This window comes from Streptomyces canus 299MFChir4.1 (assembly GCF_000383615.1).
Classification (GTDB): domain Bacteria; phylum Actinomycetota; class Actinomycetes; order Streptomycetales; family Streptomycetaceae; genus Streptomyces; species Streptomyces canus_C.
Genome location: NZ_KB911615.1, coordinates 1 through 57,671, shown reverse-complemented (window position 1 = coordinate 57,671; position 57,671 = coordinate 1). Strand labels below are relative to the sequence as shown.

Here is a 57,671-nt window from a genome sequence, read left to right as displayed (position 1 = left end):
TAGGCGGTCACCGCGACGAGAGCGCCGACGGTGAGCACCCCCATCGTCCGGGTCGAGCCATCCGTGGAACCGCTACCGGGCATCGCGACACCCTCCTCAGGATTCGTCCCCCTCCATGGTGCCCCCGTTCTGCCTGCGCACGGTGCACACGACGAAATGTGTGCCGTTCTTCCAGGGCCCCTCACTGGTCCAGGAACCCGCCGTGTACACGGACGGATCGAAGCCGTAGTCGCCCGGCGGCACATCCCGCGCGCACGCCGTGTCCGACTCGGTCCGCGCCTCGGACAGCGTGACGTCGGGGGCCAGTCGGGTGAACCCGAGCACCTGCTCGTCGTAGGAGCCCGCGCAGGAGACCAGCCGGGCGTCCCGGTTGGTGCGCACGTCCAGGCAGTCCCGCCGCTGCATGGTCGCCGTGTCCGCGAATGCCGAGCCCATCCTGCGACGGCTGCCGATCGGCCCGTACAGCGGCCCGTCCCCGCCCAGCACCAGACACGCGGTACGCCGTCCCGCGGCCTCGAACCCCCCGTCGGTCGGCACGACGGCCTGGCTGCGGACGTCCGCCAGCCGGCCCCGGATCTCCCGCGTCCGCTCCTCGCACTCCGCCGCCCCCGTCCGCCGCGCCTCGTCCGCGGAGGCGGCCGGGGCGAACGCCGTCACCTGGCCGTCCGGAACCGTGGCGCAGGTGGGATCCGGCCGCAGCCGGGGCGTCCCCCGGAACCGCTCCGACCCCGGCCAGTCGGCGATCACGCAGTCGCCGTCCCGCAGCGGGCGGGTGAGCCCGACCGTCTCGCCGTACGGCTGCCGCGCCCCCCGGGGCCCGCCCCCGCCGTCCGACGACCGGTCGGCCATGGCGTACCACACACCGCCCAGGGCCAGCAGCAGCCCGAGACCGCAGGCGAGAGCGGCCCGCAGGGCGTGCGAGCGCTCCCTCCGGTGGCCGCTCTGCGGGGGCAGTACCTCGGTGTGCGGCCGGTGCCCGTCCAGAGGCGGCGGCCCGGGCGGCGGCGCCTGCACGGCCGCCCAGGGCGGCTGGGAACCGAGGTCGGTCTGCGTCCGGACGTACGGCTCGGGCTGCGGGGTCACGATCCGCGACAGCGCGGCCTCCGCCTCCGCCGCCGACAACCGCTGCCCGGGGTCCTTGGCGAGCAGCGCCCCGAGTACGGGACCCAGCGCACCGGCGCGCACGGCGGGCCGCGGCTCCTCCATGACCACCGCGGTCACCTCGGCGAGATGGGACTCCCGCTCGAAGGGGCCTACGCCCTCCACCGCGTGGTACAGCGTGCAGCCCAGCGAGAACAGGTCGGCGGCCGGGGTGGGCGTGCCGCCCGTGGCCCGCTCCGGCGCCAGATAGCCCGCCGTGCCCACGAGCACCGACGCCAGTGTGTACCGGGTCTCGCCGGCGTCCGGCCGCACGGAGATGCCGTAGTCGGTGAGCAGGACACGGCCGTACGGCGATCCCGCGCGGTCCGGCGCCAGCAGGATGTTCGCCGGCTTCACGTCCCGGTGCAGCACACCCCGCTGGTGCCCGGCGGTCAGCGCGTCGAGAACGGCCAGGCCGACGCGGGCGCACTCCGCCGGGGCGAGCGGTCCGCGCGAGGCGACCAGGTCGCGCAGGTCCACGGCGTCCGCGACGTACTCCATGACGATCCACGGCAGCCCCTCGTGCTCCAGCACGTCGTGCACCGTCACCACGTGCGGGTGGCCGCGCAGCCCCGCCGCGTGCCGGGCCTCCGCGCGGGCCCGGGCCACCCGCGCCTCCCGCTCGTGGTCCGCCTCCACCGGGTCACGGAACACGATCTCCTTGAGCGCTACCTCACAGACGAGTCTCTGGTCGTGGGCGAGCCACACATGGCCCATGCCGCCGCTGCCGAGCGGGTTCAGCAGCAGATACCGGCCGGCGATGAGTCGGCCCACTCCCGACGTCGGTGATCCTGAAGGCATCCGGTGACTCCCCGGTTCTGCGGGACGCTAGGTGGCGACGGTGGTGCTCGGCCCGTCCGTGGCGGGCTCGCTGGTCGCGGGCTCGCCGGTCGCCGGCCGGCTCGTGAGGGGCGCACTGGTCGTCGACGGAGGCGGCGTGGGCGGAGGCGGAGGAGGCTGAGCGGGCGCGCTGCTGGTGACCGGGGCGCTGGTCGGCGACGAAGCGGACGAGGGCGGTGGGCTCGGCCGCATGCTCGACCTCTCGGGCGACGGCGAGCCCGGAGCCGTACTCGACGACGGCGGTGACGGAGATCCCCCGGGCTTGGCGCTCGACGACGACGGCGGCTTCGAGGAAGACGTCCCGGACCGCCCGCTGGACGAACCCGACGAACCCGGTGCTCCCGAAGGCGGCGTTACCCCCGAGGACGGCGGCGGGGGAGTGGTAGTCGGCCCGGTCCCCCCTCCGGAGGTACTCGTGCCGCCCCCGGCCACCGTCAGCATCACGTACCGCCCGAACGGCAGCTCGGTTCCCGCGGGCGGATCGGTCGCCGTGACCTTCGCGTCCCCGGACGGCGCCTTCTGTCCGGCGTATCCGGCCGCCAGACCGGCCGCGACCAGTTCCCGGCCGGCCTGCGCGAAGCTCCGCCCGGCAAGGTCCGGCACCGTGCGCCGCCTCTGCGCGTCGAAGGGGGTGTCCTTCTCGCCGGTGGTGCCGACCGGGCGGTCGATACCTCGGGCAGGTTCCTGAACGTCGACGAGAACGACCCGTTCCAGTTTCCGCGGCGCCGGTTTCACGGCCACCACGGACTCACGTTCGTATCCCGCCCACTTCTTGTTGCCGTCCTCGAACTGGACGGAAATCCGGCCGGTGTCACCATCGAAGGGCCGCAGTGGATTTCCGCACGAGCACTTCACAGCCGGAAGCCCTTGTTCATCGACCAGAATCGCGATTCCCGCCTGGAGCAAGGAGTTGTACGGGACGGCCTTTTCCTTTTTGTAGTCGTGGTTCTTGACGAGAGTGTCGTGACGCAGCAGGACCGGTGTGAGCCGATCGAGATATTCCGGTATCTCGTCCGTGCCGATGTGCAGCACCCCGGCCCACGCCTGTGCCTTCGCGTGATTTCTGGGGTCGGTGAGAAATCGTTCGAGTCGGGTGACGTCACAGACGGTCGGCTTCTTGCTGCCGCCGTACAGGCCGGGTGTGTCCCCCTGCTGGAGACTTCCTCGCACGGGCTGCGCCCGCACGGCGGCGGCGTCCTCGCCCAGTCCGCTGTTCTCCTCGAAGAACGGCGCGAGCGAGGGCACGCCGACGGCGGCCGCCTTGACCACCGTCAGTGGATTTCCCTTCTCACAGCCGCTCAGCAGCAGTGAGAAAACCGCCAGAACGGCGATCCTGTGCATAAATGCGCGAAGTGTCATGACCGCTCCCCCCGGCGGCGGTTCCCCCAACGCGCTTCATGCTACTGAATGCTCCGGAAAGGCGAAGCCTTTAACGTTCGTGGGTGCTCAATGAGGCCAAATATGCGTTGTACGCCTCGAGTTCCTTGTCGCCGTCCCGGTCCGCTGCCCGGTCGGTGCGTTTGGCCTGCCGCTGCTCGGAGCCGTACCACTGGAACAGCAGTGCGATCAGTACCAGGACGGACGGGACCTCGCTGAACGCCCAGGCGATACCGCCGGCGTAGTTCTGGTCGGAGAGCGCCTCGATGCCGAGCGAGGCGGGCGGGTTCTTGAACGTCTCCACCATGGGCTCGGACGCCATCATCAGCGCGATGCCGAAGAACGCGTGGAACGGCATCCCGGCGAACAGCTCCAGCATCCGCATCAGATACCCGGGCCGCTGCGGACCCGGGTCGACGCCGATGATCGGCCAGAAGAAGACGACACCGACCGCGAGGAAGTGGACCATCATCGCGACGTGCCCGGTCTTCGACCCCATCAGGGAGTCGAAGATCGGCGTGAAATATAGGCCGTACAGGCTCGCGATGAACAGCGGAATGGTGAACGCGGGATGTGTGACGATCCGCATGTACCGGCTGTGCAGCAGCGCCAGCAGCAGCTCACGGGGCCCCTTGCGCCCCTTGCCCGCGACGGGCAGCGCCCGAAGGGCCAGGGTGACCGGGGCGCCGAGCAGGATGAGGATCGGCGACAGCATGCTGATCACCATGTGCTGCACCATGTGCACGCTGAACATGACCATGCCGTAGTCGTTCAGCTTCGTGCACATCATCAGCCCGATGGACAGCACACCGAGCACATAGGACACGGTCCGCCCCACGGACCACGAGTCCCCCCGCCGCCGCAGCCGCACCACTCCCCAGGCGTACAGGCCGAGCGCGAGGAGGCAGGCGACGAGGAAGAAGGGGTCGGCCGACCACTGAAGCCCTCGTCCCAGCGTGAACGGCGGCAGATCGTGCGTCATGCCGTGCCCGCTGTGGTCCATCGCGGCGGCTCCTGATTCGTGGGGGTTGTACGAGTCTGTCCGCCACACAGACTAGAACCGCCCCCGGCTGACCTTGCAGCCGGGGGCGACTGTCGCGCGGTTCAGGGGCGCGGGGCACTGCGCGACCGGCCACGGGCGGCCTGCACGCGCCGTACGGCCTAAAGCACGCACTCCGCCTCGGCGTACCGGTCCTCCGGCACCGTCTTCAGCGTCTCCACGGCCTCCGCCAGCGGCACCATCACGATGTCGGTCCCCCGCAGCGCGGTCATGTGACCGAACTCCCCCCGGTGCACGGCCTCCACCGCGTGCCAGCCGAACCGGGTGGCGAGCACCCGGTCGTACGCGGTCGGCGTACCGCCGCGCTGCACATGCCCGAGGATGACCGGCCGGGCTTCCTTCCCCAGCCGCTCCTCCAGTTCGATCGACAGCTGGCGGGCGATCCCGGCGAAGCGCTCGTGCCCGTAGATGTCCTTGCCGCCCTCGTCGAAGGCCATGGAACCGGGCGCCGGCTTGGCGCCTTCCGCCGCCACGACGATCGCGAACCGCTTCCCGGCCTCGAACCGCTCGCCGACCCGCCGGGCCAGCTCCTCGATGTCGAAGGGACGCTCCGGTACGACGATGGCGTGCGCGCCGGCCGCCATCCCGGAGTGCAGCGCTATCCACCCGGTGTGCCGTCCCATGACCTCGACGACGAGCACCCGCTGATGGGACTCGGCGGTGGTCTTGAGCCGGTCGAGCGCCTCGGTGGCGACCCCGACGGCCGTGTCGAACCCGAAGGTGACGTCCGTGACCGCGATGTCGTTGTCGATCGTCTTCGGCACGCCCACGATCGGCAGACCGGCGTCCGACATCAGCCGGGCCGCCTTCAGGGTGCCCTCACCGCCGATGGGGATGATCGCGTCGAGCCCGAGCTCCTCGACATGTCCCCTGGCCCGCTCCACGCCGTCCCGCAGATGCGAGGGCTGGACCCGGGAGGAGCCGAGGATCGTGCCGCCGCGGGCCAGGATGCCGCCCACCGCGTCGAGGTCGAGCTTGAGGTAGTCGCACTCCAGGAGGCCCTTCCAGCCGTCCCGGAAACCGATGACCTCGTCGCCGTGGTCGACGACGGCACGGTGCACGACGGACCGGATGACGGCGTTCAGGCCGGGACAGTCGCCGCCGGACGTGAGGACACCAATGCGCATAGCCGCAAGAACCTTCTCAGCGAGTGAACGGGGCACGGGTCCGGACCACGCTGTCCGGCTCGAACCCCGCCACCCTAGCGGCAGGAGGGGGCGGGGCCGAAGCATGCGTCCGCCAGCTGGACGACCCCGCTCACCTGTGCGGAGACCTCGTCAGACGGGCTGGTGACACCCGCCTGGAACCGAGGTGAACTCCCTGCTCAGGCGGGCTGCTGAGCGGCCGTGATGCGCTCGTTGCGCAGGGCCTCGTACCAGCGGTCGTCGGTCGGCGGCAGCGCGTTCACGTCGAGCGCCAGCTTCAGCAGCAGGTCGGCGATCAGCGGGTTGCGCGCGAGCACGGGCCCGTGCATGTACGTGCCGAAGACCGTGTCGTTGTACGCCCCCTCCGTACCGTCACCGGTGCCGTTGCCCTTGCCCAGCTTGACGTTGGCGAACGGGCGGGCGGTGGGCCCGAGGTGGGTGACGCCCTGGTGGTTCTCGAAGCCGGTCAGCGGGGGCAGGCCGAGGCGCGGGTCGATGTCGGCGAGCACGTCACCGACGCACCGCTCGCCCTCGCCGCGCACGGAGACCACGTCGAGCAGACCGAGGCCGGGCTCGCGCTGGCCGAGGTCGTTGATGAACTCGTGGCCGAGGATCTGGTAGCCGGCGCACACCGAGAAGACGATCGCGCCGTTGCCGACGGCCCGGTGCAGACCGCCGTCCCGGCGCAGCCGCTCGGCGGCCAGCCGCTGCGGCCGGTCCTCGCCGCCGCCGATCAGGTAGATGTCGCCGGAGGTCGGGATCGGCTGGTCGCTGCGCACGTCCAGGCGGGCCACGTCGAGGCCGCGCTGGCGGGCCCGGCGCTCGATGACGAGGGCGTTGCCCTGGTCGCCGTAGGTGCTGAGCAGGTCGGGGTAGATCCAGACGACCCGCAGTTGGTTGTCGCTCACAAAAGTCCCCTGAGTCAGTTGCCGACGCGGCGGCGCAGGTCCTGGAAGGCGGTGTAGTTGGCGATGACCTCGATACGGCCCGGCGGGCTCATCTGCACCGCCTGGTCGAGGTTGTCGCAGACCTGGAAGTTCTGGTTCGCGACCTCCAGACGGACCGCGAGGTCCAGCTTGCGGTCGCCGATCACGCAGATCGGGTGGCCGGTGAGGCGCGTGTAGTCGACGTCCCAGAGCCAGGAGGTGTCGGTGCCGTCGGCGCCGCGGGCGTTGACGGAGAGGATCACCGGGGTCGGCGGCGGGTCGATCAGGCTGAACGTCTCCAGCCAGCCGGCCGGGTTCTTCGCGAGCAGCAGTCGCAGGTCGCGCTGCTGGAACTGGACCACGTCGTAGCGGCCGGCCACCGCCTGCACCTGGTACATGCGCTCCAGGGCGACCTGCGGCGGCACCCCGAACACGGCGGCCACGGCGGCGGAGGAGGCGGCGTTGGCCTTGTTGGCGCGGCCGGGCAGCTGGAGGTGGATCGGCCAGGCGGAGCCGTGCGGGTCGAGCACATGGTCGCCGGAGAGCGCCCAACTCGGCGTGGGCCGCCGGAACCCGCACTCGCCGCAGAACCAGTCGTCGCCCGGCCGCTGCATCACGCCACCGCAGGACGGGCAGGACCACGCGTCGTCCTTCCACATCTGTCCGGCGGCGACCCAGATGACGTTGGGGGAGGAGGAGGCGGCCCACACGACGAGCGGGTCGTCGGCGTTGGCGACGACCACCGCCTTCGAACCGGCCAGCCCCTCGCGCCAGTTCTCCGCGAGCATGCGGGTCTCGGCGGCGCGGTCCAGCTGGTCGCGGGAGAGGTTCAGCAGGGCGATGCACTTGGGGTCGGTGTCCCGGGCCACGCCCGCGAGGTACTTCTCGTCGACCTCGATGACGCCGTACCGGGCCTCCGAGCCGCCGGCGAGCGCCGAGGTGATGCCGGCGGGCATGTTGGCGCCGAGGGCGTTGGAGACGACGGGTCCGGCGGCGCCCAGCGCCTCCGCGATCAGCCGGGTCGTGGTGGTCTTGCCGTTGGTCGCCGAGACGAGGACGACGTCCAGGTTCTGGGCGAGCCTGGCAAGGAGGTCGGGGTCGAGTTTGAGGGCCACTCGGCCGCCGATGACCGAACCGCTGCCGCGACCCGCGGCTCGGGATGCCGCCGCGACGGCCTTGCCCGCCGTCACGGCCAGCTTGGCCCGCGGCGAGAGCGGGTCCGAGTTGCCTGTCATCAGATCTCGATCCTCCTTGCGTACGCGCCGCGCCTCAGCCTCCGGCCACGTGGTGTGGACCTCAGCCTATCGAGATCCGTAGGCACTCCCGAATCGCCGTACCCTTGCGGCCATGCGAAACGGCTCCATTCCGGGCACGCGAGGGCGCGTCCGCGCGCTCGCCCTGCTCGGCGCCCCGGTGTTGCACACGCCCTGCGAGGACGTCACGGACTTCGGTCCCGAACTGGCGACCCTGGTGGAGGACTTGTTCGCGACGATGTACGCGCACGAGGGCGTGGGCCTCGCGGCCAACCAGATCGGCGTGCCGCTGCGCGTATTCGTCTACGACTGCCCGGACGACGAGGAGGTCCGCCACCTGGGACATGTGGTGAACCCACGCCTGGTGGAGACGGACGGTGTGGTGCTTCGGGGCCCCGAGGGCTGCCTGTCCCTGCCGGGCCTGGAGGCGGGGGTGGAACGCCACGATCACGCGGTGGTGGAAGGTTTCACGGCGACGGGCGAGCCGATCACCGTGCACGGGACGGGGTTCTTCGCACGGTGCCTTCAACACGAGTGCGATCACTTGGCAGGCAAGGTCTACGCGGACCACGTGAAGGGATGGCGGCACCGCAAGCTGATGCGAAAGGTGCGGCGGGCCTCTTGGCGCCGGGCAGGTCAACCCACCTAGGGGCGCGGGGAACTGCGCGACCAGCCCCCACGGCCCGGCACCCGGGATTCAACGGTCAGAACCCCGGACCCCCCACTTTGTCCCCCGCCGCAGCGAGCCGCCCCCACAGCAGGTCGGCCATGTTCCGCACCAACTCGGCCCGGGAACACGGCCGTTCCCCGAGCCACCAGTCACCCGCCGCGTACATCATCCCGACGATCCCGTGCCCCCACACCCGGGAGAGCAGCTGACTGCCGGGCCCGAGATCCAGCCGGTCCTCGATGACCTGCCCCAACTCTTCACCCATCCTGCGCAGAAGGGGCGCGGAATGCTGGCCGACATCGAACCCCTGGTCCCCGGCCTGGCCCCCGTCGGCGGGGTGCATCAGGAACCGGTAGACCTGAGGCCGCGCCTCGATCGCGGCCAGGTAGGTGTCCAGGGTCGCCTCGACCCGCTCGCGCCGGTCCGCGGGAGCGTCCAGCGCCGCCCGCAGCGAGTCCAGCAGGGCGTCGGTGTGCCGCTTGGCGAGCGCGGCGTAAAGTCCCCCCTTGTCGCCGAAGTGCCGATACAGAATCGGCTTGGTGATGCCGGCCTCCGCGGCGATGGCGTTCATGGAGGCCTGCGGGCCGTCGCGCAGCACCACTCTGTCCGCGGCTTCCAGCAGTTCGCGCCGACGGCGGTCGGCGGACCGCTGCTGATCGGTCCGCTGTGTGGTGTCCATGAGCTCTCCCCACCCGTGCTGAATCGGTAACGCCTGCGCAAACTAACACCCGACCGATGGTGGACATCGAACAGGCTGCTGACTGGTCCGTGGGAGTTGACTTTTCCTACCCGTGGGTAACACACTCGGGTTACCGTAAGTAACATGTACGTGCGTCGCCGCTGGAGGGGACATGGCCGAGTTCACCATGGAGCTCAACGACGAACAGAAGGAGGTCCGGGACTGGCTGCACGGCTTCGCCGCCGACGTCATCCGCCCCGCGGCCGCCGAATGGGACGAGCGTGAGGAGACTCCCTGGCCGGTCATCCAGGAGGCCGCGAAGGTAGGCATCTACTCCCTCGACTTCTACGCCCAGCAGTACTTCGACCCCACCGGGCTCGGTATCCCGATGGCGATGGAGGAGCTGTTCTGGGGCGACGCGGGCATCGCCCTGTCGATCGTAGGCACCGGTCTCGCCGCTGTCGGCGTTCTCGCCAACGGAACCGAGGAGCAGATCGGCACCTGGATCCCCCAGATGTACGGCGACGCCAACGACGTCAAGGTCGCCGCGTTCTGCTCCTCCGAGCCGGACGCCGGTTCCGACGTGGCCTCCATGCGCACGCGTGCCGTGTACGACGAGGCCAAGGACGAGTGGGTGCTGAACGGCACGAAGACCTGGGCGACCAACGGCGGCATCGCCAACGTCCATGTCGTCGTCGCGGTCGTCGACGCGGAGCTCGGCTCCAAGGGCCACGCCTCCTTCATCGTGCCGCCGAACACGCCGGGGCTGTCCCAGGGCCAGAAGTTCAAGAAGCACGGCATCCGCGCCTCGCACACGGCCGAGGTCGTGCTGGACAACGTACGGGTGCCCGGTTCCTGCCTCCTCGGCGGCAAGGAGAAGCTGGACCAGCGCCTCGCCCGGGCCCGTGAGCGGGCGAAGGCGGGCGGGGAGCGGGTGAAGAACGCGGCGATGGCCACGTTCGAGGCCTCGCGGCCCGCCGTGGGCGCCATGGCCGTGGGCACCGCCCGCGCCGCGTACGAGGTCGCCCTCGACTACGCCAAGACGCGCGAGCAGTTCGGGCGCCCGATCATCGACAACCAGGGCGTGGCCTTCCAGCTCGCCGACATGCGCACCTCCATCGACGCGGCCCGTCTCCTGGTCTGGCGTGCCTCCTGGATGGCGATCAACGGCAAGCAGTTCACCGCCGCCGAGGGCTCGATGTCGAAGCTCTTCGCCAGCGAGACGGCGAAGAAGGTCACCGCGCAGGCCGTACAGATCCTGGGCGGCAACGGCTACACGCGGGAGTACCCGGTGGAGCGCATGCACCGCGACGCCGCGATTTACACCATCTTCGAGGGCACGAGCGAGATCCAGCGCCTGGTCATCGCCCGGACCCTGTCCGGCATGTCCATCCGCTGACGGCCGTCACCACGTCACCGGGAGCGCCTCGGGGCCGCGGATCGAGGTGCCCTTTTTGAAGGGCACCTGCTCCGGCGGCACCGATGGCCTCAGGCCCGGCACCCGGTCGAGCAGCGCATCCACCAGCAGCCCGGTCACCAGCCGGGCCAGTGTTCCGCCCGGGCAGTGGTGCGGGCCGGAGCCGAACGCCATGTGCGGGTTGGGGCTGCGGGAGAAGTCGATCGTCTCCGGGTAGGGGAAGACGTCCGGATCCCGGTTCGCGGACAGGTACGACACGTAGATCGCGTCGCCGGCCCGGATCCGCACTCCTCTGATCCCCACGTCCTCCAGGGCGATCCGCGCCAGTCCGACCGTGTTGCGGTGCGGGATGAAGCGCAGTAGCTCCTCGACGGCCCGCGGGCGGATCTCCGGCTCGGCGCGCAGGCGTTCGGCCAGGTCGGGGCGGGTCAGCAGCAGGTGGAACAGCTGGCCGGTGTTGTCCGTCACCGCCGCGCCGCCGATCTGGAGCAGCACCGCGAGCTCCGCGGCCTCCTCAAGCGTCGCCTCACCGCGGCCCACGGCGGCCCCGAGCAGGGAGGCCACGTCCTCGCCGGTGCCGCCCTCCCGGAGACCGATGAGGTCGGCGAAGTAGGCGCCCATCTCCTCCCTGGCCCGCTCGCCGCTCCGGGCGCCGCGCGAGGGGGACAGGATCAGCCGGGTCCAGGCGTGCATGCCGTGCCGGTCGGCGGCCGGGACGCCCATCAGCTCGCAGAGCACCGCGGCGGGGAAGGGGCTGAGCACCGCCGCGGTGAGGTCGGCGGGCGGGCCGTCCTGGAGCAGCTCGTCGACCAGGTCGTCGAGCATCCGGCGGGACCTCTCCCTGATCCGCTCCACACCCTCGGCACTGAAGGCCGCGGCCACCGAGCGGCGCAGCCGGGTGTGGTGGGGCGGGTCGAGGAAGGTGACCGCTCCGCGTCTTGGGGTGCCGTGCGGGTCGAGCCGGGTGACCGGCTGGTCCATGACGGCCTCGCGGCTGAAGCGCGGGTCCTCGGTCACCGTCCGTACGTCGTCGTACCGGGTGACCAGCCAGGCCCAGCCCTCGCCGTGCGGCAGCCGGATGCGGGTGAGCGGCCCCTCGCGCATCAGCTCGGTCAGCACCGGGTCGAAGTCGACGCCGTTCAGGTCGAGCGCCGGCCAGTGCCGGATCGGGGGCAGGATCTCGGTGATCGTCTCTTCGCTCATCTCACGCCGTCCCGTCCCGGAACCGAAGACTGGTCCCGTCCACGATCCCCTGAGGGGCGGACGACTTCGCGCCGGGTTGCGCCGAACGCGGGACGCGGGACGCCGAGCAGAACGTCCTACGGCGCCCCGCCGCTACTGTGCGCGATGCACGCGACGTCGATTCGGTCGGCGAGCTTCGCGAGCTCGATCGTCAGGGCGGCGACCGTATCCTCGTCCAGCCCGTCGGCGCCGGCCTCGACCAGGTGCAGCCACCGCCCGCCGAGACTGCGGAGCAGCTTGCTCACATCGGCCGCAGCCACCTGCAGGGTCCCGCGGTCGTCGACGATCAGAGGCAGAGTCACTTCGCGGTTCACACCCGGGATGTTAGCCGCGCAAGTGTCACGCTCCGTGCCAAACCGTCGTGATGTTGCAGAACTCCCTGATTCCGTGCCCGGACAGCTCACGCCCGTATCCGGACCGCTTCACCCCGCCGAAGGGGAACGCCGGATGCGAGGCGGTCATCCCGTTCACGTACACCCCGCCGGCCTCCAGATCCCGTACGAACCGGTCGACCTCGGCCTCGTCCCGGGTCCACACGTTGGAACTCAGCCCGAACGCCGAGTCGTTGGCGATCAGCACCGCCTCGTCGAGGTCGGCCGCCCGGTACAGCGTGGCCACCGGCCCGAAGGTCTCCTCGCGGTGGATGCGCATCTCGCGGTCCACGTCGGCGATGACGGTGGGCGGGTAGTACCAGCCGGGCCCGTCGGGTCGCTGCCCGCCGCACAGCACACTCGCCCCGCTGCGCTTGGCGTCGTCGACCAGTTCCTCCAGGTCGCTGCGTCCCTGCTCGCTCGACAGCGGTCCGACCTCGGTGTCCTCCTCCAGCGGGTCGCCGACCTTGAGGGCCTTCATGCCCTCGACGAACCGCTCGGCGAAACGGTCGTAGACGTCCGTGTGCACGATGAACCGCTTGGCGGCGATGCAGGACTGCCCGTTGTTCTGCACCCGCGCGGTCACCGCGATCTCGGCGGCCCGGTCGACGTCCGCGGATGGCATGACGATGTACGGGTCGCTGCCGCCGAGCTCCAGCACGGTCTTCTTCACCATGTCCCCGGCGGTGGAGGCGACCGCCCGCCCGGCGGGCTCACTGCCCGTGAGCGTAGCCGCCTTGACGCGGTCGTCGCGCAGGATCTCGTCGATCGCGCCGGACCCGACGAGCAGGGTCTGGAAGCAGCCCTGAGGGAACCCCGCCTGATGGAAGAGGTCCTCCAGGAACAGGGCGGTCTGCGGCACGTTCGAGGCGTGCTTGAGCAGACCGACGTTGCCCGCCATCAGCGCGGGCGCGGCGAAGCGGATCACCTGCCACAGCGGGAAGTTCCACGGCATCACCGCGAGGACGGGCCCCAGCGGCCGGTAGCGGACCAGGGCGCGGGAGGCGCCGGAGTCCTTGACGTCGGCCGCGGCGGGCTCCTCGTCGGCCAGCAGCGACTCCGCGTGCTCGGCGTACCAGCGCATCGCCTTGGCGCACTTGGCGGCCTCCGCGCGGGCCTGCTTGACCGGCTTGCCCATCTCGGTGGTCATCACCCGGGCGATGTCCTGCTGGGCGTCGTCGAGGAGCTCGGCGGCCCGGTTCAGGAGACGGGCGCGATCCGCGAAGGACGTCGTGCGGTAGGTGCGGAACGTCGCCTCCGCGAGCTGGAGCCTGCGTTCGATCTCCTCCTCGCCCATGGCCTCGTACGTCTTGAGCGTCTCGCCGTTCGCCGGGTTCACCGTCGCGATGGGCATGAACGACCTCCTGAAGAGCTGACTGTGCTTCGACCTTCCCGCGCGGCGGGAGCGACCGCAACGCGTGGACGTCAGGCCGAGTGCTCAGCCAGCCGGTCGAGAAACGCTGACTGCGCCTTGACGATCACGGCCCGGGCCCGGTCGAGCCCGAACCACTCGACGCGGTCCAGCTCGGGGAACTCCTGGATGCGCCCGGACTTCGGCGGCCACTCCATGCTGAACACCCCCGGCACCACGGTCGCCGGATCGAGGTCGGCCTCGATCGCCCACGCCGTGACGACCTTGCCGTTCGTCTGCCGGACCTCCCCGAGGGGTACGGCCTCCCCGTCCGGCGGCGGCAGCCCCAGCTCCTCCTGGAACTCCCGGCGGGCCGCATCCCAGGCCGACTCCGACTCGGGCTCGTACTCGCCCTTCGGCACGCTCCACGCCCCGGCGTCCCGGCGCGCGAAGAACGGGCCGCCCATATGGCCCAGCAACACCTCAAGACCGTCGGACGTGTGCCGGAACAACAGCAGCCCGGCACTGGTCTTCACGGCTTCACCTCCGGGTGTGCGGCCAGCAACGTCTCCACCGTGTCCGCCTCCTCCGGCCTCTTGTCCTCCCGGTAGCGGACCACACGGGCGAACCGGAGGGTGACCCCGGCCGGGTAGCGGGTCGACCTCTGGAGGCCGTCGTAGGCGATCTCGACGACGAGTTCGGGCCGTACGCTCACCACGTGACCGCTGCTGTCCACGGCCAGCTCCTGGAGACGCCCGGTCTGCCAGGTGAGCATCGCGTCGGTCATGCCCTTGAAGGTCTTGCCGAGCATGGCGAAACCGCCGTCGGCCGTGCGGGCGCCGAGGTGCAGGTTGGAGAGCTTGCCGGTGCGGCGGCCGTGGCCCCACTCGGCGGCCAGCACGACCAGGTCGAGGGTGTGCACGGGCTTGACCTTGAGCCAGGACGCACCGCGCCGGCCCGCGCTGTACGGAGCGTCGAGGGACTTCACGACGACGCCCTCATGGCCGCGCTCCAGGGTCTCGGCGAGGAACTCCTCGGCCGCCCCCAGATCCTGCGGCCCGGACACCAGGGTGCGCCGGACCCGCATCGGCTCGGGCACCAACCGGGCCAGCTCCGCGTGCCGTTCGGCGAAGGGCAGGTCGAGCAGGTCGCGGTCGTCGACGGACAGCGCGTCGAAGAAGACGGGGGAGACGGGCACCGCCTCGGCGGCCGTCGTCACGTCCACGCGGGAGCCGACCCGGCCCGCGGTCTCCTGGAAGGACCGCGGGCGCCCGTCCTCGCCGAAGGCGATCACCTCGCCGTCCAGGATGAACCGCTCACCCCTCAACTCCAGTGCCGCGGAGGTCAGTTCGGGCAGCCGGTCGGTGATGTCGTCGAGGGTGCGCGTGTACAGCCGTACGACATCGCCGGCCCGGTGGATCTGTACACGGATGCCGTCCAGCTTCTCCTCGACCGCGCAGGTGCCGAGCTTGTCGACCGCCTCGGCCACCGAGGAGGCGCTGTGCGCCAGCATCGGCAGGACCGGGCGGCCGACGGTGAGGCGGAACCGGTCCAGGGCGGGCGGGCCGTCGGTGAGCAGGGCCCCGGCCACCGTCTGGAGGGAGCCCGCGAGCATCACGGCCCGGCGTACGTCGGCCGGGGGCGCCCCGGTCGCCTGGGCGAGCCCCTCGACCGCCACCGCGTCCAGCGCCCCCTGCCGCACCTCGCCGGTGATCAGCCCGAACAGGAACCGTTGCTCGTCCTCGGTGGCCGCGCCCATCAACTCACCCACCAGCCGGGCGCGTTCGGCCTGCGAGCCCGCGCCCGCGACCTTGGCAAGATCGCCCAGCAGGGCGTCCACCGCGTGCACGGTCAGGGTCGGCTCGGCGGCCGGGGCGACCGGGCGGCTCAGCACCTTCCAGCCGACACCGAGCCGGCCCTGCGGGAGCCGGCCCGCCAGATAGGGGATGACGATCGGGACGTCGTCCGCCTCGGCCTCCCGGAACAGCTCGGCGAGGAGCGCGATCTTCCGGGACCGGGCCGAGGTGGCGGCGACCTCCTGGGACACGTGTGCCAGCCGGGCAAGCAGCATGCATCAAGGGTGCACCGGAGGGGCCGGGTCTACACCCCGGCGGCCGCGTCGAGGTCGCTCATCAGCAGCTCCCCGTTGATCGTGGCGGCCGCCCGGTACCCGGCGCTCGCCGCGTTGATCACCTGTTCCCCGAAGCCGGCCGCGTTGCCCACGGCGTACACGCCGGGCACGGTTGTCTGCCCGGTCCCGTCGACCACGGGGTAGCTGCCGAAGGGCGTCTCCTGGAAGGCTGCTCCGAGCCGCTCCAGCAAGCCGGTCCGCGGGACGGCCCGAGGGGCGGTGAAGACGACCTCTCGCGCGTGCTTCGTGCCGTCCTCCAGGCGTACGGCGGTGAGCCGGTCGTCCGTCACGACCAGCTCGGCGACCTCGCCCGGCACCACCCGGACACCGGCCGCGGCCAGCCTGCGCAGGTCGTCGTCCGAGAGCGCGGACTCGGCGACCGTGTGCAGGAACAGGGTCACGTCCTTCGACCACTGGGAGACCATCAGCGCCTGGTGCACGCTGAGCGGGCTAGTGGCGAGCACGCCGAAGGCCTGGTCGCGGACCTCCCAGCCGTGGCAGTACGGGCAGTGCAGGACGTCCTTGCCGAAGCGCTCGGCGACCCCCGGCACGTCGGGGAGCTCGTCCTTGAGGCCGGTCGCGACGACGAGGCGACGGGCCCTGAGCACCCGCCCGCTCGCCAGGGTCACGGCGAAGCCCGGCGCGACCTCCACCACCCGGTCCCGGACCAGCTCGACGCCGTATCCCTTGATCTCCTCGCGGCCGATCGCCAGGAACTCGGCGGGCGGCACGCCGTCCCGGGTGAGGAAGCCCTGCATATGGGCGGCGGGCGCGTTGCGTGGTTCGCCCGCGTCGACGACCAGGGTGCGGCGCCGGGCCCGGCCCAGGACCAGGGCGGCGGACAGACCTGCCGCGCCGCCACCGACAACGATCACTTCGTATGTCTCGCCGTATGTCTCGCCGTGTGTCTCGGTCATGCCGACACGGTCGCTCCGCGGACGCGGGATTGACAAACAACTTTGCCGATTCTGCAATACGGGTATGAGCACCGACGACGTTCTCGCCGAAGTGGGACCCAGGCTCAGGCGGCTGCGCAAGGACCGGGAGGTGACCCTCGCGGCCCTCTCCGAGACCACCGGAATCTCCGTGAGCACGCTCTCCCGGCTGGAGTCCGGTCTGCGCAAGCCCAGCCTGGAGCTGCTGCTGCCGATCGCCCAGGCCCACCAGGTGCCGCTGGACGAACTGGTCGGCGCCCCGCCGGTCGGCGACCCCCGGGTGCGGTCCGCCCCGCTCGAACGGCACGGGCGCACCTTCTGGCCGCTCACCAGGCAGCCCGGCGGCCTCCAGGCCTTCAAGGTGCTGGTGCCGCGCCGCGACGAGGAGCCGGAGCTGCGCACCCACGAGGGCTACGAGTGGCTGTACGTGCTGGCGGGGCGGCTGCGGGTGGTGCTGGGGGACCATGACGTGGTGATGTCGGCGGGCGAGGCGGCGGAGTTCGACACCCGGGTGCCGCACTGGTTCGGGTCGACGGGGGAGGGGCCCGCGGAGTTCCTCAGTCTCTTCGGGCCGCAGGGCGAGCGGATGCACGTACGGGCCCGCCCCCGCAAGGCATGAAGAACTGAGACAACTCGACGACGGCCCAGGTAAGTTCACCGGGTGGACGAAATATCGCCCCGGGCGCTCCCCGCTGCACGGCAGGCTGTTCGGTGACCAGCAGTGACGTGACCTGTTCCCCCGTCGTAGACACCCCCGCGGAGACAGCGCCCCGGGACTGGCAGGCGCGGCTTCGCCGGTTCGGGTACGCGGCCCACCCGGCGACCGACCCGCGCGAGCGTCTCGTTCCGCGATTTCCGAAGGCGTCGGTGTGGGACTGGCTGGGCCCGTTGCTCGTCGCCGCCCTGGCCGGGGTGATCCGCTTCTGGCACCTCGGCCGGCCGCGGGCCGTGATCTTCGACGAGACCTACTACGCCAAGGACGCCTGGTCCCTGCTGCGGCTCGGCTACGAGGGCACCTGGCCGGACCGCAAGATCGCCGACCCGCAGATCCTCGCCGACCCGCAGGTCGTGTCGCTCTCCGACACGGGGACGTTCGTCGCGCACCCGCCGACGGGCAAGTGGGTGATCGCCCTCGGGGAGTGGATGTTCGGCCTCACCCCCTTCGGCTGGCGCTTCATGACGGCGGCCCTCGGCACCCTGTCGGTGCTCATGCTGTGCCGCATCGGACGCCGGCTGTTCCGTTCGACCGTGCTGGGTTGCCTGGCCGGCGCGCTCCTCGCGATCGACGGCCTGCACGTGGTGATGAGCCGTACCGCCCTGCTGGACCTCGTCGTCATGTTCTTCGTCCTGGCGGCCTTCGGCTCCCTGCTGGTCGACCGGGACCGCGCACGGGCCCGGCTCGCGGCCGCCCTGCCGGTCGGTGAGGACGGCCGCGCGCGCCCGGACGAGCATGCCGGCGACCACACCGGAACCGGGTGGCGTCCCTGGCGGCTCGCCGCCGGCGTCTTCCTGGGCCTGGCGGCCGCCACCAAGTGGAACGGCCTGTACGTACTGGTCTTCTTCGTGGTCCTGACGGTGCTGTGGGACGTCGGCTCCCGTCGCGTGGCCGGGTCCCCCCGCCCCTACCTGGCGGTGCTGAACAAGGATCTCGGCGGGTCCCTCCTGTCCCTGGTCCCGGTCGCGGTGGGGACCTACCTGGCGAGCTGGACCGGCTGGTTCCTGTCCGACGACGGCTACGACCGCCACTGGGCCGACGGCCGCGGCGGCACCTGGTCATGGATCCCCGCCCCGCTGCGCAGCCTGTGGCACTACGAGTCCAACGTGTACGACTTCAACGTGGGCCTGCACAACCCGCACAAGTACGAGTCCAATCCCTGGAGCTGGCTGGTCCAGGGGCGCCCCGTGCTGTTCGACTACCAGTCACCCGAGCCCGGCCAGGACGGCTGCCGTACGGCGGTCCACTGCTCCCAGACGGTCCTCGCCCTCGGCACCCCGCTCCTGTGGTGGTCGGCGTGCGGAGCCCTGCTCTATCTGCTCTTCCGCTGGGCGCTGCGCCGTGACTGGCGGGCCGGGGCCGTCTTGTGCGCGGTGGGCGCCGGTTACCTGCCCTGGTTCCTGTACCAGGACCGTACGGTCTTCTCCTTCTACGCGGTCGTCTTCGTGCCGTACCTGTGCCTGGCCGTGGCGATGACGGTGGGCGCGGTCCTGGGGCCACCGGGGGCGGACCGCAGAAGGCGCACCCAGGGGGCGGTGGCCGCGGGCACCCTCGTCCTGCTCATCGCCTGGAACTTCATCTACTTCTTCCCGCTCTACACCGGCGAGACGATCCCGTACGCCGAGTGGCACTCCAGGATGTGGCTGGACACCTGGATCTGAGGGCGGGGGTTCCCTGATACGTTACGGAGCTTCTGCCGCCCGACGACAAGAGACCGAGCCCAGTGACCACCGTCGCTTACCAAGGTGAACCCGGATCCAACTCGGCGACCGCCGCGCACACCCTCTACCCCGGGTGCGCCGAGCAGCCCTGCACGGGTTTCGAGCAGGCGCTGGACGCGGTGACGCTCGGCACGGCCGACCTGGCCGTGATCCCGGTGGACAACTCCGCGGCCGGACGGGTGGCGGACGTGCACCACCTGCTGCCCGAGTCGGGGCTGTTCATCATCGCCGAGCACTTCCTCGCCATCCGCTTCGACCTGATGGGCGTGCCCGGGGCGACACCGGACCAGGTGGAGTGCGTACGCAGCCATGTGCACGCCCTCGGGCAGTGCCGCAAGGTGCTGCGGGAGGGCGGCTGGCGCACCCTGGTCACCGACGACACGGCCGGAGCGGCGCGCGAGGTGGCGGAGCTGGCGGATCCCCGGCACGCGGCGCTCGCCCCGCCCGCCGCGGCCGGGCTGTACGGCCTCGACGTGCTGCGATCCGGGGTCGAGGACGACCCCGACAACACCACGCGGTTCGTCGTCCTGTCCCGGGAGGCCGTCGTCGCCCCGGACACCGGGGAGCCGACGATGACGAGCCTGTTCTTCTCCGTGCGCAACATCCCCAGCGCCCTGTTCAAGGCGCTCGGCGGGTTCGCCACCAGCGGGGTCAACCTCACGAAGATCGAGAGCTACCAGATCGGCGCGGGGCTGAACGCCAGCCGCTTCTACGTCGAGATCGAGGGCCACCCCGACGAGTCGCATGTCGCCCTCGCCCTGCACGAACTGCGGTTCTTCTCCACCGAGGTACGCGTCCTGGGCGTGTACCCGGCCCATCCGCACCGGCTGGAACACTGAGCGCCGGCGCGGGGCCGGGGCGGGGCCGCGGTCGTTCGGCGGGCTCAGCCCCCGTGCTCGGCCTGGAACATCCAGCTCTGCTTCTCCAGATCGGCGGTGAGGCCGATCAGCAGGTCCTGGGTCACGGCGTCCGCCGGGCCGGTCTGCTCGATGCGTCCCCGCACCCGTTCGACGACCGCGGAGAAGGCCTTCACCAGGGCGCCGACGGCGTCCGTGTCCTTCGTCCAACCGGGTGAGAACTCCGGCACCCCGCTGGTGGCGGCGACGGTGGCGGCCCGGCCGTCCGGGCTCACCCCCAGCGCCGCGGCGCGTTCGGCCACCGTGTCGGCGTAGTCGCGGGCGGTGGTGACCACCTCGTCGAGCTGGAGGTGGATGGAACGGAAGCGCGGCCCGTACAGGTTCCAGTGCGCCTGCTTCGCGACCAGGGACAGGTCGAGCAGATCGACCAGGGTCGCCTGGAGGGCGGTCCCCGCGATGTCGCGTTCCTTGTCCGGCAGCGGGCTGTTGATGACCGTCATGTGCGCGGGTCCTTTCCGGGGATCGTCGGGGACCACCTGGTGAGGGACGGGTGCCCGACTCGTCCCTGTCACCCTGTTCAGGCCTCACCGGGTCGTGCAACCGCTGCGCGGCCCCTCGGTGTGCATGCCCACACTTTCCCCGCGGACTGTTCCCTGATTAGCAAGCGACCGCTTAGTATGCATGGGACCCCGGTCAGACCCCGGCATGACGACGCAGTCCCGTGGAGGCCCCCCATGCAGGCTTGGCAAGTGCACGAGAACGGCGAGCCGAGCGAGGTGATGCGCCTCGCGGACGTGGCGCAGCCCGTGCCCGGCGACGGCCAGGTCCTGCTGAAGGTGCGCGCCGCGAACATCAACTTCCCGGACGTGCTGATGTGCCGCGGCCACTACCAGGTGCGTCCGCCGCTGCCCTTCACCCCGGGCGTGGAGATCTGCGGCGAGACCGAGGACGGGCGGCGCGTGATCGCCAACCCCGCGCTGCCGTATGGCGGTTTCGCCGAGTACGCCGTCGCGGACGCCGCCGCTGTGCTGTCCGCGCCGGACTCGCTGGACGACGCCGAGGCCGCCGCACTGCACATCGGCTACCAGACGGGCTGGTTCGGTCTGCACCGGCGGGCCCACCTGGAAGCCGGTGAGACGCTGCTCGTCCACGCCGCCGCCGGAGGGGTCGGCAGCGCGGCCGTGCAGCTCGGCAAGGCCGCCGGGGCCACCGTCATCGGTGTCGTCGGCGGTGCCGAAAAGGCCGTCGTGGCCCGGGAGCTGGGCTGTGACGTGGTGGTCGACCGGCGGAGCGAGGACGTCGTCGCCGCCGTGAAGGAGGCCACCGGGGGCCGGGGCGCGGACGTGATCTACGACCCCGTGGGCGGCGAGGCCTACACGCAGTCGACCAAGGTCGTCGCCTTCGAGGGGCGGATCGTGGTCGTCGGCTTCGCCGGCGGGACGATCCCGAGCCCGGCCCTCAACCACGCCCTGGTGAAGAACTACGCGATCCTGGGCCTGCACTGGGGTCTGTACAACACCAAGAACCCGAAGCTGGTCCAGCACTGCCACGAGCAGCTCACCGAACTGGCCGCGCGGGGCGCGATCAAGCCGCTGATCAGCGAGCGGGTGCCGCTGGCGGGGGCCGCGGACGCCGTGCAGCGCCTCGGCGACGGGGTGACCACGGGCCGGATCGCCGTCGTACCCACGGGAGCACAGGCATGACCGACGCAGCCGAACTCCAGCGCCGCACCGCCGAGTTGCTGGCCGCACACCAGCCCGCGAGCACGGACCGGCTCGACTTCCTCAAGGCCCGCTTCGACGCGGGGCTCGCCTGGGTGCACTACCCGGAAGGCCTCGGCGGACTGAACGCGCCCCGTTCCCTCCAGGCCGTCGTGGACGCCGAGCTGGAGGCCGCGGGCGCTCCCGACAACGACCCGCGGCGCAACGGCATCGGCCTCGGCATGGCCGCGCCGACGATCCTCAAGTACGGCACCGAGGAGCAGAAGCAGCGCTATCTGCGGCCCCTGTGGGTGGGGGAGGAGGTCTGGTGCCAGCTCTTCAGTGAACCCGGCGCCGGATCCGACCTCGCGGCCCTCGGCACCCGGGCCGTCCGCGAGGGCGACGAGTGGGTGGTCAACGGGCAGAAGGTGTGGACGTCCGGCGCCCACAACTCGCGCTGGGCCATCCTCATCGCCCGCACCGACCCGGACGTGCCCAAGCACGCGGGCATCACCTACTTCATCTGCGACATGACCGACCCCGGCGTCGACGTCCGCCCGCTGCGGCAGATCACCGGCGAGGCCGAGTTCAACGAGGTCTTCCTCACCGACGTCCGCATCCCCGACTCCCGCCGCCTCGGCGAGGTCGGCGACGGCTGGCGGGTCGCGCAGACCACGCTGAACAACGAGCGCGTCGCCATCGGCGGCATGCGGCTGCCCCGCGAGGGCGGCATGATCGGCCCGGTCTCCAAGACCTGGCGCGAGCGCCCCGAACTGCGCACCCAGGAGCTGCACCAGCGCCTGCTGAAGCTCTGGGTGGACTCCGAGGTCGCCCGCCTCACCGCCGAACGCCTGCGCCAGCAGCTCGTCGCCGGACAGCCCGGGCCGGAGGGCGCCGGCATGAAGCTGGCCTTCGCCCGCCTCAACCAGGAGATCAGCGGCCTGGAGGTCGAACTGCGCGGTGAGGAAGGCCTGTTGTACGACGACTGGACCATGCGCCGCCCCGAGCTGGTGGACTTCACCGGCCGCGACGCCGGCTACCGCTACCTCCGCTCCAAGGGCAACAGCATCGAGGGCGGGACCACCGAGGTCCTGCTGAACATCGTCGCCGAGCGCGTCCTGGGCCTGCCGGCCGAGCCGCGCACCGACAAGGACGTCGCCTGGAAGGACCTGTCCCGATGAGCGCACAGCCCGACCTGCTGTACTCGGAGGAGGAAGAGGCGCTGCGGGCCGCCGTACGGGACCTGCTCGCCGACCACTGCGACGCGCCGGGCGTGATCGCCCGCACCGAGTCGGACACCCCGCACGACTTCGCGGCTTGGAAGGCCCTCGCGGACGGCATGGGCCTCGCGGGACTCCTGGTCCCTGAGGACAAGGGCGGCCAGGGCGCCACGCACCGCGAAGTCGCCGTCGTCCTGGAGGAGTTGGGGCGCGCGGTCGCTCCCGTTCCCTATCTCGCCAGTGCGGTCGTCGCCACCGAGGCGCTGCTCGCCTGCGAGGCCGACGACCTGCTCGCCGAGCTCGCGTCAGGGCGGAGGATCGGTGCCCTCGCCGTCGCGCTGAACGTCGCCCCGGGCGGTGCCTACAAGGTCGTACGCCATGAAGGCGGAGCCCTGCACGGGGAGTTGACCGCCATCGCGGACGCCCAGGCGGCCGATGTGCTGCTGGTGCCCGCGGACGACGGCGGGCTGTACGCGGTGGAGTCCTCCGCCGCTGCCGTCACCCCGCAGATCTCCTTCGACCTGACCCGGCCGCTCGCGACCGTCAGCCTCGACGGGGCTCAGGGCCGTCTGCTGGGCGACGCCGAAGTCGCCGTGCACCGCGCCCTGCGGGCCGGGGCCGGACTGCTCGCCTCCGAGCAACTCGGGCTCGCCGAGTGGACGTTGACCGAGACGGTGCGCTACCTCAAGGAGCGCAAGCAGTTCAACCGGCCCGTCGGCGGCTTCCAGGCGCTCAAGCACCGGCTCGCCCAGCTGTGGCTGGAGGTCGTCAACCTCCGCGCCGCCGCCCGCAATGCCGCCGACGCGCTCGCGACGGGTGAGGACACCGACGTGGCGGTCGCCGTCGCGCAGGCCTACGCGGCCTCCGTCGCCGTGCACGCCGCCGAGGAGGCGCTCCAACTGCACGCCGGGATCGGCATGACGTGGGAGCACCCGATCCACCTGTATCTCAAGCGGGCCAAGGCCGACTCGATCGCCTACGGCACGGCGGGCGCCCACCGCGTCCGGTTGGCCGAACTCGTCGACCTCCAGGCGCCCTGAGCGTCACCCGGCGAACGACGGTGAAGCCCGCCCCACCTGGGGCGGGCTTTTCCGTGCGCCTGCGCGGAAGGAGTGAACGGGCGGCGGCGGTCCGGCCAACTCCTGTCACGTACAGGTCCATTGAGGGCCGAAGGGCCCCATACTCCCTGTGGTTCCGACCCGCCCCACAGGGAGGCAGAACATGGCCCTCATCACCCGTCGCAGAGCCCTCACCGCCCTCGGCGCCGCGGCCGCGGCGACCCTGGCCCCGCCCGCCGCCAGCGCGTGGGCCGACAGCACCGAGCACCGCCCCCGTCCGCTGTGGCGCGCCCACGCCCACAACGACTACGAACACCCGCGCCCCCTCCTGGACGCCCTCGACCACCGTTTCGGCAGCGTCGAGGCGGACATCTTCCTCGTCGGCGACCAGCTCCTCGTCGGCCACACCGTGGACGACCTCGACCCGACGCGCACCCTGGAGTCCCTCTACCTCGACCCGCTGGCCAGGATCGTCAAGGCCAACCGAGGTTCCGTGTACCGGGGTCGCCATCACCCCCTCCAACTGCTCGTCGACATCAAGACCGAGGGCTCCTCGACCTACCTCGAACTCGACCGCCATCTGCGGCGCTACCGGCATCTGTTCACCACGTACGTGCACGGCAAGACCGTCCCCGGCCCCGTCATCGCCGTGATCTCCGGCGACCGCGCCGCCCGCATCCCGCTGGAGGCCCAGAGAGTGCGCCGGGCCTTCTACGACGGCCGGCTCGCCGACCTCGGCACCGCCGCGCCCGCCTCCCTCATCCCGCTGATCAGCGACAACTGGACCCTCAACTTCACCTGGCTCGGCGAGGGCGCCTTCCCCGACGCCGAGCGGCAGAAGCTGCGGAGCATCGTCCAGCAGGCCCACGCGCGCGGGCAGAAGGTGCGGTTCTGGGCCACTCCGGACCTGGCCGGGCCTGCCCGGGACGCGCTGTGGACCGAGCTCCTCGCCGCCGACGTCGACCACTTCAACACCGACGACCTGGCGGGCCTGGAGGCCTTCCTGGACGCCCACCGGTAGGCGCTTGCGAGCGGGCGCGAACACTACTCGTTCGGAGGACACTTCAGCCGCCCGGACGAACCCTCCGCTACGCCACACTTACGGCCGAACGCCGCGAAACGGACCCGGCGGCGTGGCGGAGGAGGCTGTCCATGGCGATTTCCATCTCGGTACTGGTGCTGCTGCTGATCCTGGCGGTGATCTTCCTGCGCAGCGGCGGACTCAAGTTCTCCCACGCGCTGGTGTGCGCGCTGCTCGGCTTCTATCTGGCCGGTACGAGCCTCGCGCCCACCATTCACAGCGGCGTCACGGCGACCGCCGACATCGTCAGCGGTCTGCGCCCCTGACCGGGGCCGCCTCAGGTCGTCGAGAACACCCCGATGCCGTTCGGCACGGGCCGTTCGGCGCCGCCCGAGGGGTGGTTGAGCGCGGTGACGGTGCCGGCGCCCGGCTTGCGTGCGGCTATGGTCGTGGAGCCGCCGCCGTCCAGGCTGAAGGCGTCGACCGAGCCCAACGTGCGCATGGTGTCCGCGACTTCGGCGATCGTCAGCCCACTGCGATAGCCGGCCGCCCCGTCCAGCGCGAGGAGATACAGCCGCCGGCCGCTGTCCGCGATCCCCACGGCCGTGCGCACGGCCGACGTCGTGTCGTCGAGCCCGGACAGCGGGCGGCCGCCCTCCAGCACCGGATAACCGCCGAGCGCGAAGCGGTACGCGATTCCGGCCGAGGCCGCGACCAGGCGGTGCTGCACGGTCACCGCCGAGCCGACCGAGAGCTTCCGCAGCTGCTGCGCGCCCGCCTCCCGGCCCACGAGCACGGTGGTGCCGGCGGCGATCGGCCCGCTGCCCGGGGAGTCGGCCGCGGCGACCACCTGCCCGCCCCGGACCGTCACCTCGTAGGTGTCGGCGCTGCACGGGGCGGCCCGGTCCCGGTCCGTCCCGCAGGTCGCCCGCACCCGGGCCGCGCTGCCCCAGTCCGAGGTGAACGCCCCGACCGAACCGACGGGCAGCGCGTACTGGTTCAGCCCGCCGAGTGGCAGTTGCCCCTCGGGGGTGCGCACCGACCCGTCGAGCGCCAGGTCGTCGAGGCGGGCCCGACGGTCGGTGCCCACGCCGAACACGTCCCTGGTGCTCGTGCCGGGCGGCAGCGCGGGCCCGAAGCGCTGCCCCTTGGGCACCGCGGCCTTGAGGGCACGGCCCTGCGCGATCGCCGGGCCCACGCTCGCGCCGGTGGGCTCGACGCCGGGATGCTGGGTCTCCGAGATGTTGAAGAAGTCGCCGTTCACCCCCGCGAGGGCGCCCTGTGCGGTGGCCAGCCGGGACACCGTGGCCCGCGCGGCCACCGCCCCCGGATACAGCAGCTCCACCCGCACGCCGGGCTCGCTCAGGTCCACACGGATCACATGGGCATGTGCCGGTCCCGCGGCCGCGGAGATGTCGAACTGCTCGTACTGCACGCCCGTCGCGAGCCGTGTCCACCCCGGCGCGGCGCCGGCCGGGGCCGCCCCCACCAGGGCGGCACCGGCCAGTGTGCCGAGTGCCGCGAGAAACGTGAGTACCGATCTGCCTGCGCCGGAACGTCTTTGACGGTGCGTCACAGCTCTCCCCTGAGGTCGTGTCAACTGTCCCAGAACTCAGGGGAAGTGCACCAGACGACGGCGACCCGAGGGGCTACTCAGCGCCGACCACACGCGAACGGATGAGGAAACGCACCCCCTCGGGTGCCTCCAGAGAGAATCCGCTGCCCCGGCCCGCGACGACATCGACGATCAGCCGGGTGTGGGCCCACACCTCGTACTGGCTCCTCGACATCCAGAAGGTCACCGGTTCCCCGACCCCCGGCACGTCCAGCTCGGCGAGCAGCACGTCCGAGCCGCCGGTGCGGAACTCGCCCTCCGGGAAGCACATCGGCGCGCTGCCGTCGCAGCAACCGCCGGACTGGTGGAACATCAGCGGCCCGTGTGCCTCGCGCAACCGGCGCAGCAGCTCGGCGGCCGCGGGCGTGAGCTCGACGCGCGGCACCTCGTGGTACCCGGCAGGTGCGGAATCCTCGTCCATGGTCGCCGAGTGCAGCACGGGGAAGGTTGCGAGGGGGTTGCACGGCTCCTAGCCGGCGAACGGCGTGAAGTGGGCCGGAGTGTGATCGATCGGCAGGTCCGGGCGCCAGGCGGTCAGACCCTGGGCGCTGCACACGAACAGGTTCTCCGGGAGCCGGTCCAGGGCGAACCAGCGCCAGTCGCCGACCCGTTCGTCCGGCTGGTCGCAGGGCTCGCCCCGCCACGCGGTGACCTGTGCGGCCACGGTCATCCGCACCACGCCGTCGACATCGTCGAGGAGCGTGCCCAGCAGCCGGACGTCGGCCGGGCGGGCCTCGATCCCGGTCTCCTCGCGGAGTTCGCGCACGACCGTCTCCCGCAGGGACTCCCCGGGTTCCACCGTGCCGCCGGGCAGCTCCCAGGTGCCGCGCCGGTGCCGGCCGAGAAGCAGCCCCTGGGGGCCGTACAGGATGGCGCCGACCCCGATCGCCGCGTGCGGCACCGGACCCCGGTTCGTGCGCGGGCGGGAGGAGACCCGGACGGGCCGGGTCACCCGGAAGATTCGGTACGAGGCGTGGTTGCCGTCCTCCGGCGCGTCGAGGACGTCGACGCCCTCGACGCGCAGGCCGTGCTCGCCGAGCAGGTCCGTCCAGAGCTCCGGAGTCAGCACCCACATCCGCACGGTCGTCTCCCCGCCGCCGGCGAGCCGCAGCAGCTCGGGCCGGGACTCGACGACGCAGGAGGGGCCGTCGCCGCGCGAGTTGGTGTGCAGCACGGTGAAGCACAGCGTCCCGCCGGGCCGGAGCGCGGTGGCGAGGGCGGGCAGCAGGCGGCGGGGATCGATGTACGGCACCGCGTTGACGGAGTAGACGACGTCGTACGGTTCCGCCGTGCCGAGGTGTGCGACGGCGTCGGCCCTGATCAGGCGCAGGCCGGACAGGGAGCCGTAACGGGCGCGGGCGCGTTCGTACTGGGTGGGGGAGGAGTCGACCGCCTCAACCGAGGCGCCGTGCACGCGGACCAGATGTGCCGCGTGCCGGGCCGTGCCGCAGCCGAGGTCCAGCACCCGCCGCCCGGCGAGCTCACCGAGGATCCCCGCGCCCGGGCCGGTGCCTCCCGGGCCCCACTCGAACCGCACCAGCTCCGGCAGGACGGTGCCGCGCCGGAGATGGTGGTCGCCGTAGACGTGCCAGGCCTCGGCGTTGACGGCGTCGGGGTCGACGGGTCGTGTGGTCAACGTGCCTCCCGGGTGCGGTGGTCGAGGCTCGGAACACTATGCGCGGTCAGCGCCCTTTGCCGTCGCGCGTCTTGACGTGTACTCGACGAAGTGGCTGGATGGGAGCGCTCCCATGCCTCTTCCGACCGCCTCACCCACCCCTGGAGCCGCAGTGAGAAGAACAAGAAAGAGCCCCTTAGGCACCCTCCTGGCACGGCTGGCGGCCCTCGTCGGGCTGGTGGTGCTCGGCGCGCTCGCTCCCGGCACGGCCCAGGCCGCCCAGCAGCCCGGCGTCCAGGCCGCCGGTCTGCACATCAGCAACGGCCGCCTGGTCGAGGGCAACGGCAACGACTTCGTGATGCGCGGCGTCAACCACGCCCACACCTGGTACCCGAACGAGCTGGGGTCGCTGGCCGACATCAAGGCGCGGGGCGCCAACACTGTCCGCGTGGTCCTCGCCGACGGCCATCGCTGGACCGCCAACACCGCCGCGGACGTGGCCAACGTCGTGGCCCAGTGCAAGGCCAACCGGCTCATCTGCGTCCTGGAGGTGCACGACACCACCGGTTACGGCGAGGACAGCGCCGCCGGCACCCTCGACCAGGCCGCCGACTACTGGATCGGCCTGAAGAGCGTGCTGGCCGGCCAGGAGGACTACATCGTCATCAACATCGGCAACGAGCCCTGGGGCAACACCGACCCGGCCGGCTGGACCGCCCCGACGATCGCCGCGATCCAGAAGCTGCGGAGCGCCGGCTTCGCGCACACGATCATGGTGGACGCGCCCAACTGGGGCCAGGACTGGCAGCAGGTCATGCGCACCAACGCCCAGTCCGTGTACGCGGCCGACACCACCGGCAACCTGATCTTCTCGATCCACATGTACAGCGTCTTCGACACCGCTGCGGAGATCACCGACTACCTGAACGCCTTCGTGAGCGCCAAACTGCCGATCGTGATCGGGGAGTTCGGCGGCCCCGCCGACCAGTGGGGCGACCCGGACGAGGACACCATGATGGCCACCGCCGAGCAGCTCCACCTCGGCTATCTGGCCTGGTCGTGGAGCGGCAACACCGATACGATCCTCGACCTCGTGCTCGACTTCGACCCGGCGCGGATGACGTCATGGGGTCAGCGCATCTTCAACGGAGCCAACGGCATCGCGCAGACCGCCAAGGAAGCCACCGTCTTCGGCGGTGGCTCCACCGACACCCAGGCCCCGACCGCCCCCGGCACCCCCACCGCTTCCGCGGTCACGGCGACCTCGGCCCGGCTGACCTGGACGGCGTCCACCGACAACGTTGGCGTGGCCGGGTACGACGTCGTCCGTGTCAGCGGGGGCACCGAGACCAGGCTCGCGGCCTCGGCCGCGAACTCGGTGACCGTGACCGGCCTGACCGCCGGCACGGCCTACTCCTTCGCCGTCTACGCCCGGGACGCCGCCGGCAACCGGTCGGCCCGCTCGGCGACGGTCGGCGTCACCACCGCGAACACGCCCGCCGGGAGCTGTTCGGTGGGCTACCGCGTGGTCGGTGAGTGGCAAGGCGGCTTCCAGGGCGAGATCGTCATCCGCAACACCGGCAGCTCCGCGGTCACCGGCTGGAAGTTCGGCTTCACCTTCGCCGACGGCCAGACCGTCTCCACCATGTGGGGCGGGACCGCCGCGCAGAGCGGTGGCTCGGTGACCGTCACCCCGGCCTCCTACACCAACACCATCGCCGCCGGAGCTTCGGTCACCGTCGGGTTCATCGGCGGCAAGGGTGCCACGAACACCGCGCCCGCCGCTTTCACTCTCAACGGGGCGGCCTGCGTGAACGGTTGATGACCCCCAGGTATCAGGTCAACTGTCCCGGACCCTTGACTCGGAACGCGCTCGGTCGCGATCCTCGACGCATCTATTGCGCCGGTCATGACAACTCCAGGGGCAGTCAAAACGCCCTCGGTCGACGGCGCCCCCGCCGACCGAGGGACGTGGGCCATGGCTGGACGCTTCTGCCGCAGCCGCAAGAACATCACCGCCGTCTCCGTGCTCTTCCTGGTGCTGGCCGCCCTCCTCGGCCCCACGCCGAGTGCGGCGGCCACCGACTGGTGGACACCGACGTCCAGGCCCACCCCCGACGCCGGGATCAACGTCACCGGAGCGCCCTTCACCGGTACCGACTCCGCCGGTGAGGTGAAAGGGTTCATCGACGCCCACAACCACCTCTTCTCCAACGAGGCCTTCGGTGGGCGGCTGATCTGCGGCAAGGTGTACTCCGAGGCCGGAGTCGCCGACGCGCTCAAGGACTGCCCCGAGCACTATCCCGACGGCAGCCTCGCCCTCTTCGACTACATCACCCACGGCGGCGACGGCAAGCACGACCCGGTCGGCTGGCCGACCTTCAAGGACTGGCCGGCGTACGACTCGATGACCCATCAGGCCAACTACTACGCCTGGGTGGAGCGGGCCTGGCGCGGTGGCCAGCGGGTGCTCGTCAACGACCTCGTGACCAACGGCATGATCTGCTCGGTCTACCCGTTCAAGGACCGCAGCTGTGACGAGATGACCTCGATCCGCCTCCAGGCCAGGATGACGTACGACCTCCAGGCCTTCGTCGACCGGATGTACGGCGGCACCGGCAAGGGCTGGTTCCGGATCGTCACCGACAGCGCGCAGGCCCGACAGGTCATCGAACAGGGCAAGTTGGCGGTCGTCCTCGGCGTCGAGACCTCCGAGCCGTTCGGCTGCAAGCAGATCCTCGACATCGGGCAGTGCAGCAAGGCGGACATCGACAAGGGACTCGACGAGCTGTACGGCCTTGGCGTGCGCTCGATGTTCCTGTGCCACAAGTTCGACAACGCCCTGTGCGGGGTCCGCTTCGACGAGGGCGGCCTCGGCACCGCCATCAACGTCGGCCAGTTCCTGTCCACCGGCACCTTCTGGAAGACCGAGACCTGCAAGGGCCCGCAGCACGACAACCCCATCGGTACGGCCGCCTCGGCGGCGGAGGCCGACCTGCCGGCCGGCACCGAGGTCCCGGAGTACGACAAGGCCGCGCAGTGCAACGTCCGCGGGCTCACCGATCTCGGCGAATACGCCGTGCGCGGCATGATGAAACGCAAGATGATGCTCGAGATCGACCACATGAGCGTCAAGGCCACCGGGCAGGTCCTCGACATCTTCGAGGCCGCGAACTACCCGGGCGTGCTCTCCTCGCACAGCTGGATGGACCTCAACTGGACCGAGCGGGTCTACTCCCTCGGCGGTTTCGTCGCCCAGTACATGCACGGCTCCGAGGGGTTCGCCGCGGAGGCGAAGCGCACCGACGCGCTGCGCGACAAGTACGGCGTGGGCTACGGCTACGGCACCGACTTCAACGGTATCGGCGACCACCCCGCACCGCGCGGAGCCGACGCCGCGAACAAGGTGACGTACCCCTTCAAGAGCGTCGACGGCGGCTCGGTCATCGACAAGGAGACGTCCGGGCAGCGCACCTTCGACTTCAACACGGACGGCGCCGCCCATGTCGGCATGATCCCGGACTGGATCGAGGACATCCGGCTCGTCGGCGGCCAGGGTGTGGTCGACGACCTGTTCCGTGGCGCCGAGTCCTACCTGGACACGTGGGGCGCCTCCGAGCGGCACCAGGCGTCCGTGAACCTCGCCGACAGAAGGCCGGCGACGGCCAGTTCGTCGGAGTCCAACCCGTTCACCAGCTATCAGCCGGGGCGGGCGGTCGACGGCGACGACTCCTCCCGCTGGGCCGGCGACTGGAGCGACGACCAGTGGTGGCAGGTCGACCTGGGCTCCACCCACCTGGTCTCCAGGGTCACGCTCGACTGGGAGCGGGCGTACGGGAAGTCGTACCGGATCGAGCTGTCGACGGACGGGACGAACTGGCAGAGCGTCTGGTCCACGACCTCCGGTGACGGTGGCCTGGACACCGCCAAGTTCGTCGGGACGCCGGCCCGCTACGTCCGGGTCCACGGTCTCGGCCGGGGTACCGACTGGGGATACTCGCTCTACGAGGTGGGCGTCCACAGCGGCTGAACCACAGGACAGCGGGAGACACGCATGGCACGCATGCCGTCGGCCGAGCGCCGTAGACAGCTGACGGAAGCGGCGATCAGGGCGATGGCCCGGGACGGCGTCGCCAAGACGACGACCCGGTCCATCGTCGCCGAGGCCGGCCTGTCCCTCAGCGTCTTCCACTACTGCTTCGACTCCAAGCAGGCCCTGGTCGAGGCCGTGATCACCACGCTCACCGATCAGTCGGTGAGCGTGGTCCAGGAGGCGCTGCGCCCCAGGGACACCCTGGAGGAGACCGTCGCCGCCGGTTTCCGGGCGTACTGGGACCACGTCCGCGCCCACCCCGAGACGCACATGCTCACCTACGAGCTCACCCAGTACGCCCTGCGCGAGCCCGGCTTCGAGCACCTGGCCAGGCGGCAGTACGAGCTGTACGGCGAGGCGTACGCCGAGCTGATCGAGCAGCTGCGGGGCGCCATGGACCTGGAGCTGCGGGTGCCCGTCTCCGTGCTGGCCCGCTATCTCGCGGCCATGACCGACGGGCTCACCCTGAACTACCTCGTCCTCGGCGACGCGGCCGCCTGGGAGGACATCCTCGACACCGTCACGACACACATCGCGGGCCTGGTGCGCTGAGCCCGGGGGACCGGTCAGGATTCGAGAAGCGCCGGCCGGAGGCGGTGGCTAGCGTGACGGACATGGACATCACGATCGGGGCGAGCTTCCTCCCGCACGACGACGCGGAGGCCTCTCTGGCCTTCTACCGGGACGTGCTGGGCTTCGAGGTGCGCGGTGACGTGGGCCAGGGCCCGGCGCGCCGGATCACCGTCGGCCCCGCGGGCCCGGCCGCCACCTCGGTCGTGCTGCGCCCGGCGGGCGAGGACCCCGAGCTCCTGCTCGCCACCCCGGACCTCGACGCCGTCTTCGAGCGGCTCCAGGTCTGCGCCGAGGTGATCCAGGAGCCGATCGAGCAGCCGTACGGCATGCGGGACTGCGCCTTCCTCGACCCCGCGGGCAACGTGATCCGTGTCCAGGAGCTGCGCTGAGGCGCGCGTGCCGACGTAGTGTTCGAAGCTGTCGAAAACGGGAGGACACATCACCATGGGCAAGGCCACTCCGGGCGACCGGCACGCCGCTGACAGCCACGACCTGATCCGCGTGCACGGGGCGCGCGAGAACAACCTCAAGGACGTCAGCATCGAGATCCCGAAGCGCCGGCTCACGGTCTTCACCGGAGTCTCCGGCTCCGGCAAGAGTTCGCTGGTCTTCGACACCATCGCCGCCGAGTCGCAGCGGCTGATCAACGAGACCTACAGCGCCTTCGTGCAGGGCTTCATGCCGACCCTGGGCCGGCCCGAGGTCGACGTCCTCGACGGGCTGACCACCGCCATCACCGTCGACCAGCAGCGCCTCGGCGGCGACCCGCGCTCCACCGTCGGCACCGTCACCGACACCAACGCGATGCTGCGCATCCTCTTCAGCAGACTCGGGACCCCGCACATCGGCTCGCCCAAGGCGTTCTCCTTCAACGTCGCCTCGATCAGCGGGGCGGGCGCGGTGACCATGGAGCGCGGCGGGCAGACCGTGAAGGAGCGCCGCAGCTTCAGCATCGTCGGCGGCATGTGCCCGCGCTGCGAGGGCCGGGGCACGGTCAACGACATCGACCTCACCCAGCTCTACGACGACTCCAAGTCGCTCGCCGAGGGCGCGATGACCATCCCCGGCTACAAGGCCGGCGGCTGGAACTACCGGCTCTACAGCGAGTCCGGCTTCTTCGACGCGGAAAAGCCGATCCGGAAGTTCACCAAGCGCGAGCTCCAGGACTTCCTGTACCGCGAGCCGGTCAGGATGAAGATCGCGGGCATCAACATGACCTACGAAGGTCTCGTCCCGCGCATCCAGAAGTCGATGCTCGCCAAGGACCGCGAGTCGATGCAGCCGCACATCCGGGAGTTCGTGGACCGTGCGATCACCTTCATGGTCTGCCCCGAGTGCGAGGGCACCCGGCTGAGCGAGGGCGCCCGGTCCTCGAAGATCAAGGGGATCAGCATCGCCGACGCCTGCGCGATGCAGATCAGCGACCTCGCCGAATGGGTGCGCGCCCTGGACGAGCCGTCCGTCGGACCGCTGCTGACCGCGCTGGGCGAGACCCTCGACTCCTTCGTGGAGATCGGACTCGGCTATCTCTCCCTCGACCGCTCCTCGGGCACACTGTCCGGCGGCGAGGCGCAGCGCACCAAGATGATCCGCCATCTCGGCTCCTCGCTCACCGACGTCACCTACGTCTTCGACGAGCCGACGATCGGGCTGCACCCCCATGACATCCAGCGCATGAACAACCTGCTGCTGCGCCTGCGCGACAAGGGCAACACGGTGCTCGTCGTGGAGCACAAGCCGGAGACGATCGTGATCGCCGACCACGTCGTCGACCTCGGCCCCGGCGCCGGCACGACGGGCGGCTCGGTCTGCTTCGAGGGCAGCGTGGAGGGGCTGCGGACCAGCGGCACCGTCACCGGCCGCCACTTCGACGACCGGGCCGGGCTCAAGGACACGGTCCGCAAGGCCACCGGTGCGCTGGAGATCCGCGGCGCGAGCACGCACAACCTCCAAGGCGTGGACGTCGACATCCCGCTCGGGGTGCTGACCGTGATCACCGGGGTCGCGGGGTCCGGAAAGAGCTCGTTGGTGCACGGGTCGATCCCGGCCGCGGAGGGGATCGTGTCCGTCGACCAGGGCGCCATCCGCGGCTCGCGGCGCAGCAATCCGGCGACGTACACCGGACTGCTGGAACCGATCCGCAAGGCGTTCGCGAAGGCCAACGGGGTGAAGCCGGCGCTGTTCAGCGCCAACTCCGAGGGCGCCTGCCCCACCTGCAACGGCGCGGGAGTCGTCTACACCGACCTGGCGATGATGGCCGGGGTCGCCACGACCTGCGAGGAGTGCGAGGGGAAGCGGTTCCAGGCCTCCGTGCTGGAGTACCACCTCGGCGGGCGGGACATCAGCGAGGTGCTCGCGATGCCGGTGACGGAGGCGGAGGAGTTCTTCGGCGCCGGTGAGGCGCGCACGCCGACCGCGCACAAGATCCTGGAACGCCTCTCGGACGTCGGGCTCGGCTATCTCACCCTCGGCCAGCCGCTCACCACGCTGTCCGGCGGTGAGCGGCAGCGGCTGAAGCTGGCGACCCACATGGGGGAGAAGGGTGGCGTGTTCATCCTCGACGAGCCGACCACCGGCCTCCACCTCGCCGACGTCGAACAACTCCTCGGCCTGCTCGACCGGCTCGTCGACTCCGGCAAGTCCGTCATCGTCGTCGAGCACCACCAGGCGGTCATGGCCCACGCCGACTGGATCATCGACCTCGGCCCGGGCGCGGGGCACGACGGCGGACGGATCGTGTTCGAGGGGACGCCCGCGGAGCTCATCGCCACGGGGGGCACGCTCACGGCGGAGCATCTGAAGGCCTACGTGGGGGAGTGACAGGGAGCCGCGGGGTGCCAGGCCCCGCGGTGGACGGTCGAGGCCGTACGGCGTGCTGCCGTACGGCCTCTCCGTGCGCCCGGCCGGATCCGACCTCTTGACCCATGGCTCCCCCTCCTCGATGCTCAGTTGCGCATAGTGCTTCGTGTATCGAATGAAGCAACCCGCGCGGCTGTCGGAGGAGTGACCCATGGCTCATGAGGTTCGTGCTGTCGTCGCCCGGTCGAAGGGCGCCCCGGTCTCCGTCGAGACGATCGTGGTCCCCGACCCGGGACCCGGCGAGGCGCTGGTGAAGGTGGAGGCGTGCGGGGTCTGCCACACCGACCTCCACTACCGGGAGGGCGGGATCAACGACGACTTCCCCTTCCTGCTCGGACACGAGGCGGCCGGGCGCGTCGAAGCCGTGGGGGAGGGTGTCACCGGCGTCGAACCGGGCGACTTCGTCATCCTCAACTGGCGTGCGGTGTGCGGTAAGTGCCGGGCGTGCAGCAAGGGCAAACCCTGGTACTGCTTCGCCACCCACAACGCGACCCAGCCGATGACCCTGCTCGACGGCACCCCGCTCGCGCCCGCCCTCGGCATCGGCGCGTTCGCGGAGAAGACCCTGGTCGCCGCCGGGCAGTGCACCAAGGTGGACCCGGCGGCCCCGGCGACGGCCGCGGGACTGCTCGGCTGCGGTGTCATGGCGGGCTTCGGCGCGGCCGTGAACACCGGCGCCGTCGGCCGCGGGGACTCCGTCGCCGTCATCGGCTGCGGCGGGGTCGGCATGGCCGCCGTCGCGGGGGCGCGGCTCGCCGGCGCGACCAAGGTCATCGCCGTCGACGTCGATCCGCGCAAGCTGGAGCGGGCCACGGGGATGGGCGCCACCCACACCGTCGACGGTTCGGTCACCGACGTCGTGGCGGCGGTGCGCGAACTGACCGGCGGCTTCGGCGCCGACGTGGTCGTCGAGGCGGTCGGCCGCCCCGAGACGTACCGGCAGGCCTTCTATGCCCGCGACCTCGCCGGCACCGTCGTCCTGGTCGGTGTGCCGACCCCCGAGATGAAGCTGGAGCTGCCGCTGCTCGACGTCTTCGGGCGCGGTGGCGCCCTGAAGTCCAGCTGGTACGGCGACTGCCTGCCCTCGCGGGACTTCCCGGCGCTCATCGACCTCTACCTGGACGGGCGCTTCGACCTCGACGCGTTCGTCTCGGAGACCATCGGCCTCGGGGACGTGGAGAAGGCGTTCGAGAAGATGCACCGCGGCGAGGTGCTGCGCTCCGTGGTGGTCCTGTGAGAGGGGCCTCTTTGTTGTTCATCGTGCACGATATTGCGCAAGAAGCAACGCCGATGTTCGTGCGGGTCGGGCCTCTGGACGCCTTGACAAGGGTTTGCGGCCGCCCTCAAACTGACGTTGCGTTCAACGCAATCCGTTTCGCTATACGCACCGAGGTGTCATGATGATTCCCGCGTGCCGTCTCGTGGACCTTCCCCGAGGCGAGGCCCACCGGCTCGACATCGATCCGCCGGTCTCGGTGTTCCACACCGACGACGGCGAGCTCTTCGCCATCGACGACACCTGCACCCATCAGGACGCCTCGCTCGCCGACGGCTGGCTGGAGGGCTGCGAGGTGGAATGCCCGCTGCACGCCTCGAAGTTCGACCTGCGGACGGGCGCCGTGGACGCCCCGCCGGCCAAGCGCCCGGTCCGCACCCACGAGGTCCTTGTCGAGGACGGCATGATCTACGTCCGGTTGTCCCTGGACGCCCCCAACCTGCCGCCCTGCGTCGCGGCCCGGCTCGCCGGCGGACCCGCGTGAGGACGGTCGCCGTGGTCGGCGCCTCGCTCGCCGGTCTGTCGGCGGCGCGTTCACTGCGGAAGCAGGGCTTCGACGGGCGGCTCGTCGTCATAGGCGACGAACTCCACCGCCCGTACGACAGGCCCCCGTTGTCCAAGGAGTTCCTGGCCGGCTCCCTGGCCGAGGCGGATCTCGCGCTGGAGCCTGACGACGAGGACCTGCGGGCCGAGTGGCTGCTCGGCGTCCGCGCCGTCGGCCTCGACGGCCCGCAGCGCGCCGTACGGCTCGCCGACGGCAGCGAGGTGCGGGCGGACGGCGTCGTCATCGCGACCGGCGCCGCCGCCCGTACCCTGCCCGGCACGGACGGTCTGGCCGGGGTGCACACCCTGCGCACCCTGGACGACGCCCGCGCCCTGCGCGACGAACTGGCCCTCGGGGGACGGCTGGTGGTGATCGGCGGCGGGTTCATCGGCGCCGAGGTCGCCTCCACCGCGTACGCCCTCGGGCTCGACGTGACCGTCGTGGAAGCGGCCCCGACCCCGCTCGCCGGGCCGCTCGGCGAGACCATGGGCGGCATCGTCTCCGCCCTCCACGCGGACCACGGCGTACGGCTGCTGTGCGGGGTGGGCGTCAAGGGGCTGCGCGGCGAGAGCCGGGTCGAGGCCGTCCTGCTGGAGGACGGCCGCAGCTTTCCCGCCGACATCGTGGTCGTGGGGGTCGGCGCGCGTCCGTGCGTCGAGTGGCTCGCGGGCTCGGGGCTCGCCCTCGACGACGGCGTCACCTGCGGCGCCGACGGCCGCACCCGGCTGGCCGGCGTGGTCGCGGTCGGGGACTGCGCCTCCTGGTACGACCCGCGCGCGGGCCTGCACCGCCGCGTGGAGCACTGGACGGGCGCCCGGGAGCGGCCCGACGCGGCCGTGACCGCGCTGCTGGCGGGCGGCGCGGTGGAACCGAGCGCGCCCAGGCCGCCGTACTTCTGGTCGGACCAGTACGGCGTGAAGATCCAGTTCGCCGGTCACGCGGCCGCCGCCGACAGCGTGACGATCGAGGAGGGCGCCCGGGACGACCACAACGTCCTGGCCGTCTACCGGCGTTCCGGGCATCCGGTCGCCGTGCTCGGGATGAACCAGCCGCGGCTGTTCACGCGCTGGCGCAAGCAGCTCGCCGCCGCGGCCTGACAGCACCGCCGCTGCCGCTCCGCACCGAACGCCGTCCGCTCGTCCCGGCGTGCATCACCGGCCCACGACGTCCCTGAGGAGTGCACTGTGACCTCGACCAGCCTGCCGGACAGCCTGATCGCCACCCTCCCCGGCGCCTCCTACACGGATCCCGGAATCTTCGCCCAGGAGCAGGAGCACATCTTCGAAGCGATGTGGTTCTGCGCCGTGCGGGCTTCCGACCTGCCCAAACCCGGCGCCTTCCGGACCGTGCAGGTGGGCCGGGAGAGCATCCTGATCACGCGGGCACGGGACAACTCGGTGCGCGCGTACTTCAACGTCTGCCGGCACCGGGGTGCCAGGCTGTGCACGGAGGAGTCGGGGGAGGTCAAGCGGGCGTTCCAATGCCCGTACCACGCCTGGACGTACGACCTGACCGGCAAGCTCGTGGCCGCGCCGAACCTGACCAAGATGCCGGACGTGGGCCGGACCGAGTACGGCCTGGCGAGCGTGGCGGTGCGCGAGTGGCTCGGCTATGTGTGGGTGTGCCTCGCCGAGAACCCGCCGCCCTTCGACGAGGTCGTCCAGGAGGTGGTCACGCGCCTCGGCGACACCGAGTCGATCGAGCACTACGACATCGACAACCTCCAGATCGGCCGGCGGATCACGTACGACGTGAAGGCCAACTGGAAGCTGATCATCGAGAACTTCATGGAGTGCTACCACTGCGCGACCATCCACCCCGAACTCACCGAGGTGCTCCCGGAGTTCGCCGACGGATACGCCGCCCAGTACTACGTGGGGCACGGCGCGGAGTTCGGTGAGGGCATCCAGGGCTTCACCGTCGACGGCTCGGAGGGGCTGGACCGCATCCCGGGGGTCTCCGAGGACCAGGACCGCCGGTACTACGCGATCACCGTGCGCCCGCAGGTGTTCGTCAACCTCGTGCCCGACCACGTGATCTTCCACCGGATGTACCCGGTCGCCGCCGACCGCACGGTCGTGGAGTGCGACTGGCTGTATCTGCCGGATGTCGTCCGGAGCGGCAAGGACGTCAGCCGGTCGGTGGAGCTGTTCGACCGGGTCAACCGGCAGGACTTCGACGCGTGCGAGCGCACCCAGCCGGCCATGAGCTCACGGCTGTACGCCAAGGGCGGCGTCCTGGTCCCCAGCGAGCACCACATCGGCGCGTTCCACGACTGGGTCCAGGCCCGGCTGGGGGCTCAGCCCAGGTAACCCATCCGGTGGCTGATCTCCTCGGCGCCCTTGACCAGGACCGGGGCGAGCTCGTGCAGGCGCTCCTCGGAGAGCCGGTACGCGGGCCCCGAGGCGCTGAGGGCGGCGATGACCTCCCCGTCCCGGTCGCGGACCGGCGCGGCCATGGCGTGCAGGCCGAGCTCCAGCTCCTCCAGGGCCCAGGCGTAACCCCGCTCCCGGGCCTCGGCGAGGTTCTTCTCCAGCTTCGTCTTCGCGGTGATGGTGCGCGGGGTGACCTTCTTCAGCCCTGTCTCGGTCAGCAGCGCGGTGCGCTCCTTGGCGGGCAGGTGGGCCAGCAGGATCTTCCCGCTCGACGTGGCGTGCAGCGGCGTCAGCTGGCCGACCCAGTTCTGCGCGGTGACGGCACCAGGTCCGCGCACCTGGTAGAGGTTGACCGCGTAGCGCTCCTGCATCACGGCGAGGTTCACGGTCTCGCCCAGTTCCTCGGCGAGGTCCTCGCAGACCGGGCGGCTCTGCTGGGTGATGTCGATGCGTCCGGTGACCGCGCCGGCCAGGCGCACGATGCCGAAGCCGAGCCGGTACTTGCCGCGCTCACCCGCCTGTTCCACCAGGCCGCGCGCTTCCAAGGCGCCGAGCAGCCGGAACGCCGTGGACTTGTGCACGTCGATCTCGGCGGCCACCTCGCTGACCCCGGCCTCGCCGCGCTGGGCCAGGATCTCCATGACGTGAATGGCCCGGTCGACGGACTGCACCCCGCCGCTCGACGACCCTGTCGTTTCGTTATCCGGGTTGTAGTTGCTCACAACGCAACTATACGGGGGGTAAACAACAAGGATGTGAGTCTGTTTCGAGGACCTGGTGCATGTGTCGTGCAAGTTGCGCGCTTCGCAACCTGGTGCGTATCGCGCTACCCGTACTAGCATGCCGCGCATATCGACGGCGCGAGCGAGACGAGGCACCATGGCTCCCCAGCAGTACGACTTCGTCATCGTCGGCGGTGGATCGGCCGGCAGCGCACTGGCCAACCGGCTCTCCGCCGACCCGGGCAACCGGGTGCTGGTCCTGGAGGCCGGCCGCCCCGACTACCCGTGGGATGTCTTCATCCACATGCCCGCGGCGCTGACCTACCCGATCGGCAGCCGCTTCTACGACTGGAAGTACGAGTCCGAACCCGAGCCGCACATGGGCGGCCGGCGCGTCTACCACGCCCGCGGCAAGGTGCTGGGCGGCTCCAGCAGCATCAACGGCATGATCTTCCAGCGCGGCAACCCCATGGACTACGAGCGCTGGGCCGCCGATCCCGGCATGGAAGCCTGGGACTACGCGCACTGTCTGCCCTACTTCAAGCGCATGGAGAACTGTCTCGCGGCCGACCCCGACGACGAGTTCCGCGGCCACGACGGCCCGCTCGTCCTGGAGCGCGGCCCGGCCACGAACCCGCTCTTCACGGCCTTCCAGAAGGCCACCGAGGAGGCGGGCTACGCGCCCACGGACGACGTCAACGGCTATCGCCAGGAAGGCTTCGCCAAGTTCGACCGCAACGTCCACCGCGGACGCCGGCTGTCGGCCTCCAAGGCCTATCTGAAGCCCGTCAGGAAGCGTCCCAACCTCACGGTCAGGACGCGCGCCCTGGTCACCCGCGTCCTGTTCGAGGGCAAGAAGGCCGTCGGCGTCGAGTACCGGCGCGGCCGCGGGGCGCTCCAGCAGGTGCGCGCCAAGGAGGTCATCCTCTGCGGCGGTGCCATCAACTCCCCGCAACTGCTCCAGCTCTCCGGCGTCGGCAACGCGGAGGAACTGCGCGCTCTCGGCATCGACGTCGTCCACCATCTGCCGGGCGTCGGCGAGAACATGCAGGACCACCTGGAGGTCTACATCCAGTACGCCTGCAAGCAGCCCGTCTCCATGCAGCCGTACCTCGCGAAATGGCGTGCCCCCTTCATCGGCTTGCAATGGCTCTTCCGCAAGGGGCCCGCCGCGACCAACCACTTCGAGGCCGGCGGCTTCGCCCGCAGCAACGACGACGTGGACTACCCCAACCTGATGTTCCACTTCCTGCCCATCGCGGTCCGCTACGACGGCTCCGTGCCGGCCGGCGGACACGGCTACCAGGTGCACGTGGGGCCCATGTACTCCGACGCCCTCGGCTCCGTGAAGATCAAGAGCACGGATCCGACCGAGCACCCGGCGCTGCGCTTCAACTACCTGTCCACCGAACAGGACCGCCGCGAGTGGGTCGAGGCGATCGGCGTCGCGCGCAGACTGCTCAACCAGCCCGCCCTCGCTCCCTACAACGCCGGGGAGTTCTCGCCCGGCCCGTCCGTCGAGACCGACGAGGAGATCCTCGCCTGGGTCGCCAAGGACGGCGAGACCGCCCTGCACCCCTCCTGCACCTGCAAGATGGGCACCGACGAGATGGCCGTCGTCGACCCCGCCGACTTGCGTGTGCACGGCGTCGAAGGGCTGCGGGTCGTCGACGCCTCGGTGATGCCCCACGTCACCAACGGCAACATCTACGCGCCGGTGATGATGATCGCGGAGAAGGCGGCCGACCTGATCCTCGGCAAGGAGCCGCTCGCGCCCTCCGAGGCCGCGTACTACCGGCACCGGGACGCCCGGACGCAGGCGGGGTAACGCGGATTTTTCCGGGGACCGCTTGTACCGGAAACCCGCCGGGTTCGAGCGGCGCGCAACGCGCCCGCGTGCCCAAACCGTCATCCCCCAACCCCTTGACGTGGGTTGCCGCAGTCTCCAGAGTGTTCCACCACAAGCAATGCGATGCGTCATGCGCAACGAAATCGCTCGAAGGGCTCCCGACGTGGCAGACCTGTACGTGGACGGTGAATGGCGGGATCCGGTGGCCGGAGGCCATCGGGAGATCCGTTGCCCCGCTGACGGCACGCTCTCCGCGACCGTGTCCGAGGGGACCCGCCCCGACAGCGAGGCGGCCGTCGCCGCCGCCCGCCGGGCCTTCGACGAAGGGCCCTGGCCGCACACCCCCGAGCGCGAGCGGGGTGCCCTGCTGCTGCGCACCGCCGACCTGATCGAGCGCGACGCCAAGGAGTTCGCCCGCGCCGAGTCGCTGGACACCGGCAAGCGGCTGGTGGAGAGCGAGTACGACATCGCCGACGTCGTCTCCTGCTTCCGCTACTACGGCGGGCTCGGCGGCACCGACGCCGGCCGCGTGATCGACACCGGACGGGACGACGCCGTAAGCCGCGTGGTCCACGAACCGGTCGGCGTCTGCGGACTGATCACCCCGTGGAACTACCCGCTCCTGCAGGCGAGTTGGAAGGTCGCCCCGGCCCTGCTCGCCGGCAACACGATCGTCCTCAAGCCCAGCGAACTCACCCCCTCCACCTCGATCCTGCTCATGAGGGCGCTGGAGGAGGCCGGACTCCCCGCCGGTGCCGCCAACCTCGTCCTCGGTACCGGCCCCGAGGTGGGCGCACCGCTGTCCGAGGACCCCCGGGTCGACATGGTCTCCTTCACCGGGGGCGTGGAGACCGGCAAACGGATCATGGCCACCGGCGCCGCGACCGTGAAGAAGGTCGCGCTGGAACTCGGCGGCAAGAACCCCAACGTCGTCTTCGCCGACGCCGACTTCGAGACGGCCGTGGACTTCGCGCTCACGGCCGTCTTCCTGCACTCCGGGCAGGTCTGCTCGGCCGGTGCCCGGCTGATCGTCGAGGACTGTCTGCACGACCGCTTCGTCGACGAGGTGGTCCGCCGGGCCCGGCAGATCCGCCTCGGCGGCCCCTTCGACCCCGAGGCCGAGACCGGGGCGCTGATCTCCGCGCGCCATCTGGAGAAGGTCGAGGCGTACGTGGCGGCCGGTGTGGAAGAGGGCGCCGTCCTGCGCTGCGGCGGCGAACGGCCCGCCGACCCGGCCCTCGCGAACGGCCACTACTACCCGCCCACCGTGCTCGACGAGTGCCGCCAGGACATGCGGGTGGTGCACGAGGAGTCCTTCGGGCCGGTGCTGACCGTGGAGCGCTTCACCGGTGAGGACGACGCCGTACGCATCGCGAACGACACCGAGTACGGCCTCGCCGGGGCGGTCTGGACGCAGGACGCCGGGAAGGCCCAGCGGGTCGCCCGCCGGCTGCGGCACGGCACCGTGTGGATCAACGACTACCACCCCTATGTGCCGCAGGCCGAGTGGGGTGGCTTCGGGCACTCCGGTGTGGGCCGGGAACTGGGACCGACCGGCCTGGACGAGTACCGCGAGCCCAAGCACATCTGGCAGAACATCCAACCCCGGCCGCAGCACTGGTTCCGCGGCTGAACGCCGAGAAGAGGTCGACCATGACCCCAACCCAGACCGAGGTGCCGCCGCGCCGCGGCACCCCCGAGGACGCGGCCCCCACGCCCGTCATATCCGTACGCGGGCTGTGGAAGGTGTTCGGGCCGAAGGCCGACCAGGTACCGGACTCCGAGGAGCTGAGCGGGCTCACCCGCCGCGAGCTCATGGACCGCACCGGCTGCACCGCCGCCGTGCGGGACGTGGACTTCGATGTCGCGCCCGGCGAGGTCTTCGTCGTCATGGGGTTGTCCGGCTCCGGCAAGTCCACCCTGGTGCGCTGTCTGACCCGGCTGATCGAGCCCACCGCCGGTGAGATCGTCTTCGAGGGCGAGAACATCCGGGACGCCGACGAACGGCGGCTGCGCGAACTGCGGCGCAGCAAGTTCTCCATGGTCTTCCAGCACTTCGGTCTGCTGCCCCACCGCCGCGTCGTCGACAACGTGGCGTTCGGCCTTGAGATCCGCGGCATGGGCCGGGCCGAGCGCACCAGGCGGGCGCTGGAGGTCGTCGAACTCGTGGGCCTGTCGGGGTACGAGAACTCCTACCCCGACCAGCTCTCCGGCGGAATGCAGCAACGCGTGGGCCTGGCAAGGGCGTTGGCCGGAGATCCGGACGTCCTCCTCTTCGACGAGCCCTTCTCGGCGCTCGACCCGCTGATCCGCCGGGACATGCAGAACGAGGTCATCCGGCTGCACCACGAGGTCGGCAAGACGATGGTGTTCATCACGCACGACCTCTCCGAGGCCCTGAAGCTCGGCGACCGCATCCTCATCATGCGCGACGGCAAGACGGTCCAGTGCGGCACCGGCGACGAACTCGTCGGCGCCCCCGCCGACGACTACGTGCGCGACTTCGTCAAGGACGTGCCGCGCGGCGATGTGCTGACCCTGCGCTGGATCATGCGCCCGGCAACGCCCGAAGACCCCCTGGACGGACCCGAGTTGGGCCCGGACGTGGTGGTGAAGGAGGCCACCCGGGCGGTGCTCGCGGCCGAGAAGCCCGTCAAGGTCGTCGAGAACGGCGAACTGCTCGGCATCGTCGGCGACGAGGAGATCCTCGCGGTGGTCGCCGGACAGGAAGGCGACGCGTGATGACCGTCGCCATGGAGAAACCCGAGACCTCGGGGGAGGCGCAGCAGCCCGTCCCGCCGCCACCCGCCGCCCCCGTACGCCGGATCAGCCGGTCCATGGTGGTCGGCGCGATCCTGGTCGTCTGGCTCCTCGCCTTCGCCCTGTTGCGTGGACGGCAGACCCTGTCGCTGGCCGCGGCCGACCTCACCGATCTGCACCGCTGGCTCAACGACGTCAACGACTCCATCGGCGCCAACCGCAACTCCAACCCGCTGTTCCTGTACTTCTTCAACGAGATCCGGCTGGTCATCGACAACCTGGTGACCTTCGTCCAGGACCTGATCTCCCAGCCGTCCGGCGACCGCCCGGTCCCGCAGATCGGCTGGCTCGGCGTGGTGGGCCTCGCCGGCTATGTCTCCTGGGCGGTCGCCAACTGGCGGGTCGCGCTGCTGGCCGTGGCCGGCTTCACCTTCCTCGGGCTCCAGGGCCTGTGGCAGGAGAGCATGGACACCCTCGCCCTGACCCTCTCCGCGGTCCTGGTGGCGCTGCTGTTCGCCCTCCCGCTCGGTGTGTGGGCGGGTCTGTCGGAGCGGGCGAACCGGATCGCCACCCCGATCCTGGACTTCATGCAGACGATGCCCACCTTCGTCTACCTGGCGCCACTGACCCTGTTCTTCCTGATCGGCGGGGCCTCCGCCACCATCGCCACCGTCATCTACGCGGCGCCGCCGGCCCTGCGCATCACCGCGCACGCCATCCGCTCGGTGCCCGCGACGACGGTCGAGGCAGCCGACTCCCTGGGCGCCACCCGCAGGCAGTCACTGCTCAAGGTGCTGCTGCCGATGTCCAAGCGGACCGTGGTGATGGGCGTCAACCAGACCATCATGGCCGCCCTGGCCATGGTGACCATCGCGGCCCTGATCGACGCGCCCGGCCTCGGCAAGACCGTCGTCCAGGCCCTGCAGTCCCTCGACGTCGGCACGGCCTTCAACGCGGGTCTCGCCATCGTCGTCATGGCCATCGTCCTGGACCGGGTCACCACCGCGGCCAGCGGACGCGCGGAGGCGGCCAGGCGGTCCGGCAACCCGCTGCTCAAGTGGCGGCGGCACCTTCTCGTGGCCGGGGGAGCGGTGGCGGCCGTACTCGTGTACCTCTCCCACACCTACCTGTGGGCGGCGGAGTTCCCCGGCGACGGCGGCACCGGCAGCACCATCGCCAAGGCGGCCGACAACGTGACCACCTGGGCGCAGGACAACCTGTCCGGGCTGACCAACGGCTTCCGGGACGTCATCACCAACGGCCTGCTCAACCCGTTCCAGACGCTGCTCACCGACTCCCCGTGGTGGCTCGTCGGCGCCGCCCTGATCGGGATCGCCGTGGTCCTCGGCGGGTGGCGCGCCGGTATCACCACCGCGGTGTGCGTGGGCCTGCTCGTCGCCACCGGCGTGTGGTCGGACGGCATGACGACCCTCGCCTCGACCGTCGTGGCGACCGTGCTCGTCATGCTGCTCGGCATGGTCTTCGGGGTGTGGATGGGGCGCAGCGCCCTGGTGGACCGGCTCGTGCGGCCCACCCTCGACGCCGCCCAGGTCATGCCGCCGTTCGTCTACCTCGTGCCGTTCCTGGCCCTGTTCGGTGCGACCCGGTTCACGGCCATCGTGGCCGCGATCGTCTACGCGGCACCGGTCGCCATCAAGATCATCGCCGACGGGGTGCGGACCGTGCCCGCGACCACCGTCGAGGCGGCCACCTCCACCGGGTGCAACACCTGGCAGATCATCACCAAGGTCCAGCTCCCGATGGCCCGCAGCGCCCTGACGCTCGCGACCAACCAGGGCCTGATCTACGTGCTGTCGATGGTCGTCGTCGGCGGCCTCGTGGGCGCGGGCGCCCTCGGCTACGACGTGGTGGCCGGCTTCTCCCAGGGTCAGCTGTACGGCAAGGGCCTGGCGGCCGGTCTCGCCATCGTCCTGCTCGGCGTCATGTTCGACCGGATCACTCAGGCAGCGGCTCGCCGCACCACCAATTGAGGAGCACCACACGATGGCAAGACACTGGCGAGCCGGCGCGGCCGGCCTGGCCGTCCTCGGCCTCACCCTCACGGCCTGCGGCGGCGCGAAGGTCGGTGACTCCTCGGAGGCCGGCGGTTCGGGCAGCTCGGGCAAGTGCGGCACCTTCAACCTCGCGGTCAACCCGTGGGTGGGCTACGAGGCGGACGCGGCGGTCGTCGCGTACGTCGCCGAGCACGACCTGAAGTGCAAGGTCACCAAGAAGGACCTCAAGGAGGAGATCGCCTGGCAGGGCTTCGGCACCGGGGAGGTCGACACCGTCCTGGAGAACTGGGGCCACGACGATCTGAAGAAGAAGTACATCACCCAGCAGAAGACCGCCGTGGAGGCCGGCTCGACCGGCAACAAGGGCATCATCGGCTGGTACGTGCCGCCGTGGCTGGCCAAGGCCCACCCGGACATCAAGGACTGGAAGAACCTCGACAAGTACGCCGCGAAGTTCAAGACCTCGGAGTCCGGCGGCAAGGGCCAGCTCCTGGACGGCGACCCGTCGTACGTCACCAACGACGAGGCGCTGGTGAAGAACCTCAAGCTGGACTTCAAGGTGGTGTACGCGGGCAGCGAGACCGCGCTGATCCAGGCGTACCGCAACGCCGAGAAGAACAAGCAGTGGGTGATCGGCTACTTCTACGAGCCGCAGTGGTTCCTGTCCGAGGTGCCCCTGGTCAAGGTCGACCTGCCCGCCTACAAGACGGGCTGCGACGCCGATCCGGCCAAGGTCGCCTGCGACTACCCCGTCTACGACCTCGACAAGATCGTCAGCGCCAAGTTCGCCAGGTCGGGCAGCCCGGCCTACGACCTGGTGAAGAAGTTCAACTGGACCAACGACGACCAGAACACCGTGGCCAAGTACATCGCGGTGGACAAGATGACGCCGGACGCGGCGGCCAAGAAGTGGGTCGAGGCCAACCGCGGCAAGGTCGACGCCTGGATCAAGTAAGCCTGACAGGGATCAAGCGAGCCTTTCAGGAAGCCCGGTGGGCGGCGCGCCCGGATGTGCGCCGCCCACCGGGCATCGCCGTTTCCGGAGCCGTTTCCCCGCCCGTTCCGCCACGTCACCGGGCCTCTTGACACCCACCCGCACGGCGGGCACATTGAGTTGCGCAGCCTGAATCGTGTTGCGCACAAAGCAACTTAACCGGAGGTGCGGCGATGGCGGGACCCCGAGTGGTCATCATCGGAGCGGGCGTCGTCGGCGCGGCACTCGCCGACGAGATCTCCGCGCGCGGCTGGACCGAGGTGACCGTGGTCGACCAGGGCCCGCTCCCGGCCACCGGGGGGTCGTCGTCGCACGCCCCGGGCCTGGTCTTCCAGGCCAACTCCTCCAAGACCATGACCGAGCTGGCCCGCTACACCGTCGAGAAGTTCTGCTCCCTCGACGTCGACGGACAGCCCTGCTTCCTCCAGGTCGGCGGCCTGGAGGTGGCGACCACCCCGGAGCGCGTCACCGAGCTCCACCGCCGGCACGGCTGGCTCACCGCCTGGGGCGTCGAGTCGCGGATCCTGACCGCCGACGAGTGCGTCGAGAAGCACCCCCTGGTCAACCGCGACCGGGTCCTCGCCGGCCTGCACATCCCGACCGACGGCCTCGCCAAAGCCGTCCTCGCCGTCGAGGCGCAGATCCGCCGGGCCACCGAGCGCGGAGTGACCTTCCTGGCCCGCCACGAGGTCCTGGACGTGCTCCGGGCCGACGGCGAGGTCACGGGCGTCCGCACCGACCAGGGAGACCTGGCAGCCGACATCGTCGTGTGCTGCGCCGGCATCTGGGGCCCGCGGATCGCCCGCATGGTCGGCATGAACCTCCCGCTCACCCCGCTCGGCCACCAGCTCGCCTGGACCGGCCCGGTCCCCGCGCTCGCGGGCCAGACGCAGGAGGCGGTGCGCCCCATCCTGCGCCACCAGGACGCCGACCTCTACTACCGCGACCGCCACGACACCCTCGGCATCGGCTACTACGGCCACCGCCCCATGCCCATCACCGCCGACGAGATCCTCTCCGTCGACGAGGCGGACACCATGCCCTCGGTCCTGAAGTTCACCGAGGACGACTTCGCGGACGCCTGGACCGAGACGCAGTCACTGCTCCCGGCCACGAAGGACGCCAAGGTCGAGGAGGGCATCAACGGCCTGTTCTCCTTCACCACCGACGGCCTGCCCCTGCTCGGCGAGTCCCCGGACGTCAAGGGCTTCTGGGTCGCCGAGGCCGTCTGGGTCACCCACTCCGCCGGTGTCGGCCGGGCCGTCGCCGAATGGCTGGTCGACGGGCACTGCTCCTCCTTCGACCTCCACGAGTGCGACGTCAACCGCTTCGAGCCGCACCAGCTCTCCCCGGCGTACGTCCTGGCCCGCGACTGCCAGAACTTCGTCGAGGTCTACGACATCCTGCACCCGCTCCAGCCCTCCGGCGACCCGCGCCCGATCCGCACCACCCCCTTCCACGCCCGCCAGCAGGAACTCGGCGCCTTCTTCCTGGAGGCGAACGGCTGGGAGCGGCCGCAGTGGTACGAGGCCAACGCGGGCCTGGTGGAAGGCCGTTCGATCGGCACCCCCAACGACTGGGCCGCCCGGTACTGGTCGCCGATCGTCGGCGCCGAGGCCCAGGTCACCCGCGAGACGGTCGCCATGTACGACATGACGGCCCTCAAGCGCCTGGAGGTGAGCGGGCGGGGCGCGGCCGACTTCCTGGAGCGGCTGTGCACCGGCAAGGTCGCCAAGTCCGTCGGCTCGGTGACGTACACGCTGCTCCTGGACCACGACGGCGGCATCCGCAGCGACATCACCGTCGCCCGGCTGGCCCCCGACGTCTTCCAGGTCGGCGCCAACGGCAACCTGGACCTCGACTGGTTCACCCGCCACCTGCCCGCCGACGGCACCGTTCAGGTCCGCGACATCACCCCCGGCACCTGCTGCGTCGGCCTGTGGGGACCGCTCGCCCGGGACGTCCTTCAGCCGCTCACGGACGAGGACTTCTCGGCGACGGGCCTGAAGTACTTCCGCGCCAAGCGCGCCCACATCGGGTCCGTCCCGGTGACGGCCATGCGCCTGTCGTACGTCGGCGAACTCGGCTGGGAGCTGTACACCACGGCCGACCTCGGCCAGAAGCTGTGGGACACCCTGTGGCGGGCGGTCCGCCCGCAGGGCGGCATCGCGGCCGGCCGGGGCGCCTTCAACAGCCTTCGCCTGGAGAAGGGTTACCGCTCCTTCGGCACCGACATGACCTACGAGCACGACCCCTACGAGGCCGGGGTCGGCTTCGCCGTCAAGGCCGACAAGGAGGACTTCGTCGGCAAGGCCGCGCTGGAGCGGCGCAGGGCCGACGTACGGCGGAAGCTGACCTGCCTGACCATCGAGGACCCCCGGGCCGTCGTGATGGGCAAGGAGCCGGTGTACGACGGGCAGCGCGCGGTCGGCCACGTCACCAGCGCCGCCTTCGGCCACACCATCGGCAAGGGCATCGCCTACGCCTGGCTGCCGGCGGAGCTGACCGCCCCCGGGACCCCAGTGCACATCGGCTACTTCGACCAGCGCGTGGAGGCCGTCGTGGCCGAGGAGCCGCTCTTCGACCCGGCGATGTCCCGTCTTCGGGGGTGAGCGGGCCGTGGCGAAGGCAGGGCGTCAGCCCAAGTAGCCCAGTCGGCGGCTGAGTTCGTCGGCGCTCTCCATCAGCAGCGGTGCCAGCTCGTGCATCCGCTCCTCGGTGAGCCGGAAGGCGGGGCCCGAGGCGGTGAGGGCGGCGACGACCTTGCCCTCGCCCGAACGCACGGGCGCCGCCATGGCGTTGAGGCCCTCCTCATACTCCTCCACCGTCATGGCGTAGCCCTGCTCACGGACCCGGACCAGCTCCGCCTCCAGCTCTTTCCGGGAGGTGAGGGTGTGTGCCGTCATCCGCTCCAGCCCGGCCGCGGCGACGAGTTCGTCCCGGCGCCTGTCCGTGACATGGGCGAGCAGGACCTTGCCGCTCGACGTGCAGTGCATCGGCGTCAGCCGCCCGACCCAGTTCTGCGCGGTGATGGCGGACCGGCCGCGCACCTGGTCGAGGTTGATCACATGATGGGACTCCAGGACCGCGATGTTCATCGTCTCGCCCAGTTTGTCGGCGAGGCGCTCGCAGATCCCGCGGCCGTGCTTGGTGACGTCGATGCGCCCGGTGACCGCGCCGGCCAGCCGCACGATGCCGAAGCCCAGGCGGTACTTCCCGCGCTCGCCCTCCTGCTCGACCATCCCGTGCGCCTCCAGCGCGCCCAGCAGACGGAACGCGGTGGACTTGTGGACGTCGATCGCCTCGGCCACTTCACTGACGCCTGCCTCGCCGCGCTGCGCGAGGATCTCCAGCACGGTGACGGCCCGGTCGACGGACTGCACCCCGCCGCCGGACGTGCCCCCGGACTCGGTGCCGTTGTTGCTCATGGCGGAACCTTATGCGAACAGGTCGACGCTGGTCAGCGGAAGACCACCGTGCGATGACCGTTGATCATGACGCGGCTCTGGCAGTGCCACTCCACGGCCCGGGCGAGGACCTGCGCCTCCACGTCCCGCCCCAGGGTGACCAGACTCTCGGCGCTCTGGGCGTGGTTCACGCGGATGACGTCCTGCTCGATGATGGGCCCCTCGTCGAGGTCCGGGGTGACGTAGTGGGCCGTGGCCCCGACGAGCTTCACGCCTCGCTCGTGCGCCTGGACGTAGGGCCTCGCGCCCTTGAAGCTCGGCAGGAACGAGTGGTGGATGTTGATCGCCCGGCCTTCGAGCTGCTTGCACAGGTCGTTCGACAGGATCTGCATGTACCGGGCGAGGACCACGAGGTCGATGTCCAGCCGGTCGACCAGTTCGAGCAGCCGCGCCTCCGCGTCCGCCTTCGTCTCCGGGGTCACCGGCACATGGTGGAAGGGGATGCCGTAGCTCTCGGCGAGCGGGGCGAAGTCCCGGTGGTTGGAGACGATCGCCGGCACCTCGATGCCGAGCGCGCCGGTGCGCTGCCGGAAGAGCAGGTCGTTCAGGCAGTGGCCGAACTTCGACACCATGATCAGGGTGCGGGTGGGGGTGGCCGCGTTCCGCAGCTGCCAGGTGATCCGGTACGCCTCGGCGACCGGCGCGAAGCCGGACCGCAGATCCTCCAGGGTGGTGCCCGGGTCCGAGACGTCGAAGTGGACGCGCATGAAGAAGCGGTCCTGGAGCCGGTCGTCGAACTGCTGGCTCTCCTGGATGTTCCCGGAGTGCCGGACCAGGAAGCCGGTGACGGCATGGACGAGGCCGGACCGGTCCGGGCAGGACAGCGTGAGGACGAACTCGCGGTCGGGTAGCGGTCGAAGAGACACGGAGTCCTCCCGATGGCTGCGCATTACGCAACAGTGCGACTGATACGCAACATGGTCCCGGCTGGGACGGCCCTTGGTCAAGGGCTGGCTTCCGGTGCGGTGGTCACGCCGTGGGGCGCAGGACTCACCGTCCGCTTGCCACGCGACGGCCGCGTCGGTCGGCGGCCTCGCCGCCCGGGCCCTGGCCTCGGGACGCACCCGTTCGATCGGCGTGGTCACCCTCGGCACCGCCCTGTACGGTCCCGCCTCCCTGCTCATCTGTATCGAGCGGGCCGCCCGGGACGCGGGATACGCGCTCCGCGTCGTCAACACCCTGGAGGGCGACCCGGCGGGTGTGGCCGGGGCCGTGGAGTCGCTCCTCGGACAGGGCGTGGACGGCATCGTCGTCTCCGAACCGATCGACGAGGGCTCGGTGTCGCTCAGCGTCGACATCCCGGTCCTGGTCCTCGGGGCACCCGCCGCCTTCGGCGGTCCACGCGCCGTGGCCGCGGGCGTCGGCGCCGAGTCGCCGGCCCGGGCGGCCACCGAACACCTGCTGGACCTCGGACATATGACGGTCCATCACCTCGCCGGTCCGCAGAGGTGGTTCGCCGCCCGGGACCGGCTCCAGGGCTGGCGGGCGGCGCTCGCGGCCCGCGAGAGGGAGCAGCCGCCCGTCATCGAGGGCGACTGGTCGGCCTCGTCCGGCTACACGGCGGGCCGCGAACTCGCCGCCGCCGGTGACGTCACCGCGGTGTTCGCCGCCAACGACGACATGGCCGTCGGCCTGATCCGCGCCCTCCTGGAGGCGGGCCTGGGCGTGCCGCGGGACGTGAGCGTCATCGGCTTCGACGGCATCCCCGTCTCCGCCTATGTCACCCCACCGCTGACCACGTGCGCCAGCCATTCGACGCCGTCGCCCGCGAAGGCCTGCGGTTCCTGGTGCAGGCCATCGAGAAACCGGACGCCGAGCCGGCACCGGCGAGCGACCCACCGGTCGAGCTCGTCGTACGCGCCTCGACGGCACCCCCGCCGAGGGGTGGGAGGCGTCCGGCCTCCGGCTCGCGCGACTCGGCGCACGAGGCAGCCTCCGGGTGACGAGCCCGGGCTGAGACCGGCGGCGCCTCGCGGCGCCGCCGGTGACGATCACCTCTCCCGTGAGTACGGCGCGACGGCGATCCGGTCGATCAGCGGCGCGTACCGGGAGCGGAGCAGCACACCCGGGAAGGTGTCCGAGGCGTAGGTCGTGCCGTCGAAGTTCGGCAGCTCCTCGGAGCGGAAGGCGATTGTGTTCTGTCCCTTCTTCAGGGTGACCGGGACGGTCAGCTCCCAGAAGTTGTTCTGGTGGAAGCTGTGCGGGAAGCCGACCCGCCTCGTCTCGCCGCCGTTGACGGTGATGTCGGCGTGGCGGGCCAGCGGGTCCGGGTTGTAGTGGGTGGCCTCCGACTGCTCCGGGTTGGAGTAGCGGATCCGCAGCGCGTACAGACCGGCCCGGTCCGCGGCGACGGTGAAGGTGGCCGTGTTGCCGTTGCCCGGGTCGCCGCCGACGCCGGTGATCGCCGTGCCGTCGGTGGCCAGGGAGAGCGGGGTGAGCGTGGCCGAGCCCGCGAGTACCGCGTCCTGGGCCTCGTAGGTACGCGCCTTGAGCGCGCCCTCGCTCGGCGTGACCGTGAGACGGTCGACCAGGGTGGTGGACGAACCACCTGTCACTGTGACCTTGTTGACGCCACCGGAGAGCGAGACCGCGACACGGTTGCGGTCCTTGGCGAGGCGCAGGACGTCGTGTCCGTTGACGGAGAGCCGGGCGCCGGTGCCGCCGAGGGTGTCGACCTTGAGCGTGGCCTCGCGGTCGGCGGGGGAGTACACCCAGAACGTGGCCGTCTGGCCTTTCGCGATCCGGGCCGCGCCCGAGCCGGAGCCGGAGCCCGCCACATCGTAGACGGGCTGCGCTCCGCCGCCCAGCCAGGCCAACTCGCCCTCGTGGACCTGCGTGTTGCCCGAGGCGGCCGGCAGGGACAGGGTGAGGCGGTCGACGATCGCGTCACCCTTCGTCCCGCGCTTGCCGTCCAGGCTCTTCGCGGCGAGCGTCAGGGTGTGCCGGCCCTTGGTGAGCTGCACCTTGGTGTCGGTGTGGTCCCACACCACCCACTTGTAGCCGAGCGGCAGATACAGCTGCTGCTCGCTGCCCGCCTGGCCGTCCACGCGCAGGAAGACATCGGTGGGGCCCTGCTCCTTCACCTTGTCGAAGGTGTTGAGGGAGTTGGCGAAGACGCTCAGGTCGTAGGTGCCGTCCTCGGGCACGTCCACCGGGAAGTCGAGCGTGACGTCCGAGCCGGTGCGCAGCCCGCCCACGTCGTAGCCGCCGGAGGTGTAGAACTTCGACACGTCGGAGGTGGAGCCCTCCGGGCCGTTCCTCGAGTAGCCGGACCCGGTGTGGGCGGCGTCCTCCGCCTCGTAGGAGCCCTGCCAACGCACCGGCGGTGACTGGGTCTTCGCGGCCTTCCCAGCGGGGCTGAGCACGATCTCGTACGCCGAGGACTCCTTCAGCCTCGGCAGCGTGCCGTCACCGAAGTCGACGGTGACCGTGCCGTCGTCCGCGACCTTCAGATTCGTCTCCGTGAGCAGCTTCGGGCCGGAGTTGTCGCCGACCTGTCCGCTCCACTCGATCTCCCGCACCCACGCGTGCACGTTCTTGCCGAAGAGTTTCTTCGGGACGCCCGCGAAGGTGATGTGCCCCTTGCCGGTGGAGCCGCCGAAGATCAGCCGGGCCTGCTTCTTCTTCTCGTCGAGGGTGGCCACACCCTGCATGGTGTAGTTCTCGCCCGGGAACGGCGGGGTCACCGACACCGTGTGCCCGCTCATCGAGGCGTACGAGTTCAGCAGCCACCACTGGCCGTTGCCGCGGTTGGACTGCACCGCGGAGTCGGAGAGGTTGCCGTCGATGTTCCAGTAGGCGATGTCGGCGTCCACCTTGGACTCCTCGATCGCGGAGACCCACTGGATCATCTGGCCGGGAACCGAGGTGTGGTAGTTGAAGGCGTACTCGTTGATGTTGACGGGGAGTTCGGTGCCCTCGCGGTCGGTGCCCTTGAACAGCTCCTTCTCCCACACCCGGTACTTGGCGACGCTCTCGCGCACCGCCTCCGGGTGGCTCAGCTCGTGCCAGGTGATGACGTCCGGGAGGGTGCCGGCGGCCAGGGTGTGGGTGAGGAAGCCCTTCACCTGGTCGTACAGGACGCTGGTGTTGGGGCCGGCGATGCGGGCGCCGGGCATCCTGCCCTTGATGAGCCGGTAGGCGGAGTCCCAGGCGGCGAAGTAGTCCTTGGGGTCGCTGAGCCAGCTGACCTTGTCATAGCTCCACTGACCGGTGCCGAACATGTTGCCCTCGGGCTCGTTGAACGGCACGAAGACGATGTTGTCCTGGTACTGCTTCGGCAGCTTCAGTACCTGGTCGACCTGCCCCGCGATCTTCTCCTCGTAGAGCCTGAGCTTCTCCGCCGGGGTGTCACCCGGCCACTCGTAGGGGAAGCCGCGGTGGATGTCGGTCATGTAGATGTACACATCGCCGTCGGTGGAGTCGGCGAGCGGCTTCACCACGTCCAGCGCGTCGGCACCGGGGTGCTGCGGGCCGTCCTGGGCCTTGGTGGAGACCGTGCGCAGTCCCATGCCCTCGATGAGGTTGTTGGTGGGGACGTCCGGTCCGTACACGCCGTAGAGGGTGCCGGAGGCGCCGCCGTGGAATGCGCCGGTGTCCGAGCCGAGGTCGACGGTGAGCTGCCCCTCGCGGACCACGGTGACGGTCGCCCGCACCGCCCGTCCGGCCGCGGTTCCGGCCACCGTGAAGGTCCCGGGGCGGGCGTACTTCTCGGGCGGTACGGCGTCCCAGGTGACCGGTGCGTCGCGGTCGTAGCCGTCGGAGAAGGTGGCGCGGACGGCCGCCGGAAGGGTCGGAGCGGTCCCGTCGGTCGTCCGGACGTCGAAGGAGGTCTTCGAGAGGTCCTGGAGGGTCGGCACGGCCCCGACCAGGCCGGCCACCTGCTCGGCGGTGAGTGCCGAGTGCCACACGGCGAAGTCGTCGACGGCTCCCTTGAGGAGCGGGTCCGGGTAGAGGGACTTGCCGATGAAGCCGGCGGCGGTCGCCGAACCGCTCAGCAGGTCCTTGGCCTTGACGGCGGTCGCGGTGGAGGAGACCGCCACCCCGTCGAGGTAGGTGGTGAGCCGGCCCGCGGTGGTGTCGAGGGTGACGGTGACCGTCCGCCAGGAGTCAGCGGGCAGCGGCGCGTAGCCGCGGACCTGGTTCTCGGCGCCGCCTCCGCCGGTGGTCACGGAGGTCTGGAACAGCCCGTTGCCGTTGTACGGCGTGCTGAAGAGGTACCGGGTGGTGTCGGTGCCCAGGTCGAAGATGCGCTGCCAGGACGATGTGTCGCCGCTCCACTTCACCCGGGCGGAGACGGTCAGGTCGCTGGCGTCGCCGACCACTTCGCGGGGCAGCCGGACGTAGGCGCCGTCGGAGGTGGGCGCCCCGCCGGGCAGGGCCAGTGCCCTGCCCCCGTCCGCGCCCGCCACGGACTGGGCCGTCGCGCCGTTCACCAGGCTGGCCGTCAGGCCGTTGCCGGAGCTGTCGGTGATCTTTCCGGAGGCGAGGTCGTCCTGGTCGAAGGTGTAGCGGGCGGCGGGCCCGGGCGTCTCGGCCGCGTGCGCGGGCACGGCGGGCGCGGCCAGCAGGCCCGCGCCGAGGGCCAGCGCCATGGCGGCCGGCGCCCGGCGGCGCGTGGATCTGTCAGCGGATGACATGGAGAACGTCCTCAATCGTGGAGTAACGGGTTCAGGTCGGCCCGCCTCGGGCGCCGTCGAACCGATTCGATCCAGGCGGGTGCAGGGGGAAGAGGCGCGTGCGGGGGGAGGGGGTGGGGCGGCTCTACGACGGCGCGCGGCGAGGGAGCCGCGATGGGCGACCGCGCCGAACCGGTTCGGCGAAGCTAGCACCGGGACATCCGGCCAGCAATCCCCTCGACACAGGGATCTCGCCGTCCCACGGGCCCCGTCGGCGATTACGGCGAGAGTATTGACAGGCGCCGGGACAGTTCCTACGTTCACTTCCACGCGAACCGGTTCGACAAGCCGGTCGCCCGTCCCGAGGAGTCGCCGTGAACATCGGTGAGATCGCCCGGCGGGCCGGTGTCTCGCGCAGCACCGTGTCCTACGCGCTGAGCGGCAAGCGCCCTGTGTCGGAGGACACG

At 70.9% G+C, this 57,671-nt stretch carries 48 protein-coding genes and 1 pseudogene (1 of these 49 running past the window's edge); 27 read left to right on the top strand and 22 right to left on the bottom strand.

The annotated features are described in order from the left end of the window. The 7 genes from H293_RS57735 to H293_RS0139740 all read right to left on the bottom strand — a co-directional run. Positions 1–83 carry the 5' portion of a hypothetical protein gene (locus H293_RS57735; RefSeq protein WP_020123355.1) on the bottom strand. 94 nt of this gene lie to the left of the window's left edge, so 83 of the gene's 177 nt are visible here — the first part of the coding sequence; its start codon is at positions 81–83; its stop codon lies off the left edge, out of view. 13 nt (positions 84–96) lie between these two features. Continuing rightward, positions 97–1,941, bottom strand: coding sequence for a serine/threonine-protein kinase (locus H293_RS0139775; RefSeq protein ID WP_028808599.1), 1,845 nt, complete (start codon positions 1,939–1,941; stop codon positions 97–99). Between the two features lie 27 nt (positions 1,942–1,968). Beyond that, positions 1,969–3,369 carry a PASTA domain-containing protein gene (locus H293_RS55765; RefSeq protein WP_310591951.1) on the bottom strand — a complete coding sequence of 467 codons (1,401 nt, stop codon included), beginning with the start codon at positions 3,367–3,369 and terminating at the stop codon, positions 1,969–1,971. Between the two features lie 40 nt (positions 3,370–3,409). Then, positions 3,410–4,360 (bottom strand): cytochrome c oxidase assembly protein, encoded by a 951-nt coding sequence (locus H293_RS0139755; protein ID WP_020123350.1) that lies wholly within the window; start codon positions 4,358–4,360, stop codon positions 3,410–3,412. Positions 4,361–4,518: 158 nt separating this feature from the next. Next, positions 4,519–5,544 carry a 6-phosphofructokinase gene (locus H293_RS0139750; RefSeq protein ID WP_020123349.1) on the bottom strand — a complete coding sequence of 342 codons (1,026 nt, stop codon included), beginning with the start codon at positions 5,542–5,544 and terminating at the stop codon, positions 4,519–4,521. A gap of 197 nt (positions 5,545–5,741) precedes the next feature. After that, positions 5,742–6,470: a type 1 glutamine amidotransferase gene (locus H293_RS0139745; protein WP_020123348.1), complete on the bottom strand. Its 729-nt coding sequence runs from the start codon at positions 6,468–6,470 to the stop codon at positions 5,742–5,744. Between the two features lie 14 nt (positions 6,471–6,484). Beyond that, positions 6,485–7,723: a MurT ligase domain-containing protein gene (locus H293_RS0139740; RefSeq protein WP_007380394.1), complete on the bottom strand. Its 1,239-nt coding sequence runs from the start codon at positions 7,721–7,723 to the stop codon at positions 6,485–6,487. A gap of 112 nt (positions 7,724–7,835) precedes the next feature. On the opposite strand from H293_RS0139740, the gene def reads away from it, so the two are divergent. Further along, positions 7,836–8,390: a peptide deformylase gene (def, locus tag H293_RS0139735; protein ID WP_020123347.1), complete on the top strand. Its 555-nt coding sequence runs from the start codon at positions 7,836–7,838 to the stop codon at positions 8,388–8,390. A 55-nt stretch (positions 8,391–8,445) separates the two neighbouring features. Here def and H293_RS0139730 read toward each other — a convergent pair whose 3' ends face one another. After that, a complete protein-coding gene (locus H293_RS0139730) occupies positions 8,446–9,090 on the bottom strand; it encodes a TetR/AcrR family transcriptional regulator (RefSeq protein WP_020123346.1) in 645 nt (214 codons plus the stop codon). 172 nt (positions 9,091–9,262) lie between these two features. Here H293_RS0139730 and H293_RS0139725 point away from each other — a divergent pair, with 172 nt between their 5' ends. Continuing rightward, positions 9,263–10,489 (top strand): acyl-CoA dehydrogenase family protein, encoded by a 1,227-nt coding sequence (locus H293_RS0139725; RefSeq protein WP_020123345.1) that lies wholly within the window; start codon positions 9,263–9,265, stop codon positions 10,487–10,489. 6 nt (positions 10,490–10,495) lie between these two features. Here H293_RS0139725 and H293_RS0139720 read toward each other — a convergent pair whose 3' ends face one another. The 6 genes from H293_RS0139720 to H293_RS0139695 form a co-directional block, all read right to left on the bottom strand. Beyond that, positions 10,496–11,710, bottom strand: a complete 1,215-nt coding sequence (locus tag H293_RS0139720; protein WP_020123344.1) for a cytochrome P450 — start codon at positions 11,708–11,710, stop codon at positions 10,496–10,498. Positions 11,711–11,826: 116 nt separating this feature from the next. Next, the gene (locus H293_RS0139715; protein ID WP_007380390.1) at positions 11,827–12,063 is read right to left on the bottom strand and encodes a DUF6213 family protein; all 237 of its coding nucleotides are present in this window, start codon (positions 12,061–12,063) and stop codon (positions 11,827–11,829) included. 25 nt (positions 12,064–12,088) lie between these two features. Beyond that, complete coding sequence (locus H293_RS0139710; RefSeq protein WP_020123343.1) at positions 12,089–13,474, bottom strand: NADP-dependent succinic semialdehyde dehydrogenase; 1,386 nt, start codon at positions 13,472–13,474, stop codon at positions 12,089–12,091. 71 nt (positions 13,475–13,545) lie between these two features. Further along, positions 13,546–14,007 (bottom strand): NUDIX hydrolase, encoded by a 462-nt coding sequence (locus H293_RS0139705; protein ID WP_020123342.1) that lies wholly within the window; start codon positions 14,005–14,007, stop codon positions 13,546–13,548. Next, positions 14,004–15,542 carry an ATP-dependent DNA ligase gene (locus H293_RS0139700; RefSeq protein WP_020123341.1) on the bottom strand — a complete coding sequence of 513 codons (1,539 nt, stop codon included), beginning with the start codon at positions 15,540–15,542 and terminating at the stop codon, positions 14,004–14,006. The genes H293_RS0139705 and H293_RS0139700 overlap by 4 nt, the downstream gene beginning before the upstream one ends. A 29-nt stretch (positions 15,543–15,571) precedes the next feature. Continuing rightward, positions 15,572–16,519 (bottom strand): NAD(P)/FAD-dependent oxidoreductase, encoded by a 948-nt coding sequence (locus tag H293_RS0139695; RefSeq protein WP_020123340.1) that lies wholly within the window; start codon positions 16,517–16,519, stop codon positions 15,572–15,574. Positions 16,520–16,583: 64 nt separating this feature from the next. Between H293_RS0139695 and H293_RS0139690 the strand changes: the two genes are divergently transcribed. The 3 genes from H293_RS0139690 (at position 16,584) to H293_RS0139680 (ending at position 19,812) form a co-directional block, all read left to right on the top strand. Beyond that, entirely contained in the window at positions 16,584–17,156 is a 573-nt protein-coding gene (locus tag H293_RS0139690; RefSeq protein WP_020123339.1) for a helix-turn-helix domain-containing protein, read from the top strand. 92 nt (positions 17,157–17,248) lie between these two features. Continuing rightward, positions 17,249–18,913: a dolichyl-phosphate-mannose--protein mannosyltransferase gene (locus H293_RS0139685; protein ID WP_028808598.1), complete on the top strand. Its 1,665-nt coding sequence runs from the start codon at positions 17,249–17,251 to the stop codon at positions 18,911–18,913. 62 nt (positions 18,914–18,975) lie between these two features. After that, positions 18,976–19,812 (top strand): prephenate dehydratase, encoded by an 837-nt coding sequence (locus tag H293_RS0139680; RefSeq protein ID WP_020123337.1) that lies wholly within the window; start codon positions 18,976–18,978, stop codon positions 19,810–19,812. A 44-nt stretch (positions 19,813–19,856) separates the two neighbouring features. Here H293_RS0139680 and H293_RS0139675 read toward each other — a convergent pair whose 3' ends face one another. Next, on the bottom strand, positions 19,857–20,330 hold the full coding sequence (locus tag H293_RS0139675) for a Dps family protein (protein WP_020123336.1): 474 nt from the start codon (positions 20,328–20,330) through the stop codon (positions 19,857–19,859). A gap of 234 nt (positions 20,331–20,564) precedes the next feature. On the opposite strand from H293_RS0139675, the gene H293_RS0139670 reads away from it, so the two are divergent. From H293_RS0139670 to H293_RS0139650, 5 genes are all read left to right on the top strand, one after another. Then, positions 20,565–21,533, top strand: coding sequence for an NADPH:quinone oxidoreductase family protein (locus tag H293_RS0139670; RefSeq protein ID WP_028808597.1), 969 nt, complete (start codon positions 20,565–20,567; stop codon positions 21,531–21,533). Beyond that, the gene (locus H293_RS0139665) at positions 21,530–22,711 is read left to right on the top strand and encodes an acyl-CoA dehydrogenase family protein (RefSeq protein ID WP_020123334.1); all 1,182 of its coding nucleotides are present in this window, start codon (positions 21,530–21,532) and stop codon (positions 22,709–22,711) included. The genes H293_RS0139670 and H293_RS0139665 overlap by 4 nt, the downstream gene beginning before the upstream one ends. After that, positions 22,708–23,790: an acyl-CoA dehydrogenase family protein gene (locus H293_RS0139660; protein ID WP_020123333.1), complete on the top strand. Its 1,083-nt coding sequence runs from the start codon at positions 22,708–22,710 to the stop codon at positions 23,788–23,790. The genes H293_RS0139665 and H293_RS0139660 overlap by 4 nt, the downstream gene beginning before the upstream one ends. A 181-nt stretch (positions 23,791–23,971) precedes the next feature. Next, on the top strand, positions 23,972–24,829 hold the full coding sequence (locus H293_RS0139655; RefSeq protein WP_020123332.1) for a phosphatidylinositol-specific phospholipase C/glycerophosphodiester phosphodiesterase family protein: 858 nt from the start codon (positions 23,972–23,974) through the stop codon (positions 24,827–24,829). 131 nt (positions 24,830–24,960) lie between these two features. Beyond that, positions 24,961–25,155, top strand: coding sequence for a hypothetical protein (locus H293_RS0139650; RefSeq protein ID WP_007380378.1), 195 nt, complete (start codon positions 24,961–24,963; stop codon positions 25,153–25,155). A gap of 11 nt (positions 25,156–25,166) precedes the next feature. On the opposite strand, the gene H293_RS0139645 is transcribed toward H293_RS0139650, so the two are convergent. The 3 genes from H293_RS0139645 to H293_RS0139635 all read right to left on the bottom strand — a co-directional run bounded on the left by H293_RS0139645 (position 25,167) and on the right by H293_RS0139635 (position 28,080). Next, positions 25,167–26,405, bottom strand: a complete 1,239-nt coding sequence (locus H293_RS0139645) for a phosphodiester glycosidase family protein (protein WP_028808596.1) — start codon at positions 26,403–26,405, stop codon at positions 25,167–25,169. A gap of 73 nt (positions 26,406–26,478) precedes the next feature. Continuing rightward, positions 26,479–26,865, bottom strand: a complete 387-nt coding sequence (locus tag H293_RS0139640) for a DUF779 domain-containing protein (protein WP_028808595.1) — start codon at positions 26,863–26,865, stop codon at positions 26,479–26,481. A 48-nt stretch (positions 26,866–26,913) separates the two neighbouring features. Beyond that, positions 26,914–28,080, bottom strand: coding sequence for a bifunctional class I SAM-dependent methyltransferase/NUDIX hydrolase (locus H293_RS0139635; RefSeq protein WP_020123329.1), 1,167 nt, complete (start codon positions 28,078–28,080; stop codon positions 26,914–26,916). Between the two features lie 151 nt (positions 28,081–28,231). On the opposite strand from H293_RS0139635, the gene H293_RS0139630 reads away from it, so the two are divergent. The 9 genes from H293_RS0139630 (at position 28,232) to H293_RS0139590 (ending at position 39,716) form a co-directional block, all read left to right on the top strand. After that, the gene (locus H293_RS0139630; RefSeq protein WP_028808594.1) at positions 28,232–29,881 is read left to right on the top strand and encodes a cellulase family glycosylhydrolase; all 1,650 of its coding nucleotides are present in this window, start codon (positions 28,232–28,234) and stop codon (positions 29,879–29,881) included. A 156-nt stretch (positions 29,882–30,037) separates the two neighbouring features. Continuing rightward, on the top strand, positions 30,038–32,089 hold the full coding sequence (locus H293_RS0139625; RefSeq protein ID WP_020123327.1) for a discoidin domain-containing protein: 2,052 nt from the start codon (positions 30,038–30,040) through the stop codon (positions 32,087–32,089). Positions 32,090–32,113: 24 nt separating this feature from the next. After that, positions 32,114–32,704 carry a TetR/AcrR family transcriptional regulator gene (locus tag H293_RS0139620; RefSeq protein WP_020123326.1) on the top strand — a complete coding sequence of 197 codons (591 nt, stop codon included), beginning with the start codon at positions 32,114–32,116 and terminating at the stop codon, positions 32,702–32,704. Positions 32,705–32,766: 62 nt separating this feature from the next. Continuing rightward, positions 32,767–33,114 carry a VOC family protein gene (locus H293_RS0139615; protein WP_028808593.1) on the top strand — a complete coding sequence of 116 codons (348 nt, stop codon included), beginning with the start codon at positions 32,767–32,769 and terminating at the stop codon, positions 33,112–33,114. A 55-nt stretch (positions 33,115–33,169) separates the two neighbouring features. Next, entirely contained in the window at positions 33,170–35,545 is a 2,376-nt protein-coding gene (locus tag H293_RS0139610; protein WP_020123324.1) for an ATP-binding cassette domain-containing protein, read from the top strand. Positions 35,546–35,735: 190 nt separating this feature from the next. Continuing rightward, positions 35,736–36,821 (top strand): S-(hydroxymethyl)mycothiol dehydrogenase, encoded by a 1,086-nt coding sequence (locus H293_RS0139605; protein ID WP_020123323.1) that lies wholly within the window; start codon positions 35,736–35,738, stop codon positions 36,819–36,821. A gap of 160 nt (positions 36,822–36,981) precedes the next feature. Next, entirely contained in the window at positions 36,982–37,344 is a 363-nt protein-coding gene (locus tag H293_RS0139600) for a bifunctional 3-phenylpropionate/cinnamic acid dioxygenase ferredoxin subunit (protein WP_020123322.1), read from the top strand. Then, positions 37,341–38,501, top strand: coding sequence for an NAD(P)/FAD-dependent oxidoreductase (locus tag H293_RS0139595; protein WP_020123321.1), 1,161 nt, complete (start codon positions 37,341–37,343; stop codon positions 38,499–38,501). Before H293_RS0139600 ends, H293_RS0139595 begins: the two co-directional genes overlap by 4 nt. Positions 38,502–38,588: 87 nt before the next feature. Next, positions 38,589–39,716 (top strand): aromatic ring-hydroxylating oxygenase subunit alpha, encoded by a 1,128-nt coding sequence (locus tag H293_RS0139590; protein WP_020123320.1) that lies wholly within the window; start codon positions 38,589–38,591, stop codon positions 39,714–39,716. Here the strand turns inward: H293_RS0139590 and H293_RS0139585 are convergent. Beyond that, entirely contained in the window at positions 39,704–40,450 is a 747-nt protein-coding gene (locus tag H293_RS0139585) for an IclR family transcriptional regulator (RefSeq protein ID WP_020123319.1), read from the bottom strand. The two genes, H293_RS0139590 and H293_RS0139585, sit on opposite strands and share 13 nt — an antisense overlap. Before the next feature lie 208 nt (positions 40,451–40,658). Between H293_RS0139585 and betA the strand changes: the two genes are divergently transcribed. The 6 genes from betA to H293_RS0139555 all read left to right on the top strand — a co-directional run bounded on the left by betA (position 40,659) and on the right by H293_RS0139555 (position 50,731). Then, on the top strand, positions 40,659–42,329 hold the full coding sequence (betA, locus tag H293_RS0139580) for a choline dehydrogenase (protein WP_020123318.1): 1,671 nt from the start codon (positions 40,659–40,661) through the stop codon (positions 42,327–42,329). A gap of 184 nt (positions 42,330–42,513) precedes the next feature. Next, on the top strand, positions 42,514–43,983 hold the full coding sequence (locus tag H293_RS0139575) for an aldehyde dehydrogenase family protein (protein ID WP_020123317.1): 1,470 nt from the start codon (positions 42,514–42,516) through the stop codon (positions 43,981–43,983). 20 nt (positions 43,984–44,003) lie between these two features. Continuing rightward, entirely contained in the window at positions 44,004–45,092 is a 1,089-nt protein-coding gene (locus H293_RS0139570) for a quaternary amine ABC transporter ATP-binding protein (RefSeq protein WP_007380360.1), read from the top strand. Then, positions 45,092–47,101: an ABC transporter permease gene (locus H293_RS0139565; protein ID WP_020123316.1), complete on the top strand. Its 2,010-nt coding sequence runs from the start codon at positions 45,092–45,094 to the stop codon at positions 47,099–47,101. Before H293_RS0139570 ends, H293_RS0139565 begins: the two co-directional genes overlap by 1 nt. 13 nt (positions 47,102–47,114) lie before the next feature. Next, positions 47,115–48,080, top strand: a complete 966-nt coding sequence (locus H293_RS0139560; RefSeq protein ID WP_020123315.1) for an ABC transporter substrate-binding protein — start codon at positions 47,115–47,117, stop codon at positions 48,078–48,080. Between the two features lie 212 nt (positions 48,081–48,292). Next, a complete protein-coding gene (locus tag H293_RS0139555) occupies positions 48,293–50,731 on the top strand; it encodes a GcvT family protein (protein WP_033416213.1) in 2,439 nt (812 codons plus the stop codon). A gap of 24 nt (positions 50,732–50,755) precedes the next feature. Here the strand turns inward: H293_RS0139555 and H293_RS0139550 are convergent, their stop codons facing one another. Both H293_RS0139550 and purU read right to left on the bottom strand, forming a co-directional pair. Next, positions 50,756–51,547: an IclR family transcriptional regulator gene (locus H293_RS0139550; RefSeq protein ID WP_020123313.1), complete on the bottom strand. Its 792-nt coding sequence runs from the start codon at positions 51,545–51,547 to the stop codon at positions 50,756–50,758. A gap of 32 nt (positions 51,548–51,579) precedes the next feature. After that, the gene (gene purU / locus H293_RS0139545) at positions 51,580–52,452 is read right to left on the bottom strand and encodes a formyltetrahydrofolate deformylase (RefSeq protein WP_028808592.1); all 873 of its coding nucleotides are present in this window, start codon (positions 52,450–52,452) and stop codon (positions 51,580–51,582) included. Between the two features lie 169 nt (positions 52,453–52,621). Between purU and H293_RS53125 the strand changes: the two are divergent. After that, positions 52,622–53,529 (top strand): annotated as a pseudogene (locus H293_RS53125) (substrate-binding domain-containing protein); the annotation flags it as partial. Between the two features lie 48 nt (positions 53,530–53,577). Here the strand turns inward: H293_RS53125 and H293_RS0139535 are convergent. Continuing rightward, on the bottom strand, positions 53,578–57,180 hold the full coding sequence (locus H293_RS0139535; RefSeq protein WP_020123311.1) for a LamG-like jellyroll fold domain-containing protein: 3,603 nt from the start codon (positions 57,178–57,180) through the stop codon (positions 53,578–53,580). Between the two features lie 398 nt (positions 57,181–57,578). Here H293_RS0139535 and H293_RS55760 point away from each other — a divergent pair. After that, a partial coding sequence (locus tag H293_RS55760) for a LacI family DNA-binding transcriptional regulator (RefSeq protein ID WP_158694501.1) occupies positions 57,579–57,671 on the top strand: 93 nt, incomplete at its 3' end.

Bases quoted from the DNA above. Each gene is read 5' to 3' on its own strand.
- H293_RS0139775 (WP_028808599.1), bottom strand. From the start codon at position 1,941: ATGCCTTCAGGATCACCGACGTCGGGAGTGGGCCGACTCATCGCCGGC.
- H293_RS0139755 (WP_020123350.1), bottom strand. From the start codon at position 4,360: ATGGACCACAGCGGGCACGGCATGACGCACGATCTGCCGCCGTTCACG.
- H293_RS0139750 (WP_020123349.1), bottom strand. From the start codon at position 5,544: ATGCGCATTGGTGTCCTCACGTCCGGCGGCGACTGTCCCGGCCTGAAC.
- H293_RS0139740 (WP_007380394.1), bottom strand. From the start codon at position 7,723: ATGACAGGCAACTCGGACCCGCTCTCGCCGCGGGCCAAGCTGGCCGTG.
- def (WP_020123347.1), top strand. From the start codon at position 7,836: ATGCGAAACGGCTCCATTCCGGGCACGCGAGGGCGCGTCCGCGCGCTC.
- H293_RS0139730 (WP_020123346.1), bottom strand. From the start codon at position 9,090: ATGGACACCACACAGCGGACCGATCAGCAGCGGTCCGCCGACCGCCGT.
- H293_RS0139725 (WP_020123345.1), top strand. From the start codon at position 9,263: ATGGCCGAGTTCACCATGGAGCTCAACGACGAACAGAAGGAGGTCCGG.
- H293_RS0139720 (WP_020123344.1), bottom strand. From the start codon at position 11,710: ATGAGCGAAGAGACGATCACCGAGATCCTGCCCCCGATCCGGCACTGG.
- H293_RS0139710 (WP_020123343.1), bottom strand. From the start codon at position 13,474: ATGCCCATCGCGACGGTGAACCCGGCGAACGGCGAGACGCTCAAGACG.
- H293_RS0139700 (WP_020123341.1), bottom strand. From the start codon at position 15,542: ATGCTGCTTGCCCGGCTGGCACACGTGTCCCAGGAGGTCGCCGCCACC.
- H293_RS0139695 (WP_020123340.1), bottom strand. From the start codon at position 16,519: ATGACCGAGACACACGGCGAGACATACGGCGAGACATACGAAGTGATC.
- H293_RS0139690 (WP_020123339.1), top strand. From the start codon at position 16,584: ATGAGCACCGACGACGTTCTCGCCGAAGTGGGACCCAGGCTCAGGCGG.
- H293_RS0139675 (WP_020123336.1), bottom strand. From the start codon at position 20,330: ATGACGGTCATCAACAGCCCGCTGCCGGACAAGGAACGCGACATCGCG.
- H293_RS0139670 (WP_028808597.1), top strand. From the start codon at position 20,565: ATGCAGGCTTGGCAAGTGCACGAGAACGGCGAGCCGAGCGAGGTGATG.
- H293_RS0139665 (WP_020123334.1), top strand. From the start codon at position 21,530: ATGACCGACGCAGCCGAACTCCAGCGCCGCACCGCCGAGTTGCTGGCC.
- H293_RS0139660 (WP_020123333.1), top strand. From the start codon at position 22,708: ATGAGCGCACAGCCCGACCTGCTGTACTCGGAGGAGGAAGAGGCGCTG.
- H293_RS0139655 (WP_020123332.1), top strand. From the start codon at position 23,972: ATGGCCCTCATCACCCGTCGCAGAGCCCTCACCGCCCTCGGCGCCGCG.
- H293_RS0139650 (WP_007380378.1), top strand. From the start codon at position 24,961: ATGGCGATTTCCATCTCGGTACTGGTGCTGCTGCTGATCCTGGCGGTG.
- H293_RS0139640 (WP_028808595.1), bottom strand. From the start codon at position 26,865: ATGGACGAGGATTCCGCACCTGCCGGGTACCACGAGGTGCCGCGCGTC.
- H293_RS0139625 (WP_020123327.1), top strand. From the start codon at position 30,038: ATGGCTGGACGCTTCTGCCGCAGCCGCAAGAACATCACCGCCGTCTCC.
- H293_RS0139620 (WP_020123326.1), top strand. From the start codon at position 32,114: ATGGCACGCATGCCGTCGGCCGAGCGCCGTAGACAGCTGACGGAAGCG.
- H293_RS0139615 (WP_028808593.1), top strand. From the start codon at position 32,767: ATGGACATCACGATCGGGGCGAGCTTCCTCCCGCACGACGACGCGGAG.
- H293_RS0139610 (WP_020123324.1), top strand. From the start codon at position 33,170: ATGGGCAAGGCCACTCCGGGCGACCGGCACGCCGCTGACAGCCACGAC.
- H293_RS0139605 (WP_020123323.1), top strand. From the start codon at position 35,736: ATGGCTCATGAGGTTCGTGCTGTCGTCGCCCGGTCGAAGGGCGCCCCG.
- H293_RS0139600 (WP_020123322.1), top strand. From the start codon at position 36,982: ATGATGATTCCCGCGTGCCGTCTCGTGGACCTTCCCCGAGGCGAGGCC.
- betA (WP_020123318.1), top strand. From the start codon at position 40,659: ATGGCTCCCCAGCAGTACGACTTCGTCATCGTCGGCGGTGGATCGGCC.
- H293_RS0139570 (WP_007380360.1), top strand. From the start codon at position 44,004: ATGACCCCAACCCAGACCGAGGTGCCGCCGCGCCGCGGCACCCCCGAG.
- H293_RS0139565 (WP_020123316.1), top strand. From the start codon at position 45,092: ATGACCGTCGCCATGGAGAAACCCGAGACCTCGGGGGAGGCGCAGCAG.
- H293_RS0139560 (WP_020123315.1), top strand. From the start codon at position 47,115: ATGGCAAGACACTGGCGAGCCGGCGCGGCCGGCCTGGCCGTCCTCGGC.
- H293_RS0139555 (WP_033416213.1), top strand. From the start codon at position 48,293: ATGGCGGGACCCCGAGTGGTCATCATCGGAGCGGGCGTCGTCGGCGCG.
- H293_RS0139550 (WP_020123313.1), bottom strand. From the start codon at position 51,547: ATGAGCAACAACGGCACCGAGTCCGGGGGCACGTCCGGCGGCGGGGTG.
- H293_RS0139535 (WP_020123311.1), bottom strand. From the start codon at position 57,180: ATGGCGCTGGCCCTCGGCGCGGGCCTGCTGGCCGCGCCCGCCGTGCCC.